Genomic DNA, 57,671 nt, shown 5'->3' on the forward strand with positions numbered 1-57,671 from the left:
AACGACATCGTCGCGGCGCAGGTAGCTCGCGTTGAAGCCGCCGATCAAATAGGCGGCGCCTTCGCCGGCTGGATACCGCTTGTAAAGATCCTCGCTGTCGAACAGATTATAGACGAGGACAAAGGTGTTACCGGCGTTGGCGCCGGCATCGAAGCCGATCGACGGACCTGTCCAGTAAGCGGGCAGTTCGCCCTCGATCTTGTGGTGCAACGTCCCCGAGCCATAACGCACGCCGAGCACGAAGGCGCCGCCGGCCTCGCGCCCGACGATATAGGCGTTGGGCTCGCCCTGCTTTTTCAATATGTCCTCGATCAACCCGGCGAGGCCCTGCGCACCCTTGCCGAATACTCCCTCGGCAGCGCCGATCAGATCGTCCTTCTTGTACGTCGATCCAGGGCCCGCAGCGACGTCGGTGGCCGAGGCGTCGGCGGGGGCGGCGTCCACGGGCGGCGTCTCGCTGATCTGCTGGTCGCCGGTGGCGAGGTCGCTGTCATATGATGTGCCGGCGGTCGAATCGCTGGGCGCCGGCGGCGCGGGATTGTTGAGATCATAATCGATCGTCGTGCTGTTGGGATCGACTTCGCGCATCTGAGCGGCTGCCGGAAGCGGCGTCAGCGCGAGGCCGAGCGATGCCATTGCTGCCAAGGCAAGGCTGGTGAACGTTTTGCGCATATTGGACCCCCAAAGATCAAGCGACGCACGCGCGCCATATTCTACGTTAATCATGACTCGCTTTCGCGCGCGAGCAATGAACCGGCGATGACTTGAGTCGAATTTACGCCAGACCGAATCACCGAGACGACGAAATGCCTGCTCTGACCCGAAAATTGCGCAATCTTTGCCGTTGCGGGGCGCGGAGTGCATGGCTATAGCGACCCGCCTAGGCCAGACTGTCGTTAGCGCGACAGGCCATGCGGAGACGTGGGTGAGTGGCTGAAACCAACGGTTTGCTAAACCGTCGTACTGGTAAATCCGGTACCGAGGGTTCGAATCCCTCCGTCTCCGCCACCTTCTTTCAAGCCCTTGGGTTTGCTGGAAAAGGCCGAAAATCAACCCCTTGGGAAGCTGTTGTTGCCGATGTCTGTAACACATGACACGGAGAACGACATGCCATCTGGATTGCTTCGCCGGGACGGGCGCTATTCGATTCGTCGCCGTATCCCTGTTGATCTGATCGACGCCTACGGTGGGCGGCAGATGATCGTCCGGGCGCTCGGCACTTCTGACCCGCAAGAGGCTCGCGAGCTTCGGGACGAAGCGTGGGCGAAGCTGACGGCAGAGTTCAAGGCTATGCGCGCAGAGATTGCCGGGAAGGTGGGCGGCGAACCTCCAGCCCCCGAACCAACCAAGCGGGTCTATTCCAAAACCCCTGACATTGGGCGCGCGGCGCGGCGGGTTGAAAGTGAGCGCCGCGAAGCCTTTGAAGCTGGCCGACTCCGCGAATGGTATGAGGAGCGGCAAGAGGAAATGGAGCGCCATGAGGGGGTGCTCTCCGGTGAGGTCGAAGCGTGGTTGCCCTTCTATGACCACGAGGTTCGGCTGGGCGCGCTACAGGCTGCTCTAGATGGCAAGTGGCGTCCTGCCCGGCCCGATCCGCAGCCGGTCACCACAGAGGCTCCCAAGGGCGCGGCGGCGCAATCCATGTCTGACATTGTGGACAAGTGGGCTGCGGAGCAGGGGCCGCGCTCCAAGACGCTCCGCAAGACGCGGGTGATTATCGCGGAGTTCGACACGCTGACGAAGGGCGTGGCCATCGGCGCTGTCACTCCCGATCATGTCCAAGCCTATAAGGAGCAGCTTGTCGCGTCCGGGGTTGCCCCGGCCACAGGCAATAACAAGCTGAACTTATTGCGAGCCGTCATCCGCTACGCGCTCGCCAGCCGGATAATCAAGGCGGACCCCTGCGACGGCATTTCGATCAAGCCGGGGAAGGGGCGCGCCAAGTCCCGTATCGCTTATGAGCGGGATCATTTGGCGGCGCTGTTCGGCTCCGCTGTATGGTCGGCGGATGAGCGCCCCGTCGCCGGGAAGGGGGAGGCGGCTTACTGGTTGCCGCTGCTATCCCTCTACAGCGGGGCGCGGCTGGAGGAACTGGGGCAGCTTCGCCTGACCGACATAGGGCCGGAAACATATCTCGCGGCGGGTGACGGTGAAGCCGTCGCTACCGTGTTTCGCATCGTGGAGGATGGAGCAGACGGCCTTACCGTGAAGAACGCGGGGAGCATTCGGCGGGTGCCGGTGCATCCTGAACTCATCCGGCTCGGCTTCCTGCGCTATGTCGATAGCCTCCGTGTCGCAGGGGAGAAATGGCTGTTCCCCGATCTCGACCCCGACCGGGACGGCACCCGCACAGCGGCATGGTCGAAATGGTACGGCCGCTGGCTTCGCACCAAAGCCAAGATCGAGGACAAGCGTGTGACATTTCATTCCTTCCGCCACAGCTTCAAGCATTACGCGCGGCAGGTTGGGATTGCCCCCGACGTCCAGAATGAGATTACCGGGCACGATACGGGCGACATTGCCGACGACTACGGAGGGCTGTCCTATCCGCTTCACCCTCTGGTGGAGGCGATGGACCGCTACCGCATCCCCGGCTTCACTCCTCCGGCTCCGCCCCCGGCGTTTCGCTCGCCCGTCTAATTCCATCGGCCCCGGCGAAGTGCGCGAGGTACGTGGTTTCCTTCGTCACCGCATGGCCGCGGCGCTGGAGGAAGCTCTGGTTGTCCTTGGTGAGGCGACCCATCAGACGATCCTGATAGGCCGGGTTGAACTTCTTGGAGAGGATTTGCTCGCGCGTCTCTCCCGTCCGTCCATACTCCTTGGCGTAGGTGACAAGCCAAGTGTCGTCGGTGAACTGATAGCGCCCGGCTGCGGAGGACCGCGTGTTACGGGCGTTGTCGTTACCGCTGCTCTCCGCTTGTCGGATCGCAGCTTTGATTTCGTTCATAGATTTCCTTGGGGTGCAGGGGCGGTTTCGGGCGCCGCAAATTGGAATGACGCAGGGCGGGCCTGCGAGCTGTTGACGTACACATCGGTTGGGGGCGGGGGCGCCGGGGCGTTGGCGGCGACTATCTCATCCACCTCCGGCCCAAACTCCGGCACGGCTTCTCCCGTACGGCGGGCAAGGTCGGTGGCGTCCTTGACCATCGTGGGGACCATTGCGGCGAGGGCGCTGTCGTCGCCGGTTTCAAGATACTGGCGTAGGGCGACATTGTAGCGCGCGACAGTTCCCAAGCTGCTGGCTTCGATCAGCCGGCCTACCTGTCGAATGGAGGCGCCCATGCTAGGCGTCGTCGCCACGAAGTTGTCGAACGCGGCGGCGAAAGCGATTTTCGCCGGGGTGCCGTTACGCATACGCATGGCGGCTTCCCGCTGCACAGCGGAGGCATCATGGCCGCGGCCTCTGATCTCCAGCAGTCCAGCCGCGACCTTGGCGCCGTCTTTCCGGGTCAAACTCATTCGGCTGCCGTGCCCTTCACGTAGCCCCGCTGCCGTGCCCGGAAATACTCGGACATTGCCGCAGCCGGGTCGCCCGGTGCGAGCGCCATAATCGCGGCGGGAATTTCCTCCGGGTGCCTTTCAATGAGGAAGGCCAGCACGTTATCCGGGATCGTCTCGAAGCCCGGGCGCTCGTGCGGCTGGGGAACGGCTGCCATCGAATACATATCGTAAACCGGGGCTGTCCAGCGGATGAGGAATTGCTGGCTAAGGACGCCGCCGCCCCCGCTGCTGGTGACGCGGATATTGGTTAGTCCCTTGAAGCGGGCCTCCGCTGCTTCTTTCGCCGCAGCTTCGTCGGCCTTCGCCTGTGCGATTCGAGCTTGGTCAAACGAAACGGTCAGGGCCTTCAAGCGGTCGGCGGCGCTGGTGAGGCGCTCCCACTGTGCGAGGTCGGCCTTGGCTGCCTCCAGCTCGGCGGCGATGGTGTTGATGTCGGTGGTCATATGTGGATTTCCTTGTGGTGTTCGCGCGGGCAGGGCCTCGCGTCAGAAGTTCAATTTCGGGTCGTCGAGTGCGGTGGCCGCACGGGATGCCCCAGCCTGCCGGGCCGCGAGGCGGTGACGGTGGGGGATAGGTGGCGAGCCGCTCCCGGATGCGAGCAAAGAACTCGTCGGGGTCGATCGGTTTAAAGATCGTCAGTGGTAATCTCCAAGGGGTCGCGGCCGGTAAAGGGTAGGGGAATGGGAGCATCCCGCTCCGCAGCGAGTGCCCTTATCCGGTCGGAAAGGGTTGGCGGCTCGGGCATTTGGACAAGATCTGCCGCAGACGACTCTATTGCCTCTGACGCTGGACAGGTTCTGCCGCAGATTGTGTCCGCCAAGGGGTCGGGAGGGTCGATTTCCGGCGTTTGGACAAGTTCTGCTATACTACAAGTAGTAGTAAGAGCAGGTTGCCCCCCGCCTTCCGAAAGGCCCGACAGGATAACCTCGACCACCGCGAGCGAGACGCGCTGTGTTTTGCCCTCTGCCGTCACCCGGATGCAATCGTGGGCACCGTGGCGGGCAATGGCGAAGGTGCGCTGCCCGATAGTGAGGGTGTCGCTGGTGCGGCTCCCTATTCCGGCGAAGGGTGTAGCGGCGAGGATGCTGCCGCCACGGGCAATCCTTACAGCTCGCTTCACAGCGGACGGGGATTTGCAGGTAGGCGGCAAGGTAGCTCCACGCTGCTCAAACAATGCAGCGATCCGCTTTCGTAGCGTCGGTGACATGGGCTTGCTGAAATGGGAGCTGGGGTCAAATCTGCCTGCCTCCAGCCGGTCGTTCAATCTCTCAACATCGGCCTTGTTCGTTGCAGCCAAGGCTGTGTCGCTGTCGAACCATTGACCCACCATATTGACGATGGCGTCACCGTAGCCCGCTGGCTTCTGGGCATAGGCCAGGGCGGTGAGATTGACCCGGAGCCGGGCAGCCTCGGGATGCTGTTCTTTGTACGCGTCAACGCCGGATTTGCCCTTATAAAAGGCGACCTGCCGGAGCTGTTGCGTATGGTGCCGCTGCCGATCCCCCGGCGTCATTCCCGACAGGTCAGCGTCGTGGCTGATCCCTTTGGGAAGAAGCGGGCGATCGGTCACGTTGGGCCGTAGTCCCACGGCTGGTTCATATCGGGGTGGTCGCTGAGAAACCGGGCCATCATAGCCTTATGCTCGGAGGCAGGGCCGGTGAGGTTCCAGTCCCCCCAATGAGGGGACGGCCCGTGAATAATTCCGAGCTGTGTCTTGGTGTCGGAGAGAGCCGCGGCGTCACCTGCTGGATCACGGGCGGGCATGAGGACTATCTGCACGGAACCGAGACACGGCTTCTTTATGCTGTGCGGCACGACCACTTAGCTTTCGTAGCGCCCATGCTGGGTGCGGGATTTCTAAGAGGTCTACCATGTAGCGGAAAGCAGCCATGCGGTTGGAGTTGGTCTGGAAATATTCGATCACGGCGGGGCTGTGCTGGATTGCAGCGACACCCCGCGCCGAAACCGCGAAGGTATCGGGGGTAGCCATGATGATCCTTTCGGCTTGATTGAAAAAAGTACGTTATTCGAGATAGGTATTCCTCGCGCTTGCCCGGGCACGTTTCAGGGTTTCGAGCAGGCACGGCGGGGCGCCAGCACGGACAGGGCAGTCGGAACGAGCAGCCTCCTCCCGGCGCCGGGACAACCACGTCGGGCACGTAGGTTGGAAGGAGGCTGCTCACCCGAAATTGGCCCGAGGGACCACGAGGAAATCCCGGCGCACAGGAGAGCGCAGCAGGACTAAGCCGGTCGAACACTTCCAATTCAGACTTGGAAAAGTTCTATTGTTAGGGCGGTATCAATTCGGAAACCCGCAGTTTCCTTTGGCCTGTCTCCCAACAAAAAGGCACCCGTCGCGATGACGAGTGCCTCAACAGGTCCAGTTTGAGCGGGGTCTAGCCTTCGCCTATCATCCTTGCGATGCGGGTCTGGTTTCGGCGCTCCCTAATCTCGTCCCTGCGGTCCACGAGTGGTTCCGGCTTATGCTCGATGATGACGATCGCCTCGGGGGCGGGGCGGTTCTCGGTGTTCTCCCGGGCCTCCACGTCTGACAAATGGATGCGCCATAGCTTCCCACCAAGGCGGAAGCCGGGGAGGTCCCCGCTGTTCAACATCTCATACACTAGCGTAGTGCTCACGCCCCACCGTTTAGCGAGCATCGAAGGGCTTAGGAGGGCGCTCATGCGGGCACCGCCTGTGCGAGTGCCGCGCGGCCCTTGGTAAGCTTGGCAATCACGGCGTCGAGCTGGTTGAGGACATGAGGCAGGGCCGCGTCCAATTCGGCGGCGCTGCACGGCTCCTTGTTACAAAGCCGGGCATACAGCCACGGGTCCGCCCCGGCGAAAAAGCAGATGTCGCTTGCGGACATGCTGCCTTCCCGATCCAGATACCGCAGCGCGCTGGTCATCAACTGTTCCCTCGACATAAATACTCCTGTGCTCCCGCCCCCATTGGCGTGTTTGCAGGGCTTGGATAGCGAGCAGTTACGGGACAAAAAACAGGGTCGCTTTTGATGGACCCGGTTAGAACTGAACCTGTCACGCGACGAGATCGCGGTTTGCGGTCGGTGAGTGGGTAGGCTACTCGGACTGGCCGAGAGCCCGGTACACGCTCGCCCGGCCTATCCCCAGCTCGGCAGCGATGGCACTAGGTCCCATGCCTTCCGCCTTGAGCGCCCGGACCTTCTCCGTGTCCACAGACGGCTTACGGCCACGATAGACCCCGGCAGCTTTCGCCTTGGCAATGCCCTCCATTTGCCGCTCCCGGCGCAACGCGGTTTCAAACTCTGCGAATACACCGAGCATTTGCAGAAACGCTTTACCCGCTGGAGTTGACGTGTCGATGGGCCGCTCGGTGGCGCGCAGGAAGGCGCCCCGCTCTTTGATTCGGGCTACAATGCTCTCCAGATCGGCAACGCTGCGGGCGAGGCGGTCAATGCGGGTAACCATCAATGTGTCCCCGGACTGTAGGAAGGCGAGCACGGTTTCCAGCATGTCGCGGCCCTGTGTGGTTGTGCCCGTCATCTTCTCCGATCGTATCGGGTCACACCCGGCAGCGCGCAACGCGGCCTCCTGTATCGCGCAATCCTGATCGGTGCTGCTGACGCGAGCATATCCGATTGTCGCCATATAATCCTCCTTGTCTCAATAGGCTCTAGATGGTGAGGCAATATGTCTCGCAAATCCATATGTCAACCCTATTGAGACGGGGAATGTGTCTCGCCGCATTGTCTCGTATCGGTTTACCCATTTGATACGGGTCGCCTCGGACAGACTATAGGCATGGATCGGTTTCAATCGCCGCGCGCGCTGTGGCAGCCCAGGGGTACCCCACCGGGGGGAACCGCGCTCACAGATGGTCAGAGTTGCCCCCTCGGATGAGGATACCGATTTTCGATTGGCCGCCCACTAGCACTTGGCCGGGATGGCCTCTATATGTTCTTCGGCGGGCATTCGGGGGCGATCTATTTCATGGCTGGTAAAGGGCATAAGAACAGTCCCCCAGAGGAGCAGGCGACGGCAACCTCTCCCGCGCGCTTTGGCCTAAAGCGGCTGACAATAGCCGGCCTGCTAGTCGCCGCAGGTCTCTTTCTGGCGAATGAGACTGCTGCTTGGGTCCTAAACAACGCGCTCGATTGGCTGCGGCAGAATTGGGCCTTGATCCCTTGGATGCAGATAGTGGGATTGGTCGCTCTCGCAAGCGGCGTGTTGGTGGTAGTATGGCCAAGAAAAAAGACCCCACCGCCGCCACCTCCTCCCACCCGGTCGGCCCGAATACGGGCGGCGTTTAATCAAGGAAAGGCGATAGCGGACGCCGTCTCGAAAGATCGACGCCTCAAATCGTTCATGCTTGATTACGCCCGCGACCTGACTGTTCTCGCCGCTAATGCTGATAGTGTATTTCTTACACTAGAAAAGGAAGGGTTCCCGGTGTTGCGGTGTCCCGATGTATTGAACGCCGAGAACTATCTTGTGGGCGTCCAAGGGTATTTTTCGACGCTGTACCCCCTAATCCGCGATGGCCACTTCGATGAAGCCGAGGGACTGGCCAGCGATGTGGCGGCCGGGTTGGTAGAGCAGATGCGTTCCTTCAACCCGAGGAACTGGTTGTACAGTCCTCATTGACCGCAAAAGGTTCGCGAGAAGGCCGCGGGCTTGCCGTGGCTTGGCCCGGCTGCTACACAATGCAGCACATCGCGTAGCACATGGCCTTCGCTAAGTGTTTGATTTTACGAGACGTGGGTAAAATCCCTCCGTCTCCGCCACCTTTTTATGCCCAAACGTCCAAAGCGATCCGAGAAAATCCCAAGGATTTCTAGGGCTTGCTGGGCGATTCGTGTCTCTGCATCCTCTGCGGTCCGGACCCAACTGAACAGGCTTTCCGTCTTCTCGATCCGAAGGGCGTCGCGCCCGGGCCGCCACGGCAATGGCGGCGGCCTTTATCTTATAGTCCATAAAAGCGGCGCAAAACGGGCGAGGTGCGCGGCGTGATCTGGGAAGAGTTTAATCTGGAGCGCAAGCTCGGGACCATCCCGCCGCACCGGATGAGGGCGAACCGCGAGCATGTCGTGCCGCTACGCGCCCGTGCGATCGCGATCGTCGAGCGCTGTGCCGAACTCGGAGATCGGGAAGCGAGCTGCAAGAAGGGTCTGCCGCTCTCCGACAATAGCTCAGCAAGTTGATGAAGGAGCGGAAGCAGCCGTACACGTCTCACGGCTTCCGTTCGTCCTTCCGCGACTGAGTCAGCGAGGAGACCAACTGTCAAGGCGAAATCGCCGAGGCCGCGTTCGCGCATCTCGTCGCCGACAGGACCGAGGCGGCCGATCGCCGCGGAAAACTGCTCGGCAAGCCCCGCGTGATGAGGGAGGAATGGGCGCTCTGCTGTGAACCCGCTTTGCAGCTTCCTATTTGCGATAAAATCGCCGTGCCATTTGGGTGAATATGAAGTTGGGTTCCGAATGACAGCTTTGCGCCTGGTGTCGGCCGTAGATGGCGAAAGTGCGGGTACCTGAAAGCCGCCGTTCGTTGAAGTCGGGATAAAGCCTCAGCACTCGCCCCCTTAGCTGTCGTAAAGGCCGCGGCCTCGCAATCTGAAAGCGGGTGCGTTAGCCGGACTGAAACCCCCGAAGCACATATGGCTGGGCTGCAAAGCCGCTTGTGAAAACCGGCCGTCGGGCGTTAGGGGTGCCCCATGGCTCAGCATACCGATTCCTCACAATCAATCGCCGTGGGGAGCCGCGGTTGAACAAAGGCAAACTCAATGAGGGCGCGCGGCCGACGATGGCCGATGTCGCGCGCGAGCTGGGTGTTGCGAAAATTACCGTTTCGCGGGCCCTATCGAACCATTCGACGGTCAAGGAAAGCACACGCGCGCTGATCCGCGAAACCGCCGAGCGCATGGGTTACCGGCTCAACGTCGCGGCGCGCAATCTTCGGCAGCAACGCACCCGGACGATTGCCGTGGTCATCGAAATGGCGCCATCGCACGACCGCTTGATGAGCGAACCCTACCCGTTATCGCTGCTTGGCGGCATCATGCAGGAACTCACCGCGGCGGGGCAGAATATGGTGCTGACCACGATCGACCTGTTTGCCGAACATCCCCCCTCGATCGACGGCGTGATCCTGCTGGGGCAAGGGGTGCATGACGACGCGGCGGCGGCGATCGAGGCGATGGGGCTTCCCTATGTCGTGTGGGGGGCCGCGCACGGCCCGCCGGGGCGTATCGTCGTCGGCAGCGACAATCGCGACGGTGGACGGATCGCCGCCGATTATCTGCTCGGTCGCGGTCGCCGCGAGCTGATATTCCTTGGCGAAACCCAGCACGGTGAGGTCGAAGACCGCCTGATCGGGTTCGAGGCCGGGCTCCGAGGGAGCGAAGCTGTCATCGTCGACCGGATTGCCTGTGCCTTCACCGCAGCGGCGGGACGCGAGGCGGTGAACCGCCTGCTCGACCGGGCCAAATGCTTCGACGGCATTTTCGCGGCGAGCGACGCGATCGCGATGGGGGCGATCGAGGCGCTGGCGGCGCGCGGCCTCACGGTCCCCGGCGATGTGTCGGTCGTCGGCTTCGACGATTCGCCGGGCGCGTCGATCTTTTCGCCCAAGCTCACCAGCGTCCGCCAGGATTGGGCCGTTGGTGGCGAACTTCTGGCGAAAAAAGTGCTCGATCTCGTCGCTAGGCGGCGGGTCGTGTCGCACGCCATGCCGGTCGAACTGGTCGTTCGGGACAGTTAGCGCAAGTTGGCGAAGGCGCCGCTCGGGGTGGCTTGAACCGCAAAATGGTATCGATATCTTGACATCGATACCATTTTGCGGGACATCGCATCCGAGGACGCGCGGCATGAGCCTGCGCGCTGATGGTGAGGATGACGGTGGCAAATCCCGAAACGGCTTCGGAAACGATGCGGCTCGTTCTGCGTGGCGCGGATGCGGCCGGCGAACAGTCCTATGCGCTGTTCGCGCTCGCCAATGGCCTGGCCGGGGTCGAAGGTGTGGCCGACGAACTGGCGGCGGCGCCTGCCTGTTACATGCCCGACGCCTTCGTGACGCGGCCGATCGCCTATCACGAAAGTTTCCCCGGCTATGCGACCGCGACCGACACGCGCATCAAATGCCCGAGCCCGATGCTGCTGCGGCTGCATATCGACGGCGCGCCGATCGATTTTGCGCAGGCCGAGATGGTCGACGGCGGCTGCGAACTTGACTTGCAGCAGGGACGGTTGCTCCGCCAGTCGCGCTGGCGGCTGGGCGATGGAAAATTGCTCGATATCGCGACGCAGCGCATCGTGCCCCTCGACGGCGCGGCGTGCGTTGCATCGCGGATCGCAATCACGCCGGTTGATTTTTCGGCGAGCGTCCAGGCTTGGCTGACCTATGGCGCGCAGGCGGCGGGCGAGGGCGATGATGCCGGCGATCCGCGCATTTCGGGCCGTCTGCAATCGAACTGGACCCCGCGCCCGGCCCAGCCCGGCGACACGCCCGACGTGACGCGGTTCGGGCAGGATGTCGTCGAACTTGCCTATCGCCAGCATGTCGTGAGCCCCGGCGCGCAGGTCGCCGCGGTGCAGGCCGGTCATGTCGTGCGCCGCCATCTTGGCGCGGGCGAGATACTCGACATCGACCGCGTGGTCGCTTTGGCCTGCGCGCGCGGCGCGCCCGCGACGCTCGATGAACCGATCGCGCCTTTCGATGCCATCGCCGAGCGCCAGCGCGGCGCGGTGCAGCGCCTGTGGGACAGCGCCGGTTTCGCGATCGACGGCGACGAGGCGCTGACGCGCGCGCTGCGTTTCAACCTGTTCCAGCTGCACCAGTCGGCGAGCCGCAGCGCCGCGCACAGCATCGCAGCCAAGGGATTGTCGGGCGAGGGCTATGAAGGCCATTATTTCTGGGATGCCGAGGCGTTCATGCTTCCCGTCCTGGCGCTGCAAGCGCCCGAAAAAGCGCAGAACCTGCTTGCCTATCGTATCGAAAAACTGGGTGAGGCGCGCGCGCATGCCGCGGCGATGGGGCACAAGCGCGGCGCGCTTTACCCGTGGCGGACGATTGCGGGCGGTGAATGTTCGTCGCACTATCCGACAGGGTCGGCGCAATATCATATCAATGGCGACATCGCGCATGGCGTGCAGCTCTATGTCGCGGCGACGGGCGATGAGGCGTTTCGCGCGCGCTGTGCCGAGATGTTGTTCGAGACGGCGCGGATGTGGCTGGAAATCGGCGCCTTCGACGAACGGCGCGGCGGCGCCTTCTGCATCTATGGCGTCACCGGCCCCGACGAATATTCGGCGCTGGTCGACAATGATTTCTATACCAATGCCATCGCCCGGCACCATCTGGCCTATGCCGCCGACACCGCCGACTGGCTGCGCGGCGAAGCGGCCGCGGACTATGCCGCGCTCGCGGCAAGGATCGGGCTCGATGCCGCCGAAGTTGCCGGCTGGCGCAAGGCGGCCGACGCGATGTGGCTGCCGGTCGATGGCGCGGCCGGGGTCAGCCCGCAGGACGATGCCTTCCTCGGCCGCCCGCGGCTGGCGGGGCTGAAGCCGCTCGGCGAGCGCGGGCCGCTGTTGATGGGCCTGCATCCGATGATCCTGTTCCGCCACCAGATCGCGAAGCAGGGCAATGTCGTGCAGGCGATGGCGATGGACCTGGTGCCGATGCCGCGCGCGCTACAGGAACGGAATTTCGCTTATTATGAACAGGTGACGGCGCATGACTCGACGCTGTCGTCGGTCGCCTTTGCGACGATGGCGGCGCGGCTGGGGCAGACCGGAAAGGCGCTCGACCATTATCGCGAGTGCGCCTTCGTCGATCTCGAGGACCGCCACGGCAACACGTCGCACGGCCTGCACATGGCGGCGCTCGCGGGAAGCTGGCTGGTCCTCGCGCAAGGCTGGGGCGGGCTGGCGCTGGACGGCGTGGTTCCCGCGTTCAGCCCCGTCCTTCCCGCCGAATGGGCGGGTTACAGCTTCCGCCTCTGTTGGCGCGGCAGCACGATCGAACTCGCTGTCGACCGCGCGGGCTGCACTTATCGGCTCGTCGCGGGCGATGCGGTCGCGATCACCGACCATGGCCGCCCGCTGCAGATCGGCGCCGATCCGGTCTTTGTTGCGCGGCCGACGGTGAAGGGCGTGATCTTCGACCTCGACGGCGTGCTGACCGATACGGCGGAGGATCATTATCAGGCGTGGCAGATGCTCGCCGACCGGCACGGCATGGCGTTCGACCGCGAAACCAATCACCAGCTGAAGGGCGTCGACCGCGCGGGATCGCTGCGCCTGATCCTCGATCATGCGGGGGCAGAAGTCGACGCCGCCACCTTCGATGCGATGCTCGCCGAAAAGAACGACCTCTATCGCGCCCGGCTGGCCGGCTATTCACCGGCGAACCTGTTTTCCGGGGTCCGCGACCTGTTCGCGGGGTGCCGCGCGGCGGGGCTGAAAATCGGGCTCGCATCGGCGAGCCGCAACGCGCCCGACGTCGTTCGCCTGCTCGGCATCGCGGACGAATTCGATTTCGTCGCGGACGCCGGCGCGGTTCCCAACGCGAAGCCGGCGCCCGACATTTTCCTGGCCTGTGCCGCGGGCATGGGCCTGTCCCCCGAGGATTGTATCGGGGTCGAAGACGCGCGCGCCGGAGTTTCGGCCATCCATGCGGCGGGCATGGTGGCTATTGGTATCGGGTCAGAAGAGGCGCTGCCCGATGCCGACCTCAACGTCCCCGCCATAGGCGATCTTTCGGTCGGCCGGATCCTGTCGTCAGAACGGGAAACGGCGGCGCGCGGGGGCCTTTCAACCAGAACAGGAAAAGTGGAGGAAATCTCATGTTGAAGCGGACTTATCTGCTGTCGTCGATCGCGCTGTTCGTGCTGCCTATGACGGCCCACGCCCAGGAAGCGCCTCAGCCCGACGATGCGGCGGCGGCGAACGACGAAATCGTCGTCACCGGCACCGCCGGCGGCGGCATCAATCGGCAGGACGCGGCCTTCGCGATCACCAGCATCAATTCGGACGCGATCGACCGCGCGGCGCCGAACAGCACCGCCGACCTGTTCAAGGTCATCCCCGGCGTGTCGGCCGAAAGCTCGGGCGGCCAGAATGGCGCGAACATCTTCGTGCGCGGCTATCCGTCGGGCGGTGACGCCGAATTCGTCACGCTGACGGTGCAGGGCGTGCCCTTCTTCTCGCCGCCGACCTTGTCGTTCCTCGAAAACACCCAGCTGATCCGCATCGACGAAACGATCGAGCGCGTCGAAGCGGTGCGCGGCGGCACCGGCGCGCTGTTCGGCAACGGCCAGCCCGGCCTGACCGTCAACTTCGTCCAGAAGGAAGGCGGGCGCGATTTCGAGGGCCTCGTGAAGGCGAGCATCACCGATTATGGCGACCTGCGCGGCGACATGCTGCTGTCGGGCCCGTTCGGCGAAAACACCAGCTTCATGGTCGGCGGCTATTATTCGAGCGGCGAGGGTATTCGCAGCCCCGGCTTCACCGCCGAAAAGGGCGGGCAGATCACGGGCAATATCCGCCACGATCTCAACAAGGGATCGATCCTCGTCTTTGCGCGCTACCTCAAGGATCGCGGCCAGTGGCTGCTGCCGATCCCGGTGATCCGCGACGGCGACAAGGTGCGCCAGTTCGGCAATATCGATCCGGGCACCGGCGTCCTCGCGGGCCCCGAAACCCGGCTTGCGGTGCTGCCCGACGGCACGCGGACCGACCTGGCCGACGGGCGCGGCGCCGACCTCATCAACCTGGGCACCAATTTCGATTATGAGATCGGCGACGGTTTCCAGCTGCGCTATCGCGCGAGCTATCTGAAGGGGGATGCCGATACAACGGGGCTCGTCCCCGCGAGCACGGCGACGACCGCCGACGCCTATGCCGCCTCGCTTGGCAGCACGGTCGGCAGCCTGACCTATGTGAACGGCGGTCAGGCCGTGGCGGGAAGCCAGCAGGTGATCCGCGCGGGCACCTGGATCGTGCGCAAGCAGATCGAGGATTTCACCAACGACCTCGCGGTCGAATGGGACAGCGGAAACAACAAATTCACCGTCGGCGCCTATTATTCGGATTTCTCGTCGAACGATCAGTGGAACCTCGGCAACGTCCACCTGCTGACCGCGGAAAACCACGGCCGCCTGCTCGACCTCACCCTCGGCAACGGGCAGGTCGCGACGAACAACGGCTATACCCAAGGCTCGTTCTTCAACGTCAACGCCGCTTATGACGGCCGCGAATATGCCTTTTACGCGGTCGACGAGTTTCAGATTACGCCCGAACTGCGGCTCGATGCAGGCCTCCGTTACCAGAATTACAAGGCGACGGGGACGATCGAGAACAACAGCTCGGTCGACATCGACGGCGATCCCGACACGCTCTACGACAATGGCACCGCGGTGCTGAACGGCACCTTCCGCAATATCGCATATAAAAAGGGCGCCTGGTCGTGGACCGCGGGGCTCAACTACGACTTCTCGTCGTCGGTCGGCGCCTATGTCCGTTACAACCGCGGCAACACCAACCCCTTCTTCGACAATCTGCGCGACGGGATTTTCGTGTCGCCGCGCGTCGACAATTTCGAGGGCGGGGTAAAGGTCCGCACCGACCTCGTCTCGCTCTATGCGACGCTGTTCCATACGAAGTTCAAGGGCCTGTCGACGACGGTCATCACCGACGGCGCGCCGATCGCGTCGGTGGGCGGTGCGCGCAGCACGGGGGTCGAGCTCGAAGGTCAGATCCGGCCGGTCGATAATTTTTCGATCGCCTTTTCGGGCACCTGGCTGAACGCGAAGTATCGCGATTTCTTCACCGATGGCGGGGCGACCGACCTGTCGGGCAACCGGGTGCAGCGGCAGCCGAAGTGGCAATGGCGCGTGACCCCCGCCTATGACATTCCGTTCGGAGATGACGGCAAGGTCTCGCTCTATTCGACCTTCTCCTATGTCGGCGACCGTTTCTCCGACACGGCGAACGTCCAGTCGCTGCCCAATTATTTCAAGATCGACGCCGGGATCAGCGTCGATGTGAACCGGGCGCTCAGCTTTGCGGTAACCGCGGACAATCTGACCGACAAGGTCGGGCTGACCGAGGGCGACCCCCGCCAGCTCGGCGGCGGCAGCGAAGTCGTCAACGCGCGGCCGATCCTCGGCCGGTCGTTCCGTTTCAGCGCCGCCTATAAATTCTGACCTTGGGGACTTCGGTAGCCTGACTCCCTCACTGGGTGGCCGCGGCCTCTTCGCGGCCACCCCTTCTTGTTCGGGGGAGCAGGCGGGGTCGGTATCCGATCTGTCGTTATCCGCCGCCGCGCTCATGATCGAGACATCCAATCCCGTCTCGCCTAAAGGACAAGATATGGCCCGCACCCGACTGATCGCCGCGCTTATCCTGACCTATGCCGCCTTTGCGATGCTGCTCAACAGCGTCGGCACGGTGATCCTCCAGTCGATTTCCAGTTTCGACGTCACCAAGCCGCAGGCCAGCACGCTCGAAGGCTTCAAGGATATCACCATCGCGGTCGTGTCCTTCGCCACGGCGAGCTATCTGCCGCGGATCGGCCTGCGCAATGCGCTGATCGGCGCCCTGATGCTCGCGATCCTCAGCTGTATCGTCATGCCCTTGTTCGGCAGCTTCAACATCGCGCGGCTGCATTTCGCAATGGTCGGCGCCGCCTTCGCAGTGGCCAAGGTAGCCGTTTATTCGATGATCGGCCTCGTTACCGACAGTCCGCGCAAGCACGCCAGCCTGACCAGCCTGATCGAGGGCATGTTCATGGTTGGGGTGCTGTCCTCCTATTGGGTGTTCAGCGCCTTCATCGATCCGACGGGCCTTCGCTGGCTCGATGCCTATTGGGTGCTGGGCGCGATCACCGCGCTGGCGCTTGCCCTGCTGCTGTCGGCGCCGGTCCAAGAGCATAGCCTGCACGAAGGCGATGAGCCGGTGGGCGAGGGCGCAACCGCATTTGCGCGGATGCTCCGGCTGGCCGCGCTGCCGCTCGTCCTCGTCTTTGTCCTGTGCGCTTTCGTCTTTGTGCTGATCGAGCAGGGCATCCAGAGTTGGCTACCGACCTTTAACAACGAGGTATTGCACCTGCCCGCGCAAATGAGCGTGCAGGCAGCCAGCCTGTTCGCCGCATGCCTTGCCATCGGGCGGTTCGTAGCGGGCGCGGTGATGGCGCGCTTCGACTGGTATCCGGTGCTCAATACCTGCCTTGCGGTCCTTGCGGCGTTGATCCTTCTCGTGCTGCCGCTCGCCGATGGGCTCGCGCAGGGCGCGATCCACAACTGGCGCGACGCGCCGGTCGCCGCGTTTCTTTTCCCGCTGATCGGGATTGCGCTCGCGCCGATTTATCCGACGATCGTCTCGGTGATGCTGAGCGCGATGCCGAACCGGCAACATCCACCGCTGATGGGGCTCGTCGTCATTTTTTCGGCGCTCGGCGGCACAACGGGTTCGCTGATCACGGGGCAGCTCTTCGCGCATTTCGACGGGCGCACCGCCTTCACGCTGATGCTCGTCCCGACGGCGATGCTCGCGGGCGGGCTCTTTTTGCTCCGCCGCCGGATCGCGCTAGTCGACGCCGCATAGCGACCGGGCGGAGCGGCATCTGAGGCGGATCGTCGTTTTGACTCGCCGAGCGGGAGCGCAGCCGAAGCGGCGCTCCCGTCACTTTCAGGCGGCGTCGACGAGGACGATCTCGCTGTTCTCGATAGCCGTGATGCGAATGACGTCCAGATCGCTGATCGCGGCGCCGTCGCGGGCGTTGACGCGAACATCGTCGATCCGGATCGCGCCAGTAGCGGGCACAAGATATGCCCTGCGGTCCCTGCCTAACGGATACTCCGCCGTTTCACCCGCGCGAAGGGTCGCGCCGACGGCACGGGCGTCGGTGCGGATCGGTAGTGCGTCATTGTCATTGTCGTGGCCCGAGGCGAGCGTCACGAATTTTCCCGAGCGTTCCCCCTTGGGAAAGGGTTTCGCGCCCCATTGGGGCGCGCGCGGCCAGCGCAAGCCTATCGGTCGGGTAACCGCAGCGGCAATTCCGGACAGGGCCGCCGGTCTTTGAGCGAGAGGAGCCTCGATGATTCGTCCCTTGATCGCGGTGTCGATGACCTCGCTATTGATTTTGGCAACGCCAGCGTTCGGCCAGGCGCCGGCGCTTTTTGTCGACAACCGAAGCACGACCGCGAACGCCGCCGAGAGACTGGAAGAACAGGATCGCGAGATTGCTTTGCGGCTCTCGAAAATCCCGTCCGCGTCTTGGCTCACATATGGCTCGCCGGATGTTGTGGAAGAAAAGGCTCGTGACATTGTCGGTCGCGCCTTCCTCCAAGGGCATATCCCTGTTCTGGCGATCTACAATATTCCGTACCGCGACTGCGCTCTCTATTCAGCGGGTGGGGCCGCCGACAGCAGGGCCTACCGCGAATGGATCCTAGGGGTCGCACGCGGGATTGGTGATCGCGCCACTATCGTCATTCTCGAGCCGGACGGACTCGGCGTCATTCCTTGGCATCGCACCCTCGCTGGCGATATCGAGGGCTGCCGGCCTGAGGGAAAGAACGAGGGCGCAGCGGCGCAGCGATATGAGAAACTGCGCAGCGCCGTTGCGATTCTGGCCGAGCGACCCGGGGTCAGCATCTATCTCGATGGAACCGGCAGCAGCTGGCTGGCGCCCGGCGAGATCGCCAGCCGGCTGGTCAAGGCGGATGTCGCCAAGGTGTCGGGTTTCTTCCTCAATGTTTCCAATTTCGAGCGCGATGACCGGGTCATTCCCTATGCACGCTGGGTCAGTGACTGTATCGCCCTCATCACGCGCGGCGGGCTCGATCCGCGCGAATGTCCGAGCCAGTATAGCCCCGCAGTTTTCGATGACGAGAAGAGCTGGGCGGCGACCGACAAAGCCTATGATCGCCTGTTCGTGCGAACGGGGCTGAAGCGCGATCCATCGCGTCAGAAGCATGCGGTGATCGATACAAGCCGCAACGGTAGGGGATCATGGAAACCGCCCGTCGGCAAATATCGCGACGCGGAGGTCTGGTGCAATCCGCCGGGCCGGGGACTGGGCAGGCGACCTTCGCTTGAAAGCGGGAACCCCTATGTCGATGCCTTTCTCTGGATCAAGGTGCCTGGAGAGTCCGACGGAGAATGTCTGCGCGGAACGGCGGGACCGGCGGACCCCGAACGGGGCGTCAAGGCCCCGCCTGCGGGGCAATGGTTCCCGGCGCAGGCGCGCGAACTGATCGAGCTGGCGGAGCCGCCGCTACCAGCTGAATGACAGGTGCGCCTAGTTGGCAGGCGGTGCGGTCGAGGCGCGAACGAGCAATTCATGGGCATGGTCGCGCCGCCGCGGTTCGGAGACATCGCTCTTCCCGTCGAGGGCTGCGATAAGGCGATCGGCGGCGTCCCATGCCATTTGCCGAACCGGTTGATTGACGGTCGTGAGCTGCGGCCAGGCGGTCCGCGAAACCTCCGAATTGTCGAAGCCTGCCACCGAAAGGTCGCCTGGCACGGCAAGTCCGACATCGCGCGCCGCCGCGATGGCGGCTGCCGCCATATCGTCATTCTGTGCGAGAATGGCGGTCGGACGAGGGGATTGCGCGAGAAGCTCGCGCGCAGCGCGGTAGCCGACATCGTAGGTGAAGTCGCCGGTGACGATCCGCCGCTCGTCGATGGCCGCGCCCGCGTTGCGGAATGCGCGTCGATATCCCTCCATCCGGCCGAGGCTGGCTGCGTGCGACGGATCGCCGAGGATGATCCCGATGCGCCGATGGCCGATCGACAGAAGGTGCGCCGCGACGGCCTGGCCTGCGGCCGCTTCGTCCATCGTGACGACGATGCCGCGGTCTAGCTCGCTGTGCGGAGTGATCCGGCCATAAGGCAGTTTGTGCCGTTCGAGCATGTCGAGCAGCACAGGCTGGTCACAGGCCGGAGGCGCGAGAAGAATGCCGTCGAGCCCGGCACGCAGCAGGAGTCTTCCCAGTTCCTCGGGCCGGCTCGCGACATGATTGAACGGGAGGACCACAAGCCGGTAGCGTCCGTCCTCGAGACGCCCCAGCGCCCCGTTTTGCAGGTCGACGACATAGCTGGGGCTCGGGCGCTCATAGGTGAGGCCGATGAGATAGGAGCGCCGCGCGATCAGGCTCTGCGCGGCGAGATTGGGATGATAGTCGAGCTCGGCCGCGGCTTCCTTGACCTTCTGACGCACCGCCTTGCTCACATGCGGGGCATCGTTGAGAGCGCGGGAGACGGTCTTGGGCGTGACGCCGGCGACGCGCGCGATGTCGACGATCGTGGTTCGTTTGGAAATCTGCCCCTCCCGTCTTCGCCCAGGCCGATCGATATTGCCCCATAGCGCGTAATTCCATGCTTCATAGCGGCTCGCTTGACTTCTGTCGATGCACAACGGTAAACGTTGACCGAGAATCGGTAAACGTTGACATAAAATAGGGGGAGAGGGGATGAATTTGCCGCGCGGGGCTGTCATGGCGCTCGGGGTCACGTCGCTCGCGACGTTGGCTTCGGCCTCCTTTATTACGATCGCCGCTGCCCAGCCGGCTCCGATCGCTGGCGCCGCCGCGAGCGCCGAGGCAAATCCAGACAACTGGCCGGCGCGTGCTGCGACGCTCGCGCTCGATCCGGCGATCGAGGGACGCATCGACGATCTGGTCGCGGCCATGTCGCTCGAGCAGAAGGTCGGCCAGATCATCCAGGCCGATATCGGCAGCGTCACGCCCGAGGATGTCTATCGCTATCATCTCGGCTCGGTGCTCAATGGCGGCAATTCCGATCCGGGCGCGCGCTACAATGCACCGGCAAGGGATTGGCTCACCGCCGCCGACGCCTTTTATGCCGCGTCGATGAAGTCGAACGGCAAGCTGCCGCGCATTCCGGTGATCTGGGGCAGCGACGCCGTTCACGGTCACAACAATGTCGTCGGCGCCACGCTCTTCCCGCACAACATCGGCCTCGGTGCCGCGCGCAATCCCGATCTTGTCCGCCGTATTGGCGCCGCCACCGCTATCGAGATGCGCGTCACGGGGCTCGACTGGACCTTCGCTCCGACGCTTGCGGTCGTGCGCGATGACCGCTGGGGACGGACCTACGAGGGGTTCGGCGAAACGCCGGAGATCGCGACAAGCTATGCCGCGCCCTTGATCGAGGGCCTGCAGGGCAAGATGGGCGACAAGGACTGGCTGCGCGGCCCGCACATCATCGCCACCGCGAAACATTTCCTCGGAGACGGCGGCACATACGGCGGCAAGGATCAGGGCGAAGCGCAAATGCCCGAGGCGCAGTTGCGCGATCTCTTCAGCCCACCCTATCTTCCGGCGCTCGATGCCGGCGTCCAATCGGTGATGGTAAGCTTTTCCAGCTGGAACGGCGTCAAGATGCACGGCAACCGTTCGCTGCTGACGGGGGTCATGAAGGAGCGTTGGAATTTCGACGGGTTTCTCGTTGGCGACTGGAACGGCCATGGGCAGGTCGCAGGCTGCTCCGCGACCGACTGCACCGGGTCGGCCGTCGCCGGGCTCGACATGTATATGGCGCCCGACAGCTGGAAGGAATTGTACCGTACCACGCTCGCGCATGCGCGCGACGGAAGCCTGCCGGTCGCGCGGCTCGACGACGCGGTGCGCCGGATCCTGCGCGTCAAGCTTCGCGCCGGACTCTTCGAGACCGGCAAGCCGTCGTCGCGGCCCTTTGGCGGACGCTTCGAGCTGCTCGGCGGCCCGGACCATCGCGCGCTGGCGCGTGAGGCGGTCCGCGAGTCTCTCGTACTCCTGAAGAATACTGGGAGCCTGCTGCCGCTGAAACCCGGTGCCAACATTCTTGTCGCGGGCGACGGCGCCGACAGTCTCACCAAGCAGACGGGCGGCTGGACACTCAATTGGCAGGGGACCGGAACAAAGCGAAGCGATTTTCCCAATGCGCAGTCAATATGGGAAGGTATCGACGCCGAGGTGAAAGCTGCGGGCGGATCGGCCACTCTCTCGGTCGAAGGCCGCTACAGTCGGAAGCCCGACGTTGCGATCGTGATATTCGGCGAGGATCCCTACGCCGAATTCCAGGGCGACCGGCCCGACGTCGGCTATGACGATGCGAAAAATCTGGCTCTGCTGCGCTCGCTCAAGGCGGCGGGCGTCCCCACGGTCTCGGTGTTCCTTTCGGGACGCGCAATGTGGGTCAATCCCTTCCTCAATGCCTCAGACGCCTTCGTCGCGGCCTGGCTGCCAGGCTCTGAAGGCGGCGGCATCGCCGACATGCTTTTCGGAAAGGCCGATTTTCGGGGCAAGCTACCCTATAGTTGGCCGAAAGCGAGCGACCAGGCCGCAGTCAATGTCGGCGACGAGAATTACGATCCGCTCTTTGCCTATGGCTTCGGCCTGACCTTCGCCGATAAAGGCGACCTCGCCCTTCTGCCTGAAACTCGCGCCAGCGCGGCCGCGGCCGATCCCGGTCTGCTTTTCGTCGCCGGGAAACCGGGAAGCGGACGCCGCCTGATGCTCGGAGCACCCGGTGCGCTTTCCACCAATCCCGGGCCCGCGCTTGTCGAGGCGCGGGGCGCCGATCGCGCCGCGCAGGAGGATTCGGTGCGGCTTCGCTGGACCGGTGCGGGGCCTGCCGTGGCAGCGATCGTCGAGGACGCGCCCGCCGACCTGTCGCGCCAGTCGAACGGCGATCTCGCGCTCGAACTCGAGCTCCGGGTCGATACGCCGCCCTCGGCCGACGTAAGCCTCATCATGGGTTGCGGCTCACAGTGCGCAGCCGGCTTCCCCTTGCGGGCGATGCTGGCCGAGGCCGCGAAGACCGCCAAATGGACGCGGTTCGCGATACCGCTGCGCTGCTTCGAGAAGGCCGGCGTCGATATGACGCGCGTCGAAACGCCGCTTAGCATCGCCACTTCGGGAACACTCGACCTTGTCCTGTCCTCGGCGCGAATCGTCTCGCCGTCGGGGCCGACACTGCAATGCAAATAAGACTGATGGTAGGGAGGATGACATGAACAGGGGTAAATTGATGCGTGCCGCGCTGCTGGTGCTGCTTTCGACGACCGCGGCGCTGCCCGCGCAAGCGCAGGAAGCCGGAGCAGGGGATAGCGCGAGCGACGACCGTGACGAGATCATCGTCACCGCGAACCGCCGCGCAGAAAATTCGCAGGACGTGTCGGGCGTCGTGCAGGCGCTGGGCGCCGATCAGTTGCGCCAGGACGGCATCGCTGAGCTTCGCCAGCTTCAGGTTGCAGTGCCGGGTCTCAGCATCGCCAACCAGGAAGGCAATGTCGAAATCTTCATCCGCGGCGTCGGCTCGGCGAACAACACCGAGCTTGGCGATCCAGGCGCCGCGCCGCATCTCAACGGCACTTATATCCCGCGCCCGCGCGGGCTCGGGCTGATGTTCTACGACCTCGACCGCGTCGAGGTGAACAAGGGCCCGCAGGGAACGCTTTATGGGCGCAACGCGCTCGCGGGTACGCTCAATATCATCACCGCAAAGCCGCGGCTCGGCGAGTTCAGCGGCTATGCGCAGGCCGAAATCGCCAATCGCTCCTCCTATGGCGCGGAAGGTGCGATCAACATTCCCTTGGGCGAAACCTTCGCGCTCCGCGCGGCGGGCTATTATGTCAACCGCGACTATGGCTTCAAAAATGTCTCGACCGGCGCACCGGCGAACGAGCTCAAGCCCGCGGGTCTCGAAGAAAACTACGCCGGACGCCTGTCCCTGCTCTGGGAACCGAGCGACCGGCTCAGTATCTCGATCGTCGGAGACTATGGCAAGGAAACGGGCACCGGCTATCCGGGTGCCAATATCTTCAGCGCTGTCGTTGGAAGCGGTCTGCGTCCCGACAAGCTCAATCTCAAGCATGTCGTCTACCGCGGGCTGCAAGGTGACATGGAGAATGAGCTCTGGGGCGTCCAGGGCAAGATCAACTATGATTTCGGAAGCTTTGGCGCCGAACTGACGGGCAGCTATCGCTCGGTCGATTTCTATCAGGTCAACGCCTCGAGCGACGGGATCGACTACCCCGGCCGCGACCTCTCGGCGGTCCAGTACGACAATTATTCGGGCAATTTCTGGCAGACTAAATCGAAGAGCCAGATCTATGAGGCCCGCCTGTTCGCGAACGACGACCAACGCCTGCGCTGGAACCTCGGTGCCTTCTATTTCAACGAAGACCAGGCCGTCGGTTATCTCGCGCTCGCCGACCGCGGCTACTGCTGCTACTCGGCGACCGAATTTACGATGCCCGATGTCAACGGCGAGAGCTATGCCTTCTACGCCGACGGCACCTATGATGTCGCCGATCGCCTCCGCTTCCTCGCCGGCATCCGCTACACCGAGGAAAAGAAATCGCGCTACGGTATTGGCGGCAACTGGGCGCTCACGCTCGGAGGAGAGAATTTCGATTGCTGCTTCGCGACCCGCGTCGGGACCGAGGGCTTCCGGCCCGCGCTGCTCGACCGGCCCAACTTCGATGTTTCGAATATCACGACGCCGCAGGGCATGGCGCAGTTCCTGATCGAAGGGATCAAGACGCCGGGCCTTCGCGACACGCTGATCGACCAGATCGGCGCGATCGCCAACGGCACCAATCCGAACGGCACCTGTATCGACCGGCCCGATATCGACAATGGCTTCGTCAACTGCCCGGCGCTCAATCCGTCGAACACCAACGGCGGCTTCAGCTATGCTAACCTGACCATTCCCGGTCAGCAGAGCGGCAGCTCGAAGTTCAATTTCATCGATTGGCGGTTCGGCCTAGAATATGACCTCAGCGACAACAATATGCTCTACGCAAAGGTTTCGACGGGTCACAAGTCGGGCGGCTTCAACGACAGCTTCAACGGCTCACCGATCCCCGAGACCTTCAGCCCCGAAAAGCTGCTCGTCTACGAAGTCGGCACACGCAACAGCTTCGATTTCTTCGGACGCCGGGCGGTCGTCAACCTGACCGGCTTCTATTACGACTATTCGAACCAGGTCTTCCAGGACCTTACCTGCATCAATCTCGACAGCACCCAGACGCCGCCGGTCTGCAACGGCTATTCGCTCGTCAACCGCAACATCGGCGCTTCGCGGATCTTTGGTGCCGAGGCCGAAATGCGGTTCAAGCTGCCGGGTAATTTCGGACTGGATATCAATGCCGCCTATCTCGACACCAAAGTCACCCGCGGCACTGTCGCCGACGCGCGCGCGCAGGACTTTGGCGCAGGCGGAAATTCGCCGCTGATCAGTCTCGTCGGAAATCGCCTGCCGCTCGCGTCTAAAATGAATATCAGCGCACGGCTGTCGCAATGGTTCGACGCGGGTCCAGGTCGTCTCGATTGGCAGGTGCTGCTGAACTACCGCTCATCCTACTTCCTCAGCCAGTTCAACGAAGATGATATCGTCTTTCTCGACGGGACGCGCCAGAGTGCGTTAGCTGCGGGCTTCCCGGACCGGCAGAAAGGCTATGCAACGCTCAACCTCGGCATCGGCTATACGATCGACAATTTTCGCCTCGAAGCTTGGGCGAGCAACTTTCTCAATGAAGAAGTCTCGCAAAAGGCACTTGTCGGATCGTCGCTCAATATCCGCTTCCTCAATGACGCGCGCAGCTATGGTCTTCGCGTTCGCGTGAACTTCTAGCAAAAAAGGGGGCAGCCGTCCGGGCCGTGAAATGGCGCGGACGGCTGTAATGGAATGTGCGCCGGCGGCCGCGTGAAGTTCGCTCTTGATGGTGATCATGACGAGCGGTCGCCTCGTCAAGGCACCGTCGAAAACGACCGCTTCTTCCGTTTCGCCCTCTAAAGCGGATGAGGCGGATGGCTCCCGCTCCCCGTGACTCCGTCCCGCAGAGCTGCCAGTTTGTCTGCGGTGGGACATCTTTCGGTGGTGGCCTATGCGCCGCATAGGGCGAGAATTGGCAGCTGTCCGCAGGGTGGTTTCGCACTGCCTCTATTTCGACCCGACCGACGTCCGCTCGGCGCGCTACAATCCGCTGATCGAGGTGCTCAAAGGCGCGTGCGAAGTCCGCGACGTACAGAATGTCGCCGATATCCTCGTCGACCCTGTTCACCCATTTGATCTTCCTCAGCTACTCGGTTCGATATTAGGTTAACGACGTCCCTAAGCATTCCCGGGGAGATGTATCGGAACAGAATTCGATCCTAATCGTCACGGGCCCTTCGCGCTCCAGATGGTGTGGTACCAAGGGTGGAATAAGGACAGAGAAACCCTCCGTAACGCGGAAGCTACCGCCGCGTTCGTCATCCCAGCAAAAGCGGATTGAACCGATATCGACGGATAATATTCCCCATACATCGCATTTGAGGTCGTGACGGCGCAACAGCCCGGCAGGAATGTCGTCCCCATCGAACGGACCGATATGTCGATGGGAGCGGGCGCCGTCCGGTAAGCCGGGATCCCGCTCGACAATTAGCACTTGCGTCATCGTTAGAAACCCGTCGTCGCACGGATCACAAAGAAGGTGACGCCGAGGAACGCGAAACCGGCCGGAACCGCGAGAATCTGTGCCGCAACCGTGTGGCGGTCCATCGGTCCGGTCCAAGTCTGAAGCACGCCGTCGCTGCGATCGAGGGGGGACGCATGTTCGGGACCTTTCTGGGCGTGCAGGATGCCCGCAGTGAAGAAGTACATGAGCGTATAGAGCATCGAGACAATGAGCATGAAGATGGTCGCCGTATCGCGCCCCGTCGCCGCCAAGATGCCGACGAAGAAGATGCCGTAACAGGCGAACATCGTCCGCCAGATCGCGCGCGGCAACTGGAAGCCGACCTGTATCCCGCTCGTCTCATACGGGTCATTCGGTCGGTACGCGGGCTGTTCGTATATATCCTGACGCATTTCATCAAACATGGGGAAGCTCCACTTTCTTTGCCAAAGCCGCGTCGCGGTCGCGGTGAATCCAGATGCCGCTGAGCAGGCTTTCGGCGATCATCCGCGCTTTCGCGCCGATATGGTCGATCGCGGCGGGCGTCGGCGCGAGGTCGCGCAGCGCGGCGTAGAAAAGCCGCAGCCATCGATCGAAATGATGCTGGTCCAGCCCGGGAATCGCCAGATGCTTCATCATCGGGTTGCCGCTGAAGTTTCCTGCGCTGAGCAGGATCGACTGCCAGAAGCGGTTCATCTGAGCGAGATGCTTCGGCCATTCGTTGACACGCGCGGCGAAGATCGGCCCCAGCTCGGCATCGTCGCGGATCGAGGCGTAGAAGCGATCGACCAGCGCGGCGATGAACGCCTCGTCGATGCCCATCGCGGCGGCATCGCTTTGCCGCCGTTCGCGGGCGGCGAGACTATGAGGATGCGAGCTGTGCACGAGGTTCAGCCGACGGCATCAGGCCGCGACCAACTCGTCGGTCGGACCGAAAAATTCGTAGTGGATCCGCTCCGGCGACACCCCCGCGATATGGAGCCCGGTCACGAGTGCCTTCAGGAATGGCTTGGGGCCGCACAGATAGATGTCCGCTTCGTTTAACGGAGCGTTAGCGCGCAACCAGTCGACCGAGATCAGCCCCGTAACATCGTGCGTCTTGCCGATGGCGTCGCCTGCGGCGGGCTGGTCGTAAAAGGTGGAGACCGACATCGCGCCATGGCGTTCGGCCAGCCCGCGCAGATGTGATCCCATGGCGTGGGTCGCGCTATTGAGCGTGCCATGGACATAATGAGTTTCGACGTCCGGGTGATTGGCCGCAATCGTTTCGGCAATGCTCACCATCGGGGTTAGGCCGACCCCGCCCGAGAGCAGGATTACTGGGCGGCCCGTCGGGGCGTTCAGGACGAAGTCGCCAGAGGGGGGCGTTGCCTCGAGCGTATCGCCGACACTGACCTGGTCGTGAAGAAAACGCGACCCGCCAGCGCCCTCGGCTTCGCGCTTCACCGAAATGCGGTACGCTTCGTCGTTCGGCGCGCAAGAAATCGAATAATTGCGCTTGACCGGCGGCCCGCCGGGCACGTCGAGACGGAACGTCAGATATTGACCGGGCTGATGGCGAAGAACCGGCAGACCGTCGGCCGGGCGAAGGACGAAGGAAGTGATAAGTTGGCTCTCCCGCCTCTTTTCGACGACGGTGAAGGGGCGCCATCCCGTCCAACCGCCTGAGGCGGCCGTAATCTGCTCGCGGATTGTGGTTTCGCGAGCCTTGAGAACGTCGGCAAGAAACCAATAAGCTTCACCCCACGCCGTCAATATTTCCTCCGATGCGACATCGCCGAGGACCTCGCCAATCGCGCCGAGAAGCGCGGTCGCGACGGAAGGATAATGTTCGGGGAGGATATGATAGCCGACATGCTTGTGCGCGATGCGTTCGATCGTTGGTCCTAGCTGGTCGAGATTGTCGATATTCTGCGCATAGGCAAGAATTGCTGCGGCAAGTGCATGGACCTGCGACCCGCCTTCACCCTGATTACTGTGATTAAATAATGCGCGGATTTGTTCGTCTTTGAAAAGGCGCCGGTACATGGCGGCGGTGATCGCAGTGCCGTGGTCGGCGAGCGCCGGTACGGTGGCTTTGACTAAAGCAATCGTGCGCGGGGAAAGAGGTTGGGTCATGGTAACTCCCTGGTTGAATATTCAGTTAGGTTTGATCAGTTCGGAGCGGGGGGGGGGGGCAGATAACGGCACGGAGCGTTTCCGCGATCCGGGATGCCCTCGCCTGTACGGCGGCGGCGGCCTCGCGCGGGAGCAGAGCATCGGTCGTATCAGCCCAGAGGAGCAGCCAGCGATCGAACAAGGGGGGTGTGATGCGGTCCGCGTGCAGCATGTGCATGGCAAGGGGGTTGCCCTTGTATCGTCCGCTTGCGAAAACGACCGAAGACCAGAAATCGGTGATACGGTCGAGATGCTCGGGCCAGTCTGATATGACGTCGTTGAAAACCGGCCCAAGCTGAGGGTCCGCCCGCACCCTCGTGTAAAATAGCGTCACGAGATGTTTCAAATCTTCGTCCACCAAGGTCGGCTCTGTCATCTTAGCGACTCCATTAACATGTATTATCGGTGCATCTATAAGAGGCGATTGAAACATGCAATATCGATACATCATTTATTTTCGCCGTGAATGGCGCGTTATGGATCGGCCATCCGGAAGCAGCTTGTGCTCCCATCTCAGCATGAATGGATCGCGGGGCGACGATCGCGGCTGACTTGGTCTATCGCATGGCTGCTTTCCCCGAGCATTCGCCGCCGCCGCTTGTGCGCGCGCTACTCGTTGCCCAGGATGGTCACAAACTATCGCCGTGGGACCGACCGTGCGGTGCTTGCCGAGCCGCGAGCCTTGCTCAGCCAAAAGGGCGGCGACAACTTGGCTCGTGATAGGGGCTAATGACCGGCACTGGGCAGGACAGCGCGTGCGGCGCATCTTTTCCTTTGAGCGCTATCCGCGCAATGCACACGCGGATAGCGCGATTTCGCGCGCAGCCGTCGGTTCCGATTGCAGCCAATGACCCTATGCCCCCAGTCGTGTCGGGGGGTTCTGAATGCCCGTCGTCCTGACTCGCGGAGATTGCCCGCTGAAGCGGTTCAATGGTCTGGCTATCATGGCTGATCGCGGGATTTGTCGGTCATCAAATTTGATGTAAGCTACATGCATGGTTAGGATATGCCCGCTATGCGTCTGACACGATACACCGACTATGCCATGCGCGTGCTGCTCTATCTTGCTCAGCGGCCCGACCGATTGTGCTCGATCGCCGAAGTCTCAAGCGCTTATGCCGTCTCCAACAACCATCTGATGAAAGTCGTGAATGACCTGGTCAACGCGGGGTATCTGGAAAGCGTACGTGGACGGTATGGCGGGATCAGGCTAGCTCGACCCGCCTCCGAGATCAATGTTGGTACGGTGGTGCGGCATACTGAGGATGATTTCGAACTCGCGGGTTGCGGGGCGTGCATCATTGCGCCCGCATGCGGCCTCACGAGTATCCTCGACGAAGCTCTTTCGGCTTTTCTCGCGACGCTCGACCGCTATTCGCTCGCCGACGTTCTCGCGCGAAAGGGCGACTTTTCCTATCTGCTTCATCCCGTGAAATAACATTCGCGCGCAGTCTACGACTGGTCGGCTGCCAATCCGGCCGAGGCGGAGCTGATCCCCGACATCGCCCTGATGCAGGATGCTTTGGCAAGGCTCTCTCAGGGCGCAGCCAAGGTCGGTACGTCGATCGCGATAGAGCTTATGCGGATAGGATATCCCTTACGCCTGCCATAATAGGTCTGCTCGTTGACCGCGATCCGCCGATTCCGTTGGCCTCGTCGTGAATGGCTGTAGATCAATCGCCCGAGCGAGTGCCATCCGACACGCCATACAATGTTCTCAAAACATGGATTACTCGTTCGGACCGCTCCTGGACCACGGCTGCGTCAATTGACTGATTTGTCCATAGCATATGTGACTGGTCGGATCCCGCACACAGAGCGATGGTAAGCGACGCAGCTTGCGAGGGACAACCAAGCCGAACCACCCCAACCGATTTTTGACGTGCGTAGAATGCCGTCAGCGCGCTCTCCATATCGCGTACCAACCGTTGGTAAACCATATCGCCGACGGAAACATGCCCGAGCACTGATCCGACCAACCGCCTCAAAATGAGCGTCTCACTGCTTATCATTCGCTCGATGATCGCCTCGGCAAACCGATGAAGGACTTCGAACGGCTTCTCATCTTCTTTCAGAATGGCGATTACGCGGTCGTGATATCCCAGTGTCTCCCGATCGATGACAGCTGAGAACAATTCTTCTTTCGACTTGAAATGGCTCCAGATAACGCTCTTCGACCCACCCACATCAGCGGCAATGCCCGACATGGTCGTGTTGAAGTAACCGAAATCAAAGAATTGCTTGCGCGCCGCTGCGAGTATTTTGTCGCGTTGCATAACGCGGTGCGCCTCAACGGCTTCAACTGACCGGATGGGCATCAGATGACTCCGCACTCTCGACGGCCTCCCAGCCGCCGCCGAGCGCCTTGTAAAGCGCGGCCAGTTGCTGCAATCGCGCGGCTTGTGCCTGCACATGCAGGCGATCGGCGGCGCTGAACGCAATCTGCGCCTGCAACAAGGCCGTCAGATCCTCTTCGCCCGCTTTGTAACGTCGCCGGGCAAGCTCCACCGCCTCGGCCGCAGCGGCGCGCGCCGCGGCGCGTTCGACGCCGACGAAGCCCGCCGAGGCATAGCGGTTGATGCTCGTCTCGCTGTCGACGAGCGCGTTGAGGACTGCGCGTTCGTAGCGCGCGGTCGCGGCGTCGGACCGCGCATCAGCGGCGCGGATCTGCGCGCGGATGCGGCCGCCCGAAAAGATCGGCCAGCGGAGCGACGGGCCGACCTGAAAGCGCAAGCTGCTGCTCGAAACCAGATCCCCCGGCTCCTGCGCCTGCAGCCCGATGCCGCCAATCAGCGAGAAGCGCGGGAAGAGTTCGGCCGTTGCTACACCGACATCGGCGGTCGCCGCGGCAAGGTCGCGTTCGGCGACGCGGATGTCCGGCCGACGGCGAAGGAGGTCGGAGCGCAGACCTGCGGTAACGGCAAAGTTCGCTTCGGGCATCGGTGCGACCTGACGAAGCCGCGCATATAGCGCCTCGGGCGGCTGCCCGACGAGTAGCGCGAGACGAAACGCAGCGGCAGCCTCATCGCTTTCATAAGCCGGAATCACGGCCGCCGTCGACCGGGCCTGCGTTTCGGCGCGAAGATATTCGGCGCGGGACGCGGCGCCGACGCGCAGCCGGTCGACGACCAATCGCGCGATGTCACCCTGCGCGCCGGCATCAAGGATCGCATTGGCACGCAGCGTTTGCGCAGTGCGCAGGTCGACATATGAGCGAACAACTTCGGCGATCACCTGAATGACGGCGCCACGCCGCGCTTCCTCGGCCGCTTGCGCGCGGGCCTCGCTGCTTTCGATTGCGCGGCGTGTGCTACCCCACAGATCGATTTCCCAAGAAGAATCGAAACCGACGTCATAGATCGACAGATTGCGACCGAGGCCGGGGACTTTGCCAATCGGCAGCTGGCCATTTTCGCTGAGCTGGTTTTCGGTCGCGGTTGCCGAAATGCCGACTTGCGGCAGTTCGCGGCCATGGACGGCGTCGCGGTTGGCACGCGCCTCGCGCAGCCGGGCGCTTGCTTCGTCGATATCCTTGTTACCCGCAATCGCCGCCTCGACGAGTTCCGTGAGCAGCGGATCGTTGAATTTCCGCCACCAGGTGCCATCGACATCTTCGCTGCTGACTGTGCCGACCCATTCTTGGCCAACCGCGACTTCGGGTCGCTGATAGTCCGGGCCGACGGTGGTGCAGCCCGCAAGACCGGCCGCAAGAAGCGCCGTCAAAATGACTTTGGTGTGCGACGTCTGTCTCATGGTACGGCCTCTGCTGGAACGGATTTCTGCTTGCCATGCGCCTTGGTGAGAAAGATTTTGAACGCGACGATGCACGGCGCGCCAAAGACGAAGAGCAAAGCGACGAGATTGAAAGCGGTATCGAAAGCTATGATCGTTCCCTGTCCACCGACAGCGCGGCCGACCATCGCGGTCGCGGTCTTCGCCGCAGCGCCCGCCTCGACCCCGCGCGATATGAGCAGATTGGTCGTCGCGGCGATCCGCTCGGCAAGCGCGGGCGACCCAGCGGTGATGGCCGCGCCGAGGATCGCCTGATTATGAACAAGGCCATGGTCGATCGACGTCTGGAGCGCAGCGACGCCCATGAGTCCGCCGAGTTGACGCCCGATGTTGAAGATGGCGATGCCGAAGGCAACGCTCGCGGCAGGCAATTTGCTAAAGGCGATCAGCGTGATAGACAGAAAAAGAAAGCCGAGGCCGAAGCCGCGGAGCAAGATGGCAGGCAGCATGTCGTCCGCCCCGCTCTGGCCGTTCGAACCCGAAAGCATCCACATCGCGATCATGATCGACAAGATGCCTAGCGGCACCGTTGCGACCGGCGCCAGTCCCCGCGCTTGGATCAACCAGGCCGCGAGCATCAATGTGGCGAGAAAACAGGCGCCGCTGGGCAGGAGCAGTTCGCCCGCCTCGGTCGGGGTCAAGCCGAGCACCGACACCGCGAAAGCGGTGATCACATATCCGCTACCGAACAGCGCCGCGCCGGCGACGAAACTGACGAAAAAGGCAAACGCGAAATCGTCGGTCTTGAAGGTCGACAGGTCGAATAATCGAGCAGCCCCCGCGTGATATTGCCGAACGGCGAGTAATATGAGCCCAGCCGCAACGGCTGCAGTCATCCAGCCGATCCGGCTGGCCTCGAACCAGTCCCATCGGCTTCCCTGGGTCAGCACATAGGTCGCGCAAAAAAGTGCCGCTCCGAACGCAAGCAACCCCGCCCAGTCGAGGCGGCGCGGCGGCGCGGGTCGCGCGGGCGTCGGATCGGCGATGAGCAGCAACCCCGCAGCGCCCAGGGAAAGCGGCAGGATTGCGAAGAAAATCCAGGTCCAGTCATGGTTGTCGACCAGCCATCCCTCAAGCAGAGGTGCCGCAGTTGCCGGGGCGACGACCGAGCCCATCGCAAACATCGCCTGCAGGATCGGCTGCCGCGCGGCGGGAAAGTTCCAGAAGAGGATCGCCTGCCCGCTGATCAGCAAAGTCGCTCCGGCGAGCCCCTGAACCATCCGCAGGACGATCAATGTATCAAGGTGCGCCGTCGCGGCGGCGCATGTGCACGCTGCGCCCATCACCAGCGTTGCGATCAAAAGCAATTGCCGCGGATCTATCCGCGTCAGAAGCCAGGGCGCGAGCGCAAAGCCAATGAACTTGAACGCCGTATATCCGACATCGAGCCACGCGAATTCGTCGGGCGTCACAGAGGTGTCGCCGATGATGTCGGCGCGGCCGAGCGACAGCAATGTGCCCGCGAGCGCTTCGGTCAGGCTCGCGAGTATGATGCCGGTGACGAGAAGCCAGCCGGTTGCGCCCTTTGAAGGCGCCGCCGCCGCCGGAGCAGCGACGGCGGTCATGACCGGGCGCCGCGCTCGACTTCGACCCGAGCCGACAGGCCGGGGACCAGCCGTCCGGGAAGGGGGTTGCGCTGAATCCGAATCTTGACCGGGACGCGCTGCACAACGCGGACGAAATTGCCCGTCGCATTGTCGGCAGGAATCAAGGCAAAGGCCGACCCGCTGCCGGGCGCGAGGCTGTCGACGACACCCTTGATCACAACGTCGGGATAACCGTCGACGCGGATCTGGGCGCCTTGCCCGGGGCGGATATGTTCGAGCTGCGTTTCCTTGAAGTTCGCGACGACGTACAAATCTGCCACCGGCACAATGTCGAGCAGCGACGCGCCCGGCGTGACGAGCCGGCCGACGCGAACCTGCCGATTGCCGACGACGCCGGCAACGGGCGCGCGCACCACGGTATTTTCCAGATCGATACGCGCGAGATCGCGCGCGGCGACCGCCTGCGCGAGCGCCGCGACGGCCGCTTCGCGCTGGGTCCCGAGAAGCTCGACGCGCTGCCGCTGGGCATCGATTGCAGCAGTCGAAACCGAGACTCCGGCTTCGGCGCGCGCGCGCGCGGTCTCGCTTTCGTCGACTTGCGCCTGACTGACCGCACCGCCGTCGATCAATTCGTTGCGGCGATTACTCGTCTTGCGCGCCAGCCCCAGGTCGGCGACCGCCGCACCGCGCTGCGCCGCTGCCTGACGGATCAGGATATGCTGCAATCGGATATCCTCGCCGCTGTTCGCAAGTCGCGCTTCAGCTGCCTTCACATTTGCTTCGGCCTGCGCGAGCTTCGCACGATAATCGCGGTCGTCGATACGGAACAATATGTCCCCCGCGCGTACCGCCTGATTATCCTTCACCGCGACCGCCACGACATAGCCGCCGACTTTCGGAGCCATCGAGGTGACGTCAGCGCGTACATAGGCGTTGTCGGTTTCCGCAGCATCGCTGCCGCCCCAGACCGCTGCGCCGAGCGCGACGATTATGGCCGTCACACACAGGAGAACGCCGATTTTTTTCTTTTTGCTCGCGCTGGCCATCAGAATCTCCGGTAATATGTGTTACCATTGACCCATACGGTAATATACATTACCGGTCAATGGTGGCGGGCTTTGGAAGGATATGCAGGTGAGCGAAACGGCGAATGAGGGCCGCCTTAAAGTCAGGCGCGAAGAGCTTCTGAGCGCCGCGGCCACTATCTTTTTCGAACAAGGATACGCCGCAACGCGCATCGACGACATCATCGAACGAACGGGCGGTTCGAAGCGAAATATCTACAGCGAGTTCGGCAACAAGGAGGGGCTGTTCGCCGCGATCATTTCCGAACAGGCCAGCCGCGCTTTGTCGGCACTTACGATCGACAATGTGGCGGGTCAAAGTCTTGAGGAGATCCTGCTCGACTTCGGCCACCGGCTGATCGATATCTATATGTCGCCCGCATTGCTGGGGGTCTACCGCATCGCGATTACCGAATTCGCCCGCTTTCCCGAACTCGTCCGGCGCTTCTACGCTCTTGGCCCGGGACGCGCAGCCGCCACGCTCGCCGATGTACTGGAAGCGGCGAAGGCTCGCGGCGACATTCGCGTCGATGACTGCATCATGGCGGGTGATCATTTCGTCGGAATGATCCGTGGCAACATGCATCTTCACGTCATGCTGGGCCTCCGCGAACCGCCCGATGCACGCGAGCGTCGCCAATTTGTCGCTTCCGTCGTCGAACTTTTTCTGAATGGCATGCGTTTTGGCGAGCCCGCACGCACGTAGAGGTTTGCGTGTGTTTCCGTTCACCGCGTTGTTTGTCCTATTTTCAACGATCCACATCACGTCTGCCTCTCGATAAGGAGAGCATCCAAGGCGCCTTGGCCGGCCGCGTAAGCCAACGGCGCTGAAGCGACTTTTCCGAGATAATGCTCTGAATGGGGAAGTCGCAGCAAGCACCGGCCGGTGCCAAACGGACTGCACCATCTATGATATGCCATCGCTAATCGAAACCAGCGGCTTGTCGCTTCGCATCACACCAAGGTGCAGGGGCGGCAATACAAAGGTCCGCCTCAATGAGGATTACGGGCTGGTTGTGCGCGGCGAACGCCGACCACATTCTCATCGCGGTTCCTGAGAGCCGCAGCGATGCAGGACAGCAAGGACTGAGAAATGCAACCCAGTGCATCGCCCGTTCCGGGCCTTAACGATCAGGCGGCTTGCAAGCAGGGTCGAGGATCAACTGATAATACGCCGACAGCCGCGCGCCGTGCCGATGGCTTTTTCATTGCGGCGCGTGTAGTCGATCTGCTCAAGCCCGCGACGAAGCAGATGGTCGCTCGGCCGACGGACCCGTTAAGCATTGCGCTGAGTTATGAAATTCTGCGCAATGGAATAGGGGTCCTTGCACTGGCATTCCCGATCGTCATGCTGGTGGGGGGCGGACTCGACCATATCCAGGGCTCACTCAGCGCCTATTATCATTTCAATCCTTCGGCTCCGACCCAATATGGCGCCGGGACGATGCGCGATGCGTTCGTGGGTATGCTTTGCGCAATCGGCGCCTTTCTGTTCTTTTATCGCGGCCACTCCCTTCGGGAGGATATTGCCCTTAATTGCGCGGGCATCGCGGCTGTCCTTGTGGCTTTCATACCGACGGACTGGCCGACGGTCGCTGGAGCCTCGACGACCATCAAGGGAACGATCCATTGGGTGTCGGCAACGATCTTTTTCGTCATGATCGGGTATGTCTGCATTTTCCGCGCCCGCGATACGCTTTTTCTTACACATGACGCAGGGCGCAGAATAGCATTTCATCGCATATATCTATGCTTCGGAACGCTGATGCTCGTGACCCCCGCCGCTGCCGCAATTTCGTTTAAGCAAAGCGGCCATGGGACGCTGACCATCGAGATTTGCGGAATTTTTGTGTTTTCCGCATTCTGGTTGGTCAAGGGTTATGAGATCAGATCGTCGTTCGGCATGACGTTGGATGCGGCTTTCGGGGAGGCACCCTAGCAATGACCAATTCCTTGGCCGATTTGCGACGTCCGCTGTAAGTCGTAAATCTGAAATAGCTGACATTGGACGGTCTACTGCGGCGATGAGCGAACAGACCAGCCTTCGCCATTCAGTACCAAGGCCGCGCGCCGGGCGGTTCGTGGCGGACGATCTCTGGGCGCTCGATTCGAACAGTCAATAGCTCTTAGCCGCCGCCCAAATTGTGCGATCGGGTGAAAGCAAGATTCTGGACAGCGACGGACGTGCTCTCTACCCCATCCACGCAAGCTGCTGGAGAGTCGTGAAAAATTGTCGGAAGCAATCGCGCAGGGCCATCAGCGTGGAGACTCGTTGGAGAAGGTTTTTCTCGACGAACGTCCGCGCCTGCTTGCTTTTCTGCGACGGATCGGTGCAGCGGAGGACGCGGAGGATCTGCTTCAGGATGCCTGGATACGAATCCGGTCGTTAGACCGGCCGGTCCCTGCCGAAGCATTATCCTATCTCTATCGCATGCTGCATAATCTGATGATCGACCGCCGCCGCGCGTCACGCAGCGCCGTTCGCCGCGACGCCCAATGGGCGGACGTGTCCGGCGGCGGTGCCGATCGCTGCGTCCAGCCCGACAGCGAGCGCCGCGTGCTTGCAATCGATGAGGTCCGCGCCATCCACGAAGCGATCGATTTGCTTGGCGAACCCGCGGCAAGCATCTTTCGCCGCCATCGCCTGCACGGACAGACGCAACGCACGATCGCCGACGAACTCGATATGGGGCTCAGTACGGTCGAAAAGCATTTGCGCCGTGCCTATGCCGCGCTTCTGGAATTTCGGAAGGCGAATAACGATGGCTGAGACCGCGCCAAGAAAAACCTTCGAAACCTTGCGCGATGAAGCGCTCGGCTGGATTATCCGGCTACGCGAAGGCGACGCCACCGACTGGCAGGCGTTCGAGCAATGGATGGCGGGGGATCCGCGAGCCGCCGACATTTACTGGGATCTCGCGGCGGACGATGCGGATGTGGCCGACGCGTTGTTGCAGGACCGGCCAATCGTCCCGACTGCGGCGCAGCCGGCGCGCACAGCGAAAGCGATGTGGCTGGGCGGCGGCGTCCTCGCTCTAGCGGCATCGCTCCTTCTTTTGCTGTTTCTGCCGGGGCCGACGGTCACCTATTCCGTCGAGACGGCGCCCGGCCAAACCCGCAGTATCCCGCTGAGCGATGGAAGCGAGATATTGCTCAACGGCGGCTCGAAAATCCAGCTCGACCGGGAAAATCCGCGCCGGGCCCGTCTCGCCGATGGCGAAGGGCGCTTTACGATCGCGCACGACGAAACCCGGCCCTTTATCGTCGAAGTGGGCGAGGCGTCCCTGACCGACCTCGGCACCGTCTTTTCGGTGACGCGGCAAGGCGGCGAGCTTCGCGTCGCCGTGGCCGAAGGCGCGGTCCGTTATAGTCGCGGCGGCATCAGCCGCGATCTCGCCGCGGGCGATACGCTTCGGATAGGCCGCGATGGCAGGCTGGTCGCGGGCGAGATCGAGCCCGCCGATGTTGCGGCCTGGGCCGATGGGCGGTTGGCTTATGGCAGCGTCGACGTCGCAGCGGTCGCTGCCGACCTTTCGCGCGCCACCGGACTGGATGTGTCGGCCGACCCGGCCGTCGCGCGGCGTCCGTTCAGTGGCGGCTTCGCACTTGGGAAACGCGACGCCGAGACGGTACGCCGTGCGGCAAGCCTGATGGGATTGCGTATTCGCGCGAAGGGCAAGGGCTGGATATTGGAGGCGCCCGCTTCGGGTCTGGAATGAGGGTCGGCGCCGCTATGCTGTTGCTGGCGGCGCCTGTTGCCGCGCGGGCCGCCGACGATGCGGCGCAGATCGACGTGCCAGCGGGCCCCCTCGGCAAAGCCGTCGCCACGCTGTCGCGGCAGGCGCGCATCGACGTCGGCGTCGACGACCCGGCGCTGCACCGCATTGCGACGCCCCCCATTCGCGGAACAATGAGTGCGGAAGCCGCACTCGACAAGCTGTTGCGCGGTACGCCGGCGACCTGGCGGAGCGGGCGTAACGGGCTGTTCCATGTCGTGCGGCGACCGCGCGCCGTTGCAGTGCCGTTCTTCGCCGCGCGGCCGAAGCGTACGGAAAATCCCGTCGCCATGACCCCGCCGATCGAGATCGTCGTCACCGCATCGAAGCGCGACGCGCCGCTGGCCGATTGCCCGGCGACCGTCGCGATCCTGTCTGGCACCAATCTGGGAGCCGCCGGCACGGTTCCTGACAGTGAAGCTATCGCGGGTGGTTTGCCGGGCGTGGGATCGACGCATCTGGGACCGGGCCGCAATCAACTGTTCGTGCGGGGCATCATCGATTCGACCTTCGCCGGCCCCGGCGAGGCGACCACCGCCCAATATCTCGACCACGCCCGGATCAATCATAATGGTCCCGACCCGGACCTTCGTCTTTATGATGTCGCGTCGGTCGAGGTGCTCGAAGGGCCGCAGGGAACCCTTTATGGTGCGGGCGCGCTCGGCGGGTTGATCCGCATCATGACCAATCGACCGGCGCTTGATCGCACCGAGGCGCGCGCCAGCGCCGGCTTTACGCATCTCGCGCACGGCGATCCGGGCGGTGACGCGGCAGCGACGCTCAATCTTCCGCTGGTCGACGGAAAGGCAGCGGTGCGCGTCGTGGGCTACGCAGTTCGGGAGGGGGGGTATATCGACAATCCGCTGCTCGGAATTTCCAACATAAACGGCGTCTCGGTCCGTGGCGGACGCGCTGCGCTGCGGGTTGTGTCGGCGGGCTGGACGGTCGATCTTGGCGGGGTCGTGCAGTCGATCCGCGCAGACGACAGCCAATGGACCGATCGTGATGGCCCCGGACTGACCCGGTCAAGCCGGGCGCGCGAGGACTATGACGCCCATTTTCGTCAGGCGAGTGCTGCTGTCTCACGCGATCTGGGCGGCATCCAACTGGTTTCGAGTTTTGCCGCAGTGAGCCGTTCGATGGTCCAGCGATACGATAATGGCGCGACCGCACCGCCCTTTGCCGTGACCGAACGCGATCGCTCCAGAATGATCGGTGGCGAGACGCGCCTTTCGCGGCAGGCGGACGATGGCGTCGGCTGGGTCGCCGGCCTCAGCCTCTTCGACTCCACCAGCTTGAGCCACCGCGCAAATGGCGCGGGTCTCAGCCTTGCAGAATTGCGGCAGCGAGCGGTCAATAAATCGCGCGAATGGACGCTTTTTGGCGAAGGCAGCTTCCGTCTCGCCCCCCGGTTGATCGCTACGGCGGGTTTGCGCATCAGTCAGGTGCGGCTGCAAGGCGTCGCTTGGGCAAAGGAAAGTCTGAGCGCGCTGCCGGGAAATGGCCGGCCGGTCGTGGTCGAGTTGGATCGCCGCGATCTGCGGGGACTTCCCAGTCTTGCGTTATCGCTGCGTCCGTCGAAACATCTGCTGCTGTTCGCACGATATCAGGAGGGCTTTCGGCCGGGCGGTGTCGGCGTGACCGGTCTGCAACCCGAAATCCATCGCGGCGACCGGTTGCGATCTTGGGAGATCGGCCAGCGCCTGACCCTGCCGGGAGGCAAGGTGGAGATCCGTGCAGCGGCATCTTATGCGACTTGGGAGGGCATATTGGCTCAAGTCGTCTCGCAATCGGGCGATCTGATGACGCTGAATATCGGCGACGGCGACATCGCCGCGATCGAGGCAAGTGCGGATTGGCGTCCTGCCGCCGGGTGGAATGTGCGCGGCGGGCTCTTTCTGAGCCGCAGCCGCCTGACCCGATCCGATATCGGGACGATCGCGCTAAAAGGCGGGCGCCTGCCGAATGTTCCGAATATGGGTCTTCAGGGCAGCATCGCCCGCGAATGGGCGCTGTCCAACGGTCTTCGCGCCAATCTGGTTGCGGATATCCGATATTTCGGCGGATCGCGCATCGGGAGCGGCCCGCTGCTCGATGCGGCGCAGGGCGATTATGTCGATGACCGTATCCTCCTGCGCATCGCGGACGCCCGGCACGGGCTCAGCCTTCAAATCACCAACCTGACGGATAGCAGCGCCAATCGTTTTGCGCTCGGCACGCCTTACCGCATTTATCACCCGCAGGCGTCGCCGCAACGACCGCGCACGATCCGCGTCGGCTTCGACGCCGCTTTTTGATCGAACCCCAGGATTTTTTCCCGCGCGGCGTAAGGTGTCCCTAAAGCGACATCGTTCTGTCATCATCGGGCTCGATCGTTTCATCGGAAACGGAAAATGGACGGCGAGCCCCTGAACCAGATGACAGGGAGTTTGGCGTGCAGCAGTTTTCGAGCCTCGGGATCGCATCGCATCATCATTATCGCGCGCGCAATCGCCGCACGCGACTGGGTCTGGGGACATGCCTTGCCGGCGCCGCCGCGCTGCTGCTGACCGCGGCGCCCGCCGAGGCGCAAGCCGCGCCCGATATCTCGACGCTGCAAGCACCGCTTCACCAGGGGGCGGCACGCGCGCCTGTATCGGACGACGCCGTCGCGGAGCCGCAGGATCTGACCATCCGCATCGATGACGGGACTGCGATCGTCACCGAGGATGATTATCAGCACGGTGTCACGCTCACCAATTTTTCGGGGGGCTCGGTCACGATCGATGCTGGAGGCGCCGCGGTCACGACAAAAGGGACGGGTGCAATCGGCGCCGTCGCGATCGCGGTCGACGGCAATGCGACGCTCAACATCGGCGATGTGCATACATCGGGTGACAGCGCAAACGGGATCGTGGCGGGGTCGGCCAATGGCGCCGTGAGCGTGAAGGCGGGCACGGTCATCACCGAAGGGGGCGGATCGTTCGGCATTCACGCAACGGGCTATAGCGGCCCGGTCGACGTGACGGCCGCCGCGGTGCAAACGTCGGGCTATTATGCGACCGGCATTCACGCGATGTCGAACGGCAATGTGACCATCGATGTCGGCGATGTGCTGACGACCGGCGATCATTCGGTCGGCGTGAACGGGCAGGTCGGCCAGCCGCCCGCCTTTGACGAGGAAACCGGCCTGCCGATCCTGTCGGACCCCGCCGACCTGACCATCCGGGCGGACCATGTCGAGACGCATGGCTATGCTTCGGACGGCGTGATCGCGACCAATTTTACCATGGGCAAGACGTCGGTCGACGTCGGCAATATCAAGACGTCCGGGGACAATAGCTGGGGCGCCTATGCCGGCGGCTTTGGCGACGTCTCGCTCCACGCCGGTTCCGTCGAAACGACCGGCGCCGGCTCAGCCGGCCTCGGCGCGGTCAGCTTTTATGGCGCGATCAAGGTGTCGGGCGACAGCGTGGCGACTCGCGGCGATTTTTCCAACGGCGTCAACGTGCTGAACTACGACGCCACCAAGCCGACGACGATCGATCTCGGCAGCGTCGAAACGCACGGCAATTCGTCGACGGGCATCTATGTCGGCGGTCCCTATTGGCCGTATAATGAAGGGCAGGACATCACGCTGACCGCCGACAAGGTGACGACGCATGGTGTCAATTCGAGCGGCGTTGCGATATTGTCGGGCGGGAATTTGACGATCGACCTTGGCGAGGTCGTCGTCGAGGGCGACCGTTCGCGCGGCGTGGCGATCGCAACGGGGTGGGGCAATCTCTCCCTCAACGTCGATAGCGTCATTACCAAGGGCGAGGCCCAATATGGCCGCGATACGATCGGCATCCGCATCGGCACCAATCATGGTTCGGTCGATGCCACGATCGGATCGGTGGAAACCAGCAGCCGCAATTCTCCCGCTATTCTGGCAAACGGCTTTTACACCGATCAGAGCTTTACGATTACCGGAAGCCTGAAGACCGACGGATATCATGCCTCCGGCTTTCAGGCCGATATCGACACGGGTTCGCTGATGCTCGATGCGGCCACGATCATCACGAAGGGCGAAGCGAGCCACGGCGTAAACGTCGGGATGCGATCGGGCGACGTCGATATCCGCACCGGATCGATCGAGACGTTCGGCAATAGCTCGTCAGGGATCATATTGCAGAGCGCAAGCTATGACGGGCAGGCGCATCATGCCGCTATCGACGCGGGATCGATCACGACGCAGGGCGAGAATTCGGCAGGGATCAACCTGCTCGCGCTGGGCGCGAACGCCGACATCAAGGCCGGCAATATCGTGACGTCGGGCAATTATTCGTCCGGCGTAACCGCCGCCGCGATCTCCGGCATCGACGCATATGGCAATATTTTCGGCGGCGACCTGAACATCGATGTCGGCACTGTTGCAACGAGCGGTGACGACGCCCCGGGCATCGACGCGCTGGCTTATGGTGCAATCACCATCGCTGCGAAGAATGTGACGACGACAGGCGCCCGATCGACCGGCATCAGGGCGTCGGGCCTTGGCGACATCGTCATCGACGCAGGCACGATCGAAACGCAGGGCGACCACGCCGATGGCATTTACGCGAACACCAACTTCGGCGGGGTCGCGGGCGACATAAAGATTAGCGCGGGGAGCATCACGACATCCGGGGCCGCGTCTAGCGGGATTCGCGCGGTGGCTTACGGCGGTTCGGTCGACATCAAGGCCGGGAGCGTGAAGACGAGCGGTTATGGCGCCGATGGCATTTTTGCGTGGAGCTATATGGGCGATGCGACGGTCGAAGCCGGTGCGGTGACGACGAGCGGCGACGCGGGCCGCGGTATCACCGCTTATTCTGGTGGCACCACGACTATTATCGCGGGCGACGTCACGACGGCAGGGAAGGGACTCACGCCCGATTCCGATGCTGGCGGCATCAAGGCGGTCGGCGCGTCAGTCATCGTCAAGGCGGGGAATGTCAGCACCAAGGGCGACTATTCGACCGGCATTTACGCCAACAGCAATTTCGTGAACGACAATGGCCAAGTCCCGCGCGACATCAGCGTCACCGCCGACAGCGTTTCGACCGAGGGCTTTGCCTCGCACGGCGTGGTCGCGATCAATAGCGCGCGGCGCGCCGACATCGATATCGACGTCGGCAGCGTGAAAACGGGCGGCGATTATTCACTCGGCATCTATGCTTCCGCCCCGGCCGGCAGCATCTCGGTGAAGGCGGGTAGCGTCGAGACGGCCGGCAAGCAGTCGGCTGGCGTCGTGGCGATCAGCGAATATGGCGACATCGGCGTCGACATTGGCACGATCAAGACCAGCGGCGAAGGCGCGGCGGGCATTTATACCTATGCCGGCGGTGCGCCGAAGACTGGCGAGGCGGCGACCACGATCCGCGCGGGTTCGATCACGACCAGCGGCGACTATTCGTCGGGCGTGACGGCGATCGCCAACGGCGAGGACATCGCGATCGATATCGGTGTCGGGACCGTCTCAACGGAGGGTCTCGCGTCGCGCGGCGTCTTTGCATACGGCCTTGGCGACCTGACGGTGGCCGCGGAGACGATCAGCACGAAGGGTGAGGGCGCGAGCGGGATCGAAGCCTTCTCCTTCTATGGAGACATCAAGGTCAGCGCGGGCAAGGTGTCGACCGAAGGCAATCTTGCTACGGGCATTTATGCGTCGACCCTGATCGGCGACGTCGTCGTCGAGGCGGGCGACATCGCGACGCAAGGCGACTTCTCCTCCGGCGTGCGTGCCTTCAGCCAGACGGGGGACATTTCCGTCACCACCACGGGCGATGTCACAACCGAGGGCGCCAATTCCTATGGCATCCTTGCTTTCGGCAATGGCAATATCACGGTCGACAACCAGGGCAGCGTCGAGACGCGTGGCGAGTTCGGCCATGGCCTTTATGCGCTCGGACGCGGCGAGGGTTTCACCACTGTGACCAATAGCGGATCGGTGACGGTGACGGGCGCCGGGACATCGGCGATCCGTGCGCTGGGATCCTATCTCGGCGGCGGCGTCCAGGTCGTCTCCACTGGAAGTGTCAGCGCGGCGGGCGACTATGCCGCCGGCATCCTCGGTGTGATTCCGCGCAGTCGCGGCGGCGGCGGACCCGACGCTCCCAAGGTCGATATCGATGCTGCCACCGTGACCGTGACAGGTGATTCGACGATTGGCATTATCGGCCTGAATTACGCGGGTGATGTGCATATTCGCGCCGACTCGATTTCGGTCGACGGAAAAGGCATCGGTATTTCCGCGATTGCTCTCGATTCGATTGACGTCGAGGCGGGCGACATAACATCGGGCGGCCGCGGCGTAATCCTGATCAGCGGCGGCGGTTCGACGCTGACGGTGACTGGCGATATCGTTGCCCGCGATCATGTGGCGGTGGAGATGGGCGCCGGCACCGGCCAAGCCGTCCTCAACGTCGCGAAAGGCGCTTCGGTGATCGGCGGCGGCAAGCGGAACCCCGCCGACGACCCCTATACCGGTCCGGGCAATGCGATCATCCTCGGCTCCGATTCTGGGGTCGTGGTCAACAATGCGGGGACGATACGCAACGTCGGCGATCGCTACACGATCTTCGTGACCGACCAATATGCCGGGGACTGGGAGCCGGTTCCGGGCGCGGGCAGCCTGATCAACAACAGCGGCGTGCTGGAGGGCAATTTGCGCCTCACCGCCGGCGAAGACGTCATGATCAATTCGGGCGTGTTCGAGGCGACGAAGGACAGCATCTTCGGCGGCGGCGAGGACCGTTTCGAGAATAGCGGCGTGGTCCGGATCGGCAGCGCGGGTGTCACGACGGCCGCGCGTGCCGCCGCTGCGGGTACGAGCGTCACCTTCGCCGGCCTCGAGCGGTTCGAGAACAGCGGGACGATCGACATGCGTAACGGCATTGCCGGCGACCGGCTGGTGCTGACCGGCGACTTCGTGGGATCGGATGCCTCGACGCTGGCCGTCGATGTCGGCGGCGCAAGCGCCGACCAACTGGTTGTCGAGGGCGCGGCGACGGGGGCGACCAGCGTGGTTGTCGCGACGCTTCCGGGCAAGGCCACTCTGTTCGCCGGGCCGGTCGCGATCATCAAGGTCGGCGCCGGGTCGGCGGCCGATGCCTTCAAGCTCGACAAGGCCGACATGGGCTTCATCCAGTATGATATGCGCTATGACGCGGTTACTGGCACCTACAGCCTCGGCACGCAGGTCGGCAGCTCAGCCTATCGCCTCGCCAAACTCAACGAAGCGGCGCAGGCCATCTGGGACAAATCGGCGCAGGCGTGGAGTACGCACATGGCCGAACTGCGCGATGCCAATGGCAACGGCAACCGGCTGTGGGGCCAGATGTTCGGCGGTGTGGTCGATCGCGACGGCGCGATCGACGGTGCGCCGCTGGATTATCGCCAGGACTTTTTCGGTGCGCAGGCGGGTTACGATCTTGGCGGCAGCGAGGGCGAAGACAGCGCTGCGATCTTTGGCGTTACGGGCGGTTATCTCAGCTCGAAGCAACGGTTCAAGGGCGGCGACGAGCGCGCCGACTTCGATGCACTCAACCTTGCGGGTTATGGCAGCTATCGCGGCAAACATGTCTTTGCGAACCTGCTCGCGCAATATAGCCATTACTGGATCGGCGCGCGCGGCGGCGTCGGCACCGAGCGCTGGTCGGACAAGGTCGGCGGCGATGCTTATGGCGTGCAGGGCGAAGTCGGGATGCGGCTTGGGTCGGAGAAATTCTTCGTCGAACCCGTTGCGACGCTCGCCTGGCAGACGAGCTCGATCGATTCGATCGAGGCGTTCAGCCACCGGATCGAGTTCGACGACAATAGCGCGTTCACGGGGAAGATCGGGGCACGACTTGGTGCCGCGATCGGCAAAAGCGAAGGGACACAGGCGGTGCTTTATGCACGCGGCAATTATGTCCACGCATTCGATGGAAAGGCGGGCCTGCTCTTCTCGAGCGGTGGCGTCAGCCAATCGATCGTGACGCCGCAGATCGGCGATTATGGCGAAGCGGCAATCGGGGTGAACATCCTGTCGAAGGGGCCGGTAAGCGGCTTTATCGAGGGGGATGCGACCGTCGGCAAGGGGGCCACGGGCGGCGGCGGCCGCGTCGGCATCCGCTTCAAATTCTGATCCAGTCCAACCTTTGCAAGGCCCGGTTTCATGCCGGGCCTTGCCTGCATGAGCGAGCATGATGAGCGAGACCGAAACCCCCGACACGTCCTCTTCCGATACGATCGAAGCCGTATCGACCGGCAAGGCCTATGCGCCGGGCGCGGCGCCCGAAGCCGAGCCGGGCAAGACCAATATCGCCGTGTCGCGCGGCCTCAGCGGTTGGCTGGCCGCCCGGCGGACGAGCCTGGCGTTTACGAGCTATCAGACCGGCCAGCTTTTCCTTGTCGGTTTGCACCCCAACGGGACGGTGTCGTTCAACCAGCAAAGCTTCAGCCGCGCGATGGGCGTTTGCTGGCGACCGGGACGGCTGTATCTCGGCTCGCTGTTCCAGCTCTGGCGGCTGGAAAATATCCTGCGTCCGGGCGAGGTCGGCAATCAGGCGTTCGACGTGGTCCTGGTGCCGCGCAACGCGCAAACGACGGGCGATGTCGACATCCACGAAGTTGCGATCGACGGCGAGGGCCGCGTTGTCTTCGTGAACACAAAATATAGCTGCCTCGCGACGCTGGACCTGACGCACAGTTTCAAACCGATCTGGAAGCCGGCCTTCATTTCGAAGCTCGCGCCCGAGGATCGATGCCACCTCAACGGGCTGGCGATGCAGGATGGCGCGCCGCGCTATGTGACCGCGGTCAGCCGGTCGGACGTCATCGCGGGCTGGCGCGAGCGGCGGCACGAGGGCGGGGTATTGATCGACGTGCAGACCGACCGCATCGTCACCGATCAATTGTCGATGCCGCACTCGCCGCGGGTCGTCGGCGATCATGTCTATGTGCTCGACAGCGGACGCGGGCGGATTGTGCGGATTGACCCGGCTACCGGCGAAAAGGCCGACGTCGCTTTCTGTCCGGGCTTCCTGCGCGGCATGTCGATCGTCGACGGTCATGCGATTGTGACGGTGTCCAAGCCCCGAAACGGCAGCTTCGCCGGTCTGCTGCTCGATGGCGAGCTCAAGGCGCGCGATGCCGAGCCATGGTGCGGTGTGCTCATCGTCAATCTTACAAGCGGCGACATCGTCGAGTGGATCCGCCTCGAAGGTCATATTACCGAAATGTTCGACGTGACGGCGATGCCGGGCGTTGTGTGCCCCATGTCGGTCGGACCGGCGGCGGCAGAGATGCACAATACGGTCAGTTTCGAGCAAACGCATCTTCTGTCGCTGGTGGAAGGTGCAAACGGCGGCACGGAAGCTCGCTTGGATCGGCGATCGGCGGTGGTATAAACTTCCTGGATTCATAGCTTTGGAAAGCACAAGGGTCGATCTCTGCGAGGTCGACGCCGACCGCCAAATCTTTGAGGCGAACCCAACCTATCTCTAAGTACAGGTACGGCTGCCGCTCAGGAGACCCAACCTGTCCGCTCGCACGATATCGACAGCCCGGTAAACGCGCCATCAAAGGTCTTCACGCAAGTCGAGCAAATGGAGACCGACATGACACAGAACACGACCTTGACTGCCGACAAATCTCGCCTCGATGAGCTCGTCCCGTCGCGTTACGCGCTGCAGGTCGGCGACATCGAAGTATTGGTGATCAGCGATGGCGTGCTGCCGATCCCTGCACAAGTATTGGCGCACAATGTCGAGCCGGAGGTCCTCGGAGCCTGGTTGGACGGTCAGTTCCTGCCCCGCGAGATCGCCGAGTGGCCGCTCAACGTCCTCGTAGTGCGCAGCGGCGAGCAGACCATCCTTGTCGACGCCGGACTGGGGTTCGATCCGAACCTGGAGCTGGGGAAGGCCGGTCGCCTGATCCAGCGCCTCGCGGCCGCCGGGATCGAGCTTGGGTCGGTGACCGACGTGGTGCTGACCCACATGCACATGGACCATATCGGCGGTCTCGTCGTCGACGGCATCAAGGAAAAAATGCGCCCCGACCTGCGCGTTCATGTCTCGGCGACCGAGGTCAAGTTCTGGGAAGATCCCGATTTCTCCCGTACCGCCATGCCTGAGGGCTTCCCCGACGCCCTCCGCCGTACCGCCACCCGCTTCATGGAGCTTTACGGTAGCCAGGTACATACGTTCGACCAGCAGCATGAAGTGGCACCTGGCGTGGTCGTCGAACTCACGGGCGGCCATACCCCGGGCCACAGCGTGGTCCGCGTCGGGGCGGGCGCCGAGCGGCTCACTTTTGTCGGCGACGCCATTTTCCAGGTCTCGTTCGAACAGCCGGGCTGGTATAACGGCTTTGAACACGACCCCGAGGAAGCAGCCCGCGTGCGCGTGAAGCTGATGCGCGATTTCGCGGCGAAGCGCGAAGCGTTCGTCGCGACGCATCTTCCTTTCCCGTCCATCTTCCATGTCGCGGTCGACGGCGATGCCTTTCGCTGCGTCCCGGCAGTATGGGATTACTGACCTCAGATCGGCTTGATCGACCACCTTTGGGCGGGGCGAGCGCGATTGCGCGCTTTCCCCGCCGGACATACGGCGGCGACCATCGAGAGATTGGTCGCCGCCGTTTTGGCATGATCCGTGGTGGCAATCGGGCTACCGCTCCGGCGCGCTCGGCGTTAGGCTGTTGGTCAGCGATACCGGAACCGCTCGCCGGTCAGCTCTTGGGAGACACGCCAGAGCCGCTCCGCAACATCTTCGTCCTTCGCATTTTTAGGCCAGGCAGAAAGGCCCGGCGGGCCTTTCTGACGCAGGAAGCCGGTCGGCGCGAAATAGTCGAGCGCCTTTGCCTCCGGCGAAGCCGCTGCCATCAGGCCCGAGAGGGCGCCGGCCGCCGCATCATGCGAGGCAAGGCGTTGCAGCACGGCGATCAGCACCGCTTGCATTCCCTTTGGTCGCCCTACGCCATTGGCGATGAGGTCGGTCCGGGCGTGACCGGGATGCGCCGCAAGCGCGGCGATATTCCAGCCATGACAGTGGCTGAGACGCTGCAGTTCTTGCGCAAACAACAGGTTTGCCAGCTTGGACTGAGCGTAAGCCCGGTTTGGGTTATAGTTGTGCATCGACTGAAGATCCTCAAAATCGATCTTGCCGAAGGAGGCGATTCCGGAGGAGATCGACACCACCCTTGGATTTGGCGCCGCGCGAAGCAGTGGCAGCAAATTGCCGGTCAGCGCGAAATGGCCAAGGTGATTGGTGCCGAACTGAAGCTCGAAGCCATCTTCCGTCTCGCGCCGCGTCGGCGGCGCCATCACCCCGGCATTATTGATCAATATATCGACCGGCAGCCCCTCGATCCGGACAGCCTCGCCGAATTGTCTGATCGACGCCAGCGATGCGAGATCGACGCTTCGGTAGTCAAGCCGGGCGTCCGGCACCGCTGCCGCGATGCGACCGACCGCATCGGCTCCTTTGGTCGCATCGCGCCCGGTCAGGATGACCAAGGCCCCAGCGGCAGCCAGCGACTTTGCCATTTCAAAACCCAACCCTCCTGTTGCGCCGGTGATGAGCGCTCTTTTCCCCGATAGTTCGGGGATATTGGTCGCTATCGGGCTGCGACCTTCGAGCTGGGGGGTGGCAGGGGTCTTGTCATTCATGCGGCGTTCTCCTGAGGGCGGGCGGGGTGGCCGGGGATCGTCTCGGCGGCGGAGCCGCGTTTATCCTGCGGGCGCCGCGCCCATAGGTCTGAAATATGTCGGTTCGGCTATACTGTCCTAATGATGCCAAGGTTCGCGCGGGGAAAATGATCGTTGCCACTGCGTTTTCGGACAGACCTGGAGCGTTTTCGACCCTTGCGAACATTTGAGCCAGAAAAGGAGGAGCCGGACAGGTCGGATGCTCGTCTGCCAATTCGTTGGCCGCAAGGTGAAATCGGAAAAACCCCTGCGTTCACCATCCCTGTTATGTCCGATTAACACGGCTCCCCAAGTCACCCATGATCATGGCGTGGGTGACCGGAACGCCCCGCTCTCCTGGGCGATCGCCGTACAGCGCCGATCGCGCCTGCCTGGCGTCACCGGCCGCCGGCGGCTTTAGGGCAGGGTGCAAAGAGACGGATAGAACCGAAAAGTGCGGCGTGCATTATACCAATCTTCGGGCGGCGGGAGGGCATGGTACATCGGTTTGACCCGCTCTCGGGACTGCGGCCCACCCCGGCATTGCGCTAGCCTGATGCAACGGCCACGGGCTGCGCTCCATCATCGGTCGGCCAGCATGGCGAGGCTTTTCATTTACCAAGCCGAATGAAGGATACGCGAATGCCCGCTCGCATGAATATTTTCGAAGCCGCCCCCACGCCGATTGCGAACTGCTCAAGGCGCGCTTCAATGACAAGGAAATCGCGCATCTGACGGTTGCGGTCGCCGCGATCAACTTCAAGGTGCAGATCAGTCTGCGCGTGGTGCATCCGCTCGAAGTGGGCGCCGCCTGGGCCTGAATCCCCCCTTCGGCACCGGCGCTGCTGACCCGGTTGCCTTGGTGTCGACCGGCCGCTGGAGCGCTTCTTCATCCCAAGCGTTCCAGCGGCCCCCTTCACAGGAACCATGGCCGATGAGGCTTCATCATTGCCGCCGGGCCTTCAGTTTTGCGGCCCATATCATACTCGTCGAGGCGAGAGCGTCCATCGACAGCGTGAGCGTCCAGCGTGACCGATAGAGATCCCGAAATTGGCGGCGATATCGGACATCGCGGCATGCCGTCTTCGCGGATGGAGGCGTTAACCGACGGAGTGGTTGCGATCGTGATCACGGTGATGGTGATCGAATTGCGCGTTCCGACCGGCGACGGATGGGCCGGCGTTGCAGCGAGCATGCCGCTGCTCCTCGTCTATGCGCTCAGTTTCGTGAACGTCGGGCTTTTCTGGAACAACCACCATCACCTGCTGCAAGCCACCGGGCGCATCGATGGGCGGGTGCTATGGGCCAATCTCTTCCATCTCTTTTGGCTCAGCCTTATTCCCTATACGATCCGCTGGCTCGACGAGAGCGACTTTGCCGCGCTCGCGGTGGCGGGATATGGCCTTGTCCTCGGCATGGCGTCGATAGGCTATGAGCTTCTCGTGCGCGCGATCATCGCCTCGCATCCCGCCAACGCGGCGATCGCGCGCGCGGTCGGCCGCGATATCAAGGGCCGTGTCAGCGTGGCATCCTACGCGCTCGCGGCCGGTCTCGCCCTTGTACATCCTGGCCTCGCCCTGGCGATCTATCTGGCCGTCATTCTTTTGTGGTTCATCCCCGACCGCCGGATGGAACGGATATTGAGCGACTGACGACTTGGTCGCCGCCAATTGGTACAGTCGTATCGGTCGATCTTGCGTCTGCCGCGCGCTTCACGCGCTGCTATTTTCAGCACTAATTTTGGCGCAGATATTGGACCCGTCGATGAGCTTTCCCTGGGCGAAACCCTATGAACCCACGCATCCGCTCATGCAGTGGCTCGACCAGAAGCTGCCGCTTCCACGCTTCGTCTATAACGCGACCGGCGGCGGATATCCGGTGCCGCGGAACCTGAATTTCTTTTGGAATTTCGGCGTACTGAACGGAATGGCGCTGGTGATTCAGATCGTCACCGGGCTGGTTCTGGCGATGCATTATGCCGCGAACAGCGGCATCGCGTTCAACTCGGTCGAGCATATCATGCGCGACGTCAACGCGGGTTGGCTGATCCGCTATGTCCATATGAACGGGGCGTCGCTGTTCTTCACATCGGTCTATATCCACATGTTCCGCGGACTTTATTACGGGTCGTACAAGGCGCCGCGCGAAATGGCGTGGCTGATGGGACTGGTCATCCTGCTCTTGCTGATGGCAACGGCCTTCATGGGCTATGTGCTGCCATGGGGCCAGATGAGCTTTTGGGGTGCCAAGGTCATCACCGGGCTGTTCAGCGCCATTCCGCTTGTCGGTGAGCCGATCCGGACCTGGCTGCTCGGCGGTTATGCGCCCGACAATGCCACGTTGAACCGCTTCTTCGCGCTGCACTATCTGCTGCCTTTCGTGATCGCGGCGGTGGTCGTGCTGCATATCTGGGCGATCCATATCCCAGGATCGAACAACCCGATCGGGGTCGATGTGAAAGGGCCGCAGGACACGGTGCCCTTCCACCCCTTCTACACCGCGAAGGACGGCTTCAGCGTCGCAGTGGTGCTCACCCTGTTTGCCGCGCTCGTTCTCTTCTTTCCAAACGCGCTCGGTCATCCCGATAATTATGTTCCGGCGAACCCGCTTTCGACCCCCGCGCATATCGTGCCCGAATGGTATTTCTGGCCCTTCTACGCGATCCTGCGTGCCTTCACTGTCGACTTCATCCTCCCGGCGAAGCTGCTCGGCGTGCTCGCAATGTTCACCTCGATCTTTCTGCTGTTCTTCCTGCCGTGGCTCGACACTTCGCCGGTGCGTTCCGGCACCTATCGCCCTCTGTTCCGGAAATTTTTCTGGTTCGGACTAGTGCCCTGCGTTTTCGTGCTCGGCTATTGCGGCGGGGCGCCGGCAGAGCAGCCCTATATCGTGATCTCGCAGATCGCCGCCATCTACTATTTCGCGCATTTCCTGATCATACTGCCGATTATCGCCAGAATCGAAAAGCCGCTGCCGCTGCCGACTTCGATCACCGCATCGGTGCTCTGCGTTCCGGACGCCAGCCCCGACGCGGTCGATGCGCAGCGCCGGAAATGACGGACGGCCGTATGGATGGCGACCGCTTCTACCGCGTTGGCGCGGTGTGAAAACCCGGCGCGACCCGCGCTCGAATGCCGCTCGCCGAATTCGGGAGCGGCGGGAGCGAAAGCCGCGGCCATTTGACCATTAGAACATCAAGAAAGACAAAAGAATGAAGCCTTATCTTCTCCCCATATCCTTCGCCCTGGTCGCAAGCCTTGCGGCCGCCAATCCGGCAGCTGCGCAGACCTTCGAAGGTCCCTATGTCGGCGCTCAGGCGGGCTGGAACCAGAACAAGCTTGGGACGGTCGAATCCGACATCGGCACTGCGCAGGTCGATCGATCACGCGACGCCGCGACGGCAGGCATATTCGCCGGCTACAATATCCAGCCCGCGAACGGCATTGTCGTTTCGGCGGAAGGCGCCGTCAATTTCGGTTTCGATGACGGCGTTACCCGGTCCCAGAAGGACGCGATGGGCAGCATCAATCCGGAATATGGTTTCGACCTTGGTGTTCGCGCGGGCTATCTCGTGACCCCCAATACGCTCGTCTACGCGCGCGGTGGATACGAAAATATCCGCGCATCGGTGCGCGTCCTTGACCTTGAAGGACCGCGCAGCGGCAAGGATAATTTCGACGGCTGGACGATCGGCGGCGGTGTCGAACGGGCAGTCACCGACCGCATCTCGGGACGCATCGAATATCGTTACAGCGATCTCGGCGGTAGCGGCACGAAGTTCGAGCGCCATCAGGTGCTCGCCGGCGTTGCCTATCACTTCTGACCATATCCTGCGCCTCGTGCGCAGGCGGGCAGCGCCCCCGACGCCGGCTGTGCCGGCGTCGGGGGCTTCTTGCGCCATCAAATGTGGAGTGATATAGTCCATGTTATGGCTCATCTTACCGCCAGCGTCGAATATGGCATCCATGGCCTGCTCGCGCTTATTGACGCGGATCATCAGCCGCGCAGCGCGCGGGATATCGCATCGTTCGAAGGCATCTCGCCGACATTCGTGTCCAAAATCTTCGCAAAACTCGAAAAGGCGGGCATCGTCCGCGCAGCCGGTGGCGTGAAGGGTGGTTATCTCCTCGCTCGCCGGCCAGAGGCGATTAGCGTTCTGGCGCTGGTCGATGCGATTGAAGGCCGCAAGCCGCTTTTTGAATGTCAGGAAATTCGCGGCCGCTGCGCGCTGTTTGACGGCAAGCCACCGGACTGGGCCAGTCGCGGCGTCTGTTCGATCCACGCCGTGATGCTCAAGGCCGAAAAAGCGATGCGCGACGCGCTCGCGAGTGAAACGCTCGCGGATATTTCGAACCGGCTCCAAGCGAAGGCGCCGCCCGAATTCGGCAGCGAAGCCAAAGCCTGGTTCGATCAACGACTAGCGGCGCGGCGAAAGGGTCTCCTCGCTCAACCGAAAGCACTCGCGCGATGATCAATATGCTTGTCGAAGAGAAACCGCCGCTCGTTCTTGTGGTTGACGACGACGAAGAGGTCCGCACCGCGATTTGCGAACTGATGCTGTCGGTCGGAATCGAAGCCGCCTGTTACGGTTCGACGCGAGAACTGATGGACTCGCAACTTCTCGATCGTGCCGGGTGCCTGGTCCTGGACGTGCGCATGCCCGGTTCGAGTGGCCTTGACCTTCAACAGTATCTCGCCAGCGCGGGGATAGCGAAGCCGATCGTTTTCCTCACCGGCCATGGCGATATCCCCATGACGGTCCAGGCGATGAAGGCGGGCGCGGTCGACTTTCTGACCAAGCCAGTGCGCGATCAGACCTTGCTCGACGCCGTGACCGCAGGCATCGAACGTGACATTGCCGAGCGCGCGAGCGCCAGCGTCGTTCAGCAGCAAGTCGAGCGCTTTGCAACGCTGACCCCGCGCGAAAGCCAGGTCATGCGCGAAGTGGCGATGGGACGACTCAATAAGCAAATCGCCTACGACCTGGGTATCAGCGAGATCACCGTGAAGTTGCATCGGTCCAACGTGATGAAGAAAATGCAGGTCGCGTCGGTAGGTGAACTTATCCGCGCATGGGAAAAACTTCCCTTGGAGTTACGGGAAATCGCCGCAGCCTAATCTTTGGTATGGTTATAATGGAGGACAAGCCGCGCGAGAATATGTCATCGGTCCGCAAGGCCGCATGAAAGAGGACGAGTGGCGTGCCCCAAGAACCCGTTATCGCGATCGTGGACGATGATGCGGCAATTCGTGAAGCTCTGTCCGATCTATTGACGGTGTCGGGTCTCGACTGCGTCGCCTATGATGGTGCCTTGGCCTTTCTTTCCGACCTGCCACATCGGCGTTTCGCCTGTTTGGTCACCGACATCCGCATGCCGGGAATGAACGGGCTCGAATTGATCGAGCGGCTGCATTCCGCAGGCTCGACCCTACCCGTCGTCGTATTGACGTCGGTTCGCGACGCGAGGATGCGCGACCGCGCGCTCGCGCTCGGCACCTTCGATTGGCTGATGAAGCCGGTTACCGATCATCGCTTGCTCCGAGTGCTTGGATCCGCGATCGGTACGGACGACGCCCCATGACAGTGGGTTGCTTTAACGGATGGCTCCCTTTTTTCGCGGGCAATGTCCTGACGCCGATACCGCCGCCGTGATCGGGCGCCACAGCCTCGCTACCGGAACACGGAGCAAATTGGTTCAGGCGGTTTCGGACCGCCGTGCCATTGTCGTGCTAATCTCCGCGTGCGGGGGCTTTCTTGCCGCTTTGCTAGGCGAACCTATCGGTCTGTTCGCGCCATTCAGCGCACTCCTGATATTCGTGCGCCGCCGCAGGCGATCCGTTCTTTTGGCGGCTCTGGCGTTATTGCTGGTCTTGGCCATGATCGCACTGCTGCTCGCCGGTGCGCCCGCCTCCGAATCTCGGCTGTCTTGGATTGGACTGTTTTTCACCGCGCTGTGCATCGGCGCTATCCTTGGCGGCACTGAGCCAGCCCGGATCGAGCCGATCGCAGACCCCGCTCAGAACGGCCGGCTGCCGAAAGATATGCATCCGGACGATGCTCCGGCGGTGGAGCAGGCAAGGGCGCGTGCTTTCTGGAGCGGTGTACCCCAGATCGTGAGCTACCGGGCGCGCACAGCGGAAGGCGAATGGCGCAGAGCCGCATTTATTGCGGAACCGTCGAACGCCGGCAACATTCGTCCCGATCCCATGGTCCACGATCCGCACGAGCCCTGGACGATGGCGGAATCCTTCGGAAAAACAATTGATGCGGTTCACGCCGCCAGAATTCTCGAGAGCTTTTATGGTGCGGCGTTCGCCTTCGATGCGGGCGGACAATTCACTTATGCAACGCCGGTTGCACAGACGTCGATTTCGATGACGCTGGATGATCTCAACATGCCCTTGGGAGGAGGGGCCTTTGTCGAGGGCGGCGATTTCGGATGGAAACGCGGCGTACATCCGGACGACTATCCTGGCGCCGCGAGCGAGCTTCGGCGATGCCTGCGATCCGGCGATCCGTACAATTATGAATATCGCGTATTGCGGACGACAGGCGAATATATCTGGCATCGCTTTGCCATTCGGCCGACACACGACGCCGAGGGAGCGATTACCGGTTGGTTCGGCACCGGCTTCGATATCGACCTGTTCCGCAAGACCGAGGATGCGCTGCGCGAAAGCGAGCGGTCATTACGCGAATTGATCGAGACCGCGCCCGCGCTCATCTGGAGCATGACGCCCGAGGGTGAGCCGGTATATTTCAGCCGTCAGCTTCGCGAATTCTTTGGCTTCGACGTGATGGACAGGGACGTCGCCGGGACGTCACGGCTCCAGAGCGTGCTCCGCACGGTCATCCACCCCGACGATATCGAGAAGGTGAACCAGCGTTTCGCCCATTCGCTGCGGACCGGCGCCCCCTATAGCCTCACGCATCGCCAGCGGCGCTTCGACGGAGTTTACCGCTGGGTCGAAACGCGTATTGCGGCGATGCGCGGTGCAGACGGAGCCATTGTCCAATGGAACGGCGTCTGCCTCGATATCGAAGATCAGGTCCGCGCGCAGGAAGAACTGCTCCGTACCCAGGAAAAGCTGTCGCGCGCAGCGCAGGCCGCGAGCCTGGCCGAACTGTCCGCTTCGATCGCGCATGAGGTCAACCAACCGCTGGCGGCTATCATGACCAACGCGCAGGCCTGCGCGCGCTGGCTAGTTGCGGATCCGCCGAATGTCGCGCGGGCGCAGATGATCGTCGATCGGATCACACAGAGTGCGCAGTCGGCGGCCGACATCGTAAGCCATATCCGATCGCTGTTCAGCCAATCTTCCGAGCCACGGATAGGCATCGCGATCGACGCTTTAGTGGCGGAGGTTTGCGGAGTCATAGCTGAACAGGCGGCCCGGTGTAACGTTCAGCTTGATGTACAGGTGCCGCCCGGCCTGCCGTGCGTGGCGATCGACCCTATCCAGATCCAACAGGTTCTGGTGAATCTTCTGCGCAACGGAATAGAAGCGATGGACGGAATGCTCGCCGACAAGCGTCTCCTCGTAACCGCGCGCACCGACGGCGATGAAATGTTGCGCGTTGAAGTCACCGACAGCGGCGTCGGCGTCCTCGATCCAGATCGCATGTTTGAAGCGTTTTTCACGACCAAGCCGCAAGGCATGGGCATGGGGCTCGCCATCTGCCGGTCGATCATCGAATCGCATGGCGGGAGGCTTTGGGCGGAGGCGGCGCA

At 62.7% G+C, this 57,671-nt stretch carries 48 protein-coding genes, 1 tRNA gene and 1 pseudogene (2 of these 50 cut by a window edge); 28 read left to right on the forward strand and 22 right to left on the reverse strand.

Annotated features, from left to right (window positions below; translation table 11 throughout):
- Positions 1–672 carry the 5' portion of a DUF1134 domain-containing protein gene (locus SKP52_RS07650; RefSeq protein ID WP_039580221.1) on the reverse strand. The gene continues 93 nt to the left of window position 1, outside the view, so 672 of the gene's 765 nt are visible here — the first part of the coding sequence; it begins with the start codon at positions 670–672; its stop codon lies off the left edge, out of view.
- Between the two features lie 243 nt (positions 673–915).
- Here SKP52_RS07650 and SKP52_RS07655 point away from each other — a divergent pair.
- Together SKP52_RS07655 and SKP52_RS25205 are read left to right on the forward strand one after the other, a co-directional pair.
- Positions 916–1,008, forward strand: a tRNA-Ser gene (locus tag SKP52_RS07655).
- A 15-nt stretch (positions 1,009–1,023) separates the two neighbouring features.
- On the forward strand, positions 1,024–2,640 hold the full coding sequence (locus tag SKP52_RS25205) for a site-specific integrase (protein WP_148309051.1): 1,617 nt from the start codon (positions 1,024–1,026) through the stop codon (positions 2,638–2,640).
- Here SKP52_RS25205 and SKP52_RS07665 read toward each other — a convergent pair.
- The 8 genes from SKP52_RS07665 to SKP52_RS07700 all read right to left on the reverse strand — a co-directional run bounded on the left by SKP52_RS07665 (position 2,597) and on the right by SKP52_RS07700 (position 7,130).
- A complete protein-coding gene (locus tag SKP52_RS07665) occupies positions 2,597–2,947 on the reverse strand; it encodes a lysozyme family protein (RefSeq protein ID WP_052207950.1) in 351 nt (116 codons plus the stop codon). The genes SKP52_RS25205 and SKP52_RS07665 overlap by 44 nt on opposite strands.
- Positions 2,944–3,459 carry a hypothetical protein gene (locus SKP52_RS07670; RefSeq protein ID WP_148309052.1) on the reverse strand — a complete coding sequence of 172 codons (516 nt, stop codon included), beginning with the start codon at positions 3,457–3,459 and terminating at the stop codon, positions 2,944–2,946. Before SKP52_RS07670 ends, SKP52_RS07665 begins: the two co-directional genes overlap by 4 nt.
- Positions 3,456–3,944: a hypothetical protein gene (locus SKP52_RS07675; RefSeq protein ID WP_039573569.1), complete on the reverse strand. Its 489-nt coding sequence runs from the start codon at positions 3,942–3,944 to the stop codon at positions 3,456–3,458. Before SKP52_RS07675 ends, SKP52_RS07670 begins: the two co-directional genes overlap by 4 nt.
- Before the next feature lie 182 nt (positions 3,945–4,126).
- Positions 4,127–5,071: a hypothetical protein gene (locus SKP52_RS07680; protein ID WP_039573572.1), complete on the reverse strand. Its 945-nt coding sequence runs from the start codon at positions 5,069–5,071 to the stop codon at positions 4,127–4,129.
- A 180-nt stretch (positions 5,072–5,251) separates the two neighbouring features.
- On the reverse strand, positions 5,252–5,491 hold the full coding sequence (locus SKP52_RS26005; RefSeq protein ID WP_148309053.1) for a hypothetical protein: 240 nt from the start codon (positions 5,489–5,491) through the stop codon (positions 5,252–5,254).
- 406 nt (positions 5,492–5,897) lie between these two features.
- A complete protein-coding gene (locus SKP52_RS07690) occupies positions 5,898–6,185 on the reverse strand; it encodes a helix-turn-helix domain-containing protein (protein ID WP_039573576.1) in 288 nt (95 codons plus the stop codon).
- Positions 6,182–6,409, reverse strand: a complete 228-nt coding sequence (locus SKP52_RS07695) for a hypothetical protein (RefSeq protein WP_148309054.1) — start codon at positions 6,407–6,409, stop codon at positions 6,182–6,184. The genes SKP52_RS07690 and SKP52_RS07695 overlap by 4 nt, the downstream gene beginning before the upstream one ends.
- Positions 6,410–6,581: 172 nt before the next feature.
- Entirely contained in the window at positions 6,582–7,130 is a 549-nt protein-coding gene (locus SKP52_RS07700) for a recombinase family protein (RefSeq protein WP_039573582.1), read from the reverse strand.
- Positions 7,131–7,436: 306 nt separating this feature from the next.
- Between SKP52_RS07700 and SKP52_RS07705 the strand changes: the two genes are divergently transcribed.
- From SKP52_RS07705 to SKP52_RS07725, 6 genes are all read left to right on the forward strand, one after another.
- Positions 7,437–8,126: a hypothetical protein gene (locus SKP52_RS07705; protein ID WP_039573584.1), complete on the forward strand. Its 690-nt coding sequence runs from the start codon at positions 7,437–7,439 to the stop codon at positions 8,124–8,126.
- A 362-nt stretch (positions 8,127–8,488) separates the two neighbouring features.
- On the forward strand, positions 8,489–8,683 hold the full coding sequence (locus SKP52_RS26010) for a hypothetical protein (RefSeq protein ID WP_148309055.1): 195 nt from the start codon (positions 8,489–8,491) through the stop codon (positions 8,681–8,683).
- Between the two features lie 559 nt (positions 8,684–9,242).
- Positions 9,243–10,238, forward strand: a complete 996-nt coding sequence (locus SKP52_RS07710) for a LacI family DNA-binding transcriptional regulator (protein WP_039573586.1) — start codon at positions 9,243–9,245, stop codon at positions 10,236–10,238.
- Between the two features lie 131 nt (positions 10,239–10,369).
- Positions 10,370–13,330 (forward strand): beta-phosphoglucomutase, encoded by a 2,961-nt coding sequence (gene pgmB, locus SKP52_RS07715; RefSeq protein ID WP_228383912.1) that lies wholly within the window; start codon positions 10,370–10,372, stop codon positions 13,328–13,330.
- Positions 13,324–15,684: a TonB-dependent siderophore receptor gene (locus SKP52_RS07720; RefSeq protein WP_039573588.1), complete on the forward strand. Its 2,361-nt coding sequence runs from the start codon at positions 13,324–13,326 to the stop codon at positions 15,682–15,684. The genes pgmB and SKP52_RS07720 overlap by 7 nt, the downstream gene beginning before the upstream one ends.
- A 166-nt stretch (positions 15,685–15,850) precedes the next feature.
- Positions 15,851–17,083 (forward strand): MFS transporter, encoded by a 1,233-nt coding sequence (locus SKP52_RS07725; RefSeq protein WP_039573590.1) that lies wholly within the window; start codon positions 15,851–15,853, stop codon positions 17,081–17,083.
- Positions 17,084–17,167: 84 nt separating this feature from the next.
- Here SKP52_RS07725 and SKP52_RS07730 read toward each other — a convergent pair.
- A pseudogene (locus SKP52_RS07730) lies at positions 17,168–17,491 on the reverse strand (pirin family protein); the annotation flags it as partial.
- Positions 17,492–17,576: 85 nt separating this feature from the next.
- Between SKP52_RS07730 and SKP52_RS07735 the strand changes: the two are divergent.
- The gene (locus SKP52_RS07735; RefSeq protein WP_039573592.1) at positions 17,577–18,773 is read left to right on the forward strand and encodes a glycoside hydrolase family 6 protein; all 1,197 of its coding nucleotides are present in this window, start codon (positions 17,577–17,579) and stop codon (positions 18,771–18,773) included.
- A 9-nt stretch (positions 18,774–18,782) separates the two neighbouring features.
- Here SKP52_RS07735 and SKP52_RS07740 read toward each other — a convergent pair whose 3' ends face one another.
- Positions 18,783–19,901 carry a LacI family DNA-binding transcriptional regulator gene (locus tag SKP52_RS07740; protein ID WP_228383859.1) on the reverse strand — a complete coding sequence of 373 codons (1,119 nt, stop codon included), beginning with the start codon at positions 19,899–19,901 and terminating at the stop codon, positions 18,783–18,785.
- Between the two features lie 55 nt (positions 19,902–19,956).
- On the opposite strand from SKP52_RS07740, the gene SKP52_RS07745 reads away from it, so the two are divergent.
- The 3 genes from SKP52_RS07745 to SKP52_RS26635 all read left to right on the forward strand — a co-directional run bounded on the left by SKP52_RS07745 (position 19,957) and on the right by SKP52_RS26635 (position 25,598).
- Positions 19,957–22,476 carry a glycoside hydrolase family 3 protein gene (locus SKP52_RS07745; protein ID WP_081997253.1) on the forward strand — a complete coding sequence of 840 codons (2,520 nt, stop codon included), beginning with the start codon at positions 19,957–19,959 and terminating at the stop codon, positions 22,474–22,476.
- Between the two features lie 22 nt (positions 22,477–22,498).
- Entirely contained in the window at positions 22,499–25,126 is a 2,628-nt protein-coding gene (locus SKP52_RS07750) for a TonB-dependent receptor (protein ID WP_039573596.1), read from the forward strand.
- A gap of 274 nt (positions 25,127–25,400) precedes the next feature.
- Positions 25,401–25,598 carry a hypothetical protein gene (locus SKP52_RS26635; RefSeq protein WP_162483406.1) on the forward strand — a complete coding sequence of 66 codons (198 nt, stop codon included), beginning with the start codon at positions 25,401–25,403 and terminating at the stop codon, positions 25,596–25,598.
- Here the strand turns inward: SKP52_RS26635 and SKP52_RS27450 are convergent.
- The 5 genes from SKP52_RS27450 to SKP52_RS07775 are packed head-to-tail and all read right to left on the reverse strand — an operon-like array spanning position 25,590 to position 28,464.
- Positions 25,590–25,931 (reverse strand): DUF1971 domain-containing protein, encoded by a 342-nt coding sequence (locus SKP52_RS27450; RefSeq protein WP_081997254.1) that lies wholly within the window; start codon positions 25,929–25,931, stop codon positions 25,590–25,592. The two genes, SKP52_RS26635 and SKP52_RS27450, sit on opposite strands and share 9 nt — an antisense overlap.
- 2 nt (positions 25,932–25,933) lie before the next feature.
- Positions 25,934–26,356, reverse strand: a complete 423-nt coding sequence (locus SKP52_RS07760) for a hypothetical protein (protein WP_039573600.1) — start codon at positions 26,354–26,356, stop codon at positions 25,934–25,936.
- Positions 26,349–26,816, reverse strand: a complete 468-nt coding sequence (locus SKP52_RS07765; RefSeq protein WP_039573603.1) for a group III truncated hemoglobin — start codon at positions 26,814–26,816, stop codon at positions 26,349–26,351. The genes SKP52_RS07760 and SKP52_RS07765 overlap by 8 nt, the downstream gene beginning before the upstream one ends.
- Positions 26,817–26,834: 18 nt before the next feature.
- Positions 26,835–28,049, reverse strand: a complete 1,215-nt coding sequence (gene hmpA / locus SKP52_RS07770) for an NO-inducible flavohemoprotein (protein WP_039573604.1) — start codon at positions 28,047–28,049, stop codon at positions 26,835–26,837.
- A gap of 25 nt (positions 28,050–28,074) precedes the next feature.
- Positions 28,075–28,464: a group III truncated hemoglobin gene (locus SKP52_RS07775; RefSeq protein WP_052208893.1), complete on the reverse strand. Its 390-nt coding sequence runs from the start codon at positions 28,462–28,464 to the stop codon at positions 28,075–28,077.
- Between the two features lie 639 nt (positions 28,465–29,103).
- Here SKP52_RS07775 and SKP52_RS07780 point away from each other — a divergent pair.
- Positions 29,104–29,526 carry an Rrf2 family transcriptional regulator gene (locus SKP52_RS07780; RefSeq protein WP_039573608.1) on the forward strand — a complete coding sequence of 141 codons (423 nt, stop codon included), beginning with the start codon at positions 29,104–29,106 and terminating at the stop codon, positions 29,524–29,526.
- Positions 29,527–29,761: 235 nt separating this feature from the next.
- Here the strand turns inward: SKP52_RS07780 and SKP52_RS24530 are convergent, their stop codons facing one another.
- From SKP52_RS24530 to SKP52_RS07800, 4 genes are read right to left on the reverse strand one after another with little or no spacing between them, the layout of a single operon-like run.
- Positions 29,762–30,364, reverse strand: a complete 603-nt coding sequence (locus SKP52_RS24530; protein ID WP_228383860.1) for a TetR/AcrR family transcriptional regulator — start codon at positions 30,362–30,364, stop codon at positions 29,762–29,764.
- 22 nt (positions 30,365–30,386) lie between these two features.
- Positions 30,387–31,841 (reverse strand): efflux transporter outer membrane subunit, encoded by a 1,455-nt coding sequence (locus tag SKP52_RS07790; RefSeq protein ID WP_039573610.1) that lies wholly within the window; start codon positions 31,839–31,841, stop codon positions 30,387–30,389.
- Positions 31,838–33,445 carry an MFS transporter gene (locus SKP52_RS07795; protein WP_039573612.1) on the reverse strand — a complete coding sequence of 536 codons (1,608 nt, stop codon included), beginning with the start codon at positions 33,443–33,445 and terminating at the stop codon, positions 31,838–31,840. The genes SKP52_RS07790 and SKP52_RS07795 overlap by 4 nt, the downstream gene beginning before the upstream one ends.
- Positions 33,442–34,473 (reverse strand): HlyD family secretion protein, encoded by a 1,032-nt coding sequence (locus tag SKP52_RS07800; RefSeq protein WP_039573615.1) that lies wholly within the window; start codon positions 34,471–34,473, stop codon positions 33,442–33,444. Before SKP52_RS07800 ends, SKP52_RS07795 begins: the two co-directional genes overlap by 4 nt.
- Before the next feature lie 88 nt (positions 34,474–34,561).
- Here SKP52_RS07800 and SKP52_RS07805 point away from each other — a divergent pair, with 88 nt between their 5' ends.
- The 8 genes from SKP52_RS07805 to SKP52_RS07840 all read left to right on the forward strand — a co-directional run bounded on the left by SKP52_RS07805 (position 34,562) and on the right by SKP52_RS07840 (position 48,787).
- On the forward strand, positions 34,562–35,197 hold the full coding sequence (locus SKP52_RS07805; protein ID WP_039580243.1) for a TetR/AcrR family transcriptional regulator: 636 nt from the start codon (positions 34,562–34,564) through the stop codon (positions 35,195–35,197).
- A 387-nt stretch (positions 35,198–35,584) separates the two neighbouring features.
- Positions 35,585–36,430, forward strand: coding sequence for a hypothetical protein (locus SKP52_RS24535; protein ID WP_052207955.1), 846 nt, complete (start codon positions 35,585–35,587; stop codon positions 36,428–36,430).
- Positions 36,431–36,763: 333 nt separating this feature from the next.
- Positions 36,764–37,261, forward strand: coding sequence for an RNA polymerase sigma factor (locus tag SKP52_RS07815; protein WP_039573618.1), 498 nt, complete (start codon positions 36,764–36,766; stop codon positions 37,259–37,261).
- A complete protein-coding gene (locus SKP52_RS07820) occupies positions 37,254–38,210 on the forward strand; it encodes a FecR family protein (protein WP_052207957.1) in 957 nt (318 codons plus the stop codon). Before SKP52_RS07815 ends, SKP52_RS07820 begins: the two co-directional genes overlap by 8 nt.
- Positions 38,207–40,564 carry a TonB-dependent receptor gene (locus tag SKP52_RS07825; RefSeq protein ID WP_039573620.1) on the forward strand — a complete coding sequence of 786 codons (2,358 nt, stop codon included), beginning with the start codon at positions 38,207–38,209 and terminating at the stop codon, positions 40,562–40,564. The genes SKP52_RS07820 and SKP52_RS07825 overlap by 4 nt, the downstream gene beginning before the upstream one ends.
- A gap of 137 nt (positions 40,565–40,701) precedes the next feature.
- Positions 40,702–46,395: an autotransporter outer membrane beta-barrel domain-containing protein gene (locus SKP52_RS07830; protein WP_052207960.1), complete on the forward strand. Its 5,694-nt coding sequence runs from the start codon at positions 40,702–40,704 to the stop codon at positions 46,393–46,395.
- A gap of 58 nt (positions 46,396–46,453) precedes the next feature.
- Positions 46,454–47,659 (forward strand): TIGR03032 family protein, encoded by a 1,206-nt coding sequence (locus tag SKP52_RS07835; protein WP_228383861.1) that lies wholly within the window; start codon positions 46,454–46,456, stop codon positions 47,657–47,659.
- Positions 47,660–47,857: 198 nt separating this feature from the next.
- Positions 47,858–48,787: an MBL fold metallo-hydrolase gene (locus tag SKP52_RS07840; protein ID WP_039573623.1), complete on the forward strand. Its 930-nt coding sequence runs from the start codon at positions 47,858–47,860 to the stop codon at positions 48,785–48,787.
- Positions 48,788–48,954: 167 nt separating this feature from the next.
- Here SKP52_RS07840 and SKP52_RS07845 read toward each other — a convergent pair whose 3' ends face one another.
- Together SKP52_RS07845 and SKP52_RS26015 are read right to left on the reverse strand one after the other, a co-directional pair.
- Positions 48,955–49,920, reverse strand: a complete 966-nt coding sequence (locus SKP52_RS07845; RefSeq protein WP_052207962.1) for an SDR family oxidoreductase — start codon at positions 49,918–49,920, stop codon at positions 48,955–48,957.
- 629 nt (positions 49,921–50,549) lie between these two features.
- Positions 50,550–50,831 carry a hypothetical protein gene (locus SKP52_RS26015; RefSeq protein WP_148309057.1) on the reverse strand — a complete coding sequence of 94 codons (282 nt, stop codon included), beginning with the start codon at positions 50,829–50,831 and terminating at the stop codon, positions 50,550–50,552.
- A gap of 135 nt (positions 50,832–50,966) precedes the next feature.
- Here SKP52_RS26015 and SKP52_RS07855 point away from each other — a divergent pair, with 135 nt between their 5' ends.
- The 7 genes from SKP52_RS07855 to SKP52_RS07885 all read left to right on the forward strand — a co-directional run.
- Positions 50,967–51,590 (forward strand): TMEM175 family protein, encoded by a 624-nt coding sequence (locus SKP52_RS07855; protein WP_228383862.1) that lies wholly within the window; start codon positions 50,967–50,969, stop codon positions 51,588–51,590.
- Positions 51,591–51,702: 112 nt separating this feature from the next.
- A complete protein-coding gene (locus SKP52_RS07860) occupies positions 51,703–52,995 on the forward strand; it encodes a cytochrome b (RefSeq protein ID WP_039573631.1) in 1,293 nt (430 codons plus the stop codon).
- A 154-nt stretch (positions 52,996–53,149) separates the two neighbouring features.
- Positions 53,150–53,761 (forward strand): outer membrane protein, encoded by a 612-nt coding sequence (locus SKP52_RS07865; protein WP_039573634.1) that lies wholly within the window; start codon positions 53,150–53,152, stop codon positions 53,759–53,761.
- Between the two features lie 105 nt (positions 53,762–53,866).
- A complete protein-coding gene (locus SKP52_RS07870; protein WP_039573637.1) occupies positions 53,867–54,409 on the forward strand; it encodes an RrF2 family transcriptional regulator in 543 nt (180 codons plus the stop codon).
- A complete protein-coding gene (locus SKP52_RS07875; protein ID WP_039573640.1) occupies positions 54,406–55,056 on the forward strand; it encodes a response regulator transcription factor in 651 nt (216 codons plus the stop codon). The genes SKP52_RS07870 and SKP52_RS07875 overlap by 4 nt, the downstream gene beginning before the upstream one ends.
- A gap of 83 nt (positions 55,057–55,139) precedes the next feature.
- Positions 55,140–55,520: a response regulator transcription factor gene (locus SKP52_RS07880; RefSeq protein WP_039573643.1), complete on the forward strand. Its 381-nt coding sequence runs from the start codon at positions 55,140–55,142 to the stop codon at positions 55,518–55,520.
- Between the two features lie 67 nt (positions 55,521–55,587).
- A protein-coding gene (locus tag SKP52_RS07885) for a PAS domain-containing sensor histidine kinase (protein ID WP_228383863.1) crosses the window boundary here: on the forward strand, positions 55,588–57,671 show its 5' portion. Its footprint extends 55 nt past the window's final position; only the first 2,084 of its 2,139 coding nucleotides appear in the window; its start codon is at positions 55,588–55,590; the stop codon falls past the right edge of the window.

It is taken from the genome of Sphingopyxis fribergensis, assembly GCF_000803645.1.
In the GTDB taxonomy this organism is placed as follows: Bacteria; Pseudomonadota; Alphaproteobacteria; order Sphingomonadales; family Sphingomonadaceae; genus Sphingopyxis; species Sphingopyxis fribergensis.

Excerpts from the sequence above, each read along its gene's own strand:
- SKP52_RS07665 (WP_052207950.1), bottom strand. The coding sequence starts at position 2,947 with ATGAACGAAATCAAAGCTGCGATCCGACAAGCGGAGAGCAGCGGTAAC.
- SKP52_RS07670 (WP_148309052.1), bottom strand. The coding sequence starts at position 3,459 with ATGAGTTTGACCCGGAAAGACGGCGCCAAGGTCGCGGCTGGACTGCTG.
- SKP52_RS07675 (WP_039573569.1), bottom strand. The coding sequence starts at position 3,944 with ATGACCACCGACATCAACACCATCGCCGCCGAGCTGGAGGCAGCCAAG.
- SKP52_RS26005 (WP_148309053.1), bottom strand. The coding sequence starts at position 5,491 with ATGGCTACCCCCGATACCTTCGCGGTTTCGGCGCGGGGTGTCGCTGCA.
- SKP52_RS07690 (WP_039573576.1), bottom strand. The coding sequence starts at position 6,185 with ATGAGCGCCCTCCTAAGCCCTTCGATGCTCGCTAAACGGTGGGGCGTG.
- SKP52_RS07695 (WP_148309054.1), bottom strand. The coding sequence starts at position 6,409 with ATGACCAGCGCGCTGCGGTATCTGGATCGGGAAGGCAGCATGTCCGCA.
- SKP52_RS07700 (WP_039573582.1), bottom strand. The coding sequence starts at position 7,130 with ATGGCGACAATCGGATATGCTCGCGTCAGCAGCACCGATCAGGATTGC.
- SKP52_RS07705 (WP_039573584.1), top strand. The coding sequence starts at position 7,437 with ATGTTCTTCGGCGGGCATTCGGGGGCGATCTATTTCATGGCTGGTAAA.
- pgmB (WP_228383912.1), top strand. The coding sequence starts at position 10,370 with ATGACGGTGGCAAATCCCGAAACGGCTTCGGAAACGATGCGGCTCGTT.
- SKP52_RS07720 (WP_039573588.1), top strand. The coding sequence starts at position 13,324 with ATGTTGAAGCGGACTTATCTGCTGTCGTCGATCGCGCTGTTCGTGCTG.
- SKP52_RS07725 (WP_039573590.1), top strand. The coding sequence starts at position 15,851 with ATGGCCCGCACCCGACTGATCGCCGCGCTTATCCTGACCTATGCCGCC.
- SKP52_RS07735 (WP_039573592.1), top strand. The coding sequence starts at position 17,577 with ATGATTCGTCCCTTGATCGCGGTGTCGATGACCTCGCTATTGATTTTG.
- SKP52_RS07745 (WP_081997253.1), top strand. The coding sequence starts at position 19,957 with ATGAATTTGCCGCGCGGGGCTGTCATGGCGCTCGGGGTCACGTCGCTC.
- SKP52_RS07750 (WP_039573596.1), top strand. The coding sequence starts at position 22,499 with ATGAACAGGGGTAAATTGATGCGTGCCGCGCTGCTGGTGCTGCTTTCG.
- SKP52_RS27450 (WP_081997254.1), bottom strand. The coding sequence starts at position 25,931 with ATGACGCAAGTGCTAATTGTCGAGCGGGATCCCGGCTTACCGGACGGC.
- SKP52_RS07760 (WP_039573600.1), bottom strand. The coding sequence starts at position 26,356 with ATGTTTGATGAAATGCGTCAGGATATATACGAACAGCCCGCGTACCGA.
- hmpA (WP_039573604.1), bottom strand. The coding sequence starts at position 28,049 with ATGACCCAACCTCTTTCCCCGCGCACGATTGCTTTAGTCAAAGCCACC.
- SKP52_RS07775 (WP_052208893.1), bottom strand. The coding sequence starts at position 28,464 with ATGACAGAGCCGACCTTGGTGGACGAAGATTTGAAACATCTCGTGACG.
- SKP52_RS07780 (WP_039573608.1), top strand. The coding sequence starts at position 29,104 with ATGCGTCTGACACGATACACCGACTATGCCATGCGCGTGCTGCTCTAT.
- SKP52_RS24530 (WP_228383860.1), bottom strand. The coding sequence starts at position 30,364 with ATGCAACGCGACAAAATACTCGCAGCGGCGCGCAAGCAATTCTTTGAT.
- SKP52_RS07790 (WP_039573610.1), bottom strand. The coding sequence starts at position 31,841 with ATGAGACAGACGTCGCACACCAAAGTCATTTTGACGGCGCTTCTTGCG.
- SKP52_RS07795 (WP_039573612.1), bottom strand. The coding sequence starts at position 33,445 with ATGACCGCCGTCGCTGCTCCGGCGGCGGCGGCGCCTTCAAAGGGCGCA.
- SKP52_RS07800 (WP_039573615.1), bottom strand. The coding sequence starts at position 34,473 with ATGGCCAGCGCGAGCAAAAAGAAAAAAATCGGCGTTCTCCTGTGTGTG.
- SKP52_RS24535 (WP_052207955.1), top strand. The coding sequence starts at position 35,585 with ATGCAACCCAGTGCATCGCCCGTTCCGGGCCTTAACGATCAGGCGGCT.
- SKP52_RS07820 (WP_052207957.1), top strand. The coding sequence starts at position 37,254 with ATGGCTGAGACCGCGCCAAGAAAAACCTTCGAAACCTTGCGCGATGAA.
- SKP52_RS07825 (WP_039573620.1), top strand. The coding sequence starts at position 38,207 with ATGAGGGTCGGCGCCGCTATGCTGTTGCTGGCGGCGCCTGTTGCCGCG.
- SKP52_RS07835 (WP_228383861.1), top strand. The coding sequence starts at position 46,454 with ATGATGAGCGAGACCGAAACCCCCGACACGTCCTCTTCCGATACGATC.
- SKP52_RS07840 (WP_039573623.1), top strand. The coding sequence starts at position 47,858 with ATGGAGACCGACATGACACAGAACACGACCTTGACTGCCGACAAATCT.
- SKP52_RS07845 (WP_052207962.1), bottom strand. The coding sequence starts at position 49,920 with ATGAATGACAAGACCCCTGCCACCCCCCAGCTCGAAGGTCGCAGCCCG.
- SKP52_RS26015 (WP_148309057.1), bottom strand. The coding sequence starts at position 50,831 with ATGAAGAAGCGCTCCAGCGGCCGGTCGACACCAAGGCAACCGGGTCAG.
- SKP52_RS07860 (WP_039573631.1), top strand. The coding sequence starts at position 51,703 with ATGAGCTTTCCCTGGGCGAAACCCTATGAACCCACGCATCCGCTCATG.
- SKP52_RS07865 (WP_039573634.1), top strand. The coding sequence starts at position 53,150 with ATGAAGCCTTATCTTCTCCCCATATCCTTCGCCCTGGTCGCAAGCCTT.
- SKP52_RS07870 (WP_039573637.1), top strand. The coding sequence starts at position 53,867 with ATGGCTCATCTTACCGCCAGCGTCGAATATGGCATCCATGGCCTGCTC.
- SKP52_RS07875 (WP_039573640.1), top strand. The coding sequence starts at position 54,406 with ATGATCAATATGCTTGTCGAAGAGAAACCGCCGCTCGTTCTTGTGGTT.